44 protein-coding genes and 1 pseudogene (2 of these 45 cut by a window edge) are annotated in these 57,671 nt (G+C 47.4%); 22 read left to right on the forward strand and 23 right to left on the reverse strand.

The window, feature by feature from the left end; all coding sequences use genetic code 11:
* Together glpB and glpA are read right to left on the reverse strand one after the other, a co-directional pair.
* Nucleotides 1–968: the 5' portion of a glycerol-3-phosphate dehydrogenase subunit GlpB gene (glpB, locus tag OCU60_RS22580; RefSeq protein WP_074374444.1), read on the reverse strand. It extends 427 nt beyond the left edge of the window; the window shows 968 of its 1,395 coding nt (coding positions 1–968); the start codon lies at nucleotides 966–968; its stop codon lies off the left edge, out of view.
* The gene (gene glpA, locus OCU60_RS22585) at nucleotides 965–2,614 is read right to left on the reverse strand and encodes an anaerobic glycerol-3-phosphate dehydrogenase subunit A (RefSeq protein WP_074374445.1); all 1,650 of its coding nucleotides are present in this window, start codon (nucleotides 2,612–2,614) and stop codon (nucleotides 965–967) included. Before glpA ends, glpB begins: the two co-directional genes overlap by 4 nt.
* 536 nt (nucleotides 2,615–3,150) lie before the next feature.
* Between glpA and OCU60_RS22590 the strand changes: the two genes are divergently transcribed.
* On the forward strand, nucleotides 3,151–4,008 hold the full coding sequence (locus tag OCU60_RS22590) for an MIP/aquaporin family protein (RefSeq protein WP_074374446.1): 858 nt from the start codon (nucleotides 3,151–3,153) through the stop codon (nucleotides 4,006–4,008).
* A 91-nt stretch (nucleotides 4,009–4,099) separates the two neighbouring features.
* Entirely contained in the window at nucleotides 4,100–5,614 is a 1,515-nt protein-coding gene (gene glpK / locus OCU60_RS22595) for a glycerol kinase GlpK (protein WP_074374447.1), read from the forward strand.
* Nucleotides 5,615–5,765: 151 nt separating this feature from the next.
* Here glpK and fecE read toward each other — a convergent pair whose 3' ends face one another.
* The 6 genes from fecE to OCU60_RS22625 all read right to left on the reverse strand — a co-directional run bounded on the left by fecE (nucleotide 5,766) and on the right by OCU60_RS22625 (nucleotide 13,435).
* On the reverse strand, nucleotides 5,766–6,533 hold the full coding sequence (gene fecE, locus OCU60_RS22600) for a Fe(3+) dicitrate ABC transporter ATP-binding protein FecE (protein ID WP_074374448.1): 768 nt from the start codon (nucleotides 6,531–6,533) through the stop codon (nucleotides 5,766–5,768).
* 2 nt (nucleotides 6,534–6,535) lie between these two features.
* A complete protein-coding gene (gene fecD, locus OCU60_RS22605) occupies nucleotides 6,536–7,498 on the reverse strand; it encodes a Fe(3+) dicitrate ABC transporter permease subunit FecD (protein ID WP_074374449.1) in 963 nt (320 codons plus the stop codon).
* Nucleotides 7,495–8,478 carry an iron chelate uptake ABC transporter family permease subunit gene (locus OCU60_RS22610; RefSeq protein ID WP_083602732.1) on the reverse strand — a complete coding sequence of 328 codons (984 nt, stop codon included), beginning with the start codon at nucleotides 8,476–8,478 and terminating at the stop codon, nucleotides 7,495–7,497. The genes fecD and OCU60_RS22610 overlap by 4 nt, the downstream gene beginning before the upstream one ends.
* Before the next feature lie 44 nt (nucleotides 8,479–8,522).
* Nucleotides 8,523–9,416, reverse strand: a complete 894-nt coding sequence (locus OCU60_RS22615) for a Fe(3+) dicitrate ABC transporter substrate-binding protein (RefSeq protein WP_074374451.1) — start codon at nucleotides 9,414–9,416, stop codon at nucleotides 8,523–8,525.
* A gap of 217 nt (nucleotides 9,417–9,633) precedes the next feature.
* Nucleotides 9,634–11,790 carry a TonB-dependent siderophore receptor gene (locus tag OCU60_RS22620; protein WP_074374452.1) on the reverse strand — a complete coding sequence of 719 codons (2,157 nt, stop codon included), beginning with the start codon at nucleotides 11,788–11,790 and terminating at the stop codon, nucleotides 9,634–9,636.
* A gap of 1,168 nt (nucleotides 11,791–12,958) precedes the next feature.
* Nucleotides 12,959–13,435, reverse strand: a complete 477-nt coding sequence (locus OCU60_RS22625) for a GNAT family N-acetyltransferase (protein WP_074374453.1) — start codon at nucleotides 13,433–13,435, stop codon at nucleotides 12,959–12,961.
* A 509-nt stretch (nucleotides 13,436–13,944) separates the two neighbouring features.
* Here OCU60_RS22625 and OCU60_RS22630 point away from each other — a divergent pair.
* On the forward strand, nucleotides 13,945–15,153 hold the full coding sequence (locus OCU60_RS22630) for an IS256 family transposase (protein WP_261854726.1): 1,209 nt from the start codon (nucleotides 13,945–13,947) through the stop codon (nucleotides 15,151–15,153).
* Nucleotides 15,154–15,532: 379 nt separating this feature from the next.
* Here the strand turns inward: OCU60_RS22630 and OCU60_RS22635 are convergent, their stop codons facing one another.
* Entirely contained in the window at nucleotides 15,533–16,741 is a 1,209-nt protein-coding gene (locus OCU60_RS22635) for an IS256 family transposase (RefSeq protein ID WP_261854726.1), read from the reverse strand.
* Between the two features lie 912 nt (nucleotides 16,742–17,653).
* Here OCU60_RS22635 and OCU60_RS22640 point away from each other — a divergent pair.
* Nucleotides 17,654–17,851 (forward strand): hypothetical protein, encoded by a 198-nt coding sequence (locus OCU60_RS22640; RefSeq protein ID WP_074375114.1) that lies wholly within the window; start codon nucleotides 17,654–17,656, stop codon nucleotides 17,849–17,851.
* 301 nt (nucleotides 17,852–18,152) lie between these two features.
* Here the strand turns inward: OCU60_RS22640 and OCU60_RS22645 are convergent, their stop codons facing one another.
* The 4 genes from OCU60_RS22645 to OCU60_RS22660 are packed head-to-tail and all read right to left on the reverse strand — an operon-like array spanning nucleotide 18,153 to nucleotide 26,057.
* On the reverse strand, nucleotides 18,153–18,479 hold the full coding sequence (locus OCU60_RS22645) for a hypothetical protein (RefSeq protein WP_074375113.1): 327 nt from the start codon (nucleotides 18,477–18,479) through the stop codon (nucleotides 18,153–18,155).
* A gap of 2 nt (nucleotides 18,480–18,481) precedes the next feature.
* Nucleotides 18,482–23,263 carry an RHS repeat-associated core domain-containing protein gene (locus OCU60_RS22650; protein WP_261854751.1) on the reverse strand — a complete coding sequence of 1,594 codons (4,782 nt, stop codon included), beginning with the start codon at nucleotides 23,261–23,263 and terminating at the stop codon, nucleotides 18,482–18,484.
* A complete protein-coding gene (locus tag OCU60_RS22655; protein ID WP_074371944.1) occupies nucleotides 23,263–24,012 on the reverse strand; it encodes a DUF4123 domain-containing protein in 750 nt (249 codons plus the stop codon). Before OCU60_RS22655 ends, OCU60_RS22650 begins: the two co-directional genes overlap by 1 nt.
* Complete coding sequence (locus OCU60_RS22660) at nucleotides 24,000–26,057, reverse strand: type VI secretion system Vgr family protein (RefSeq protein WP_074371945.1); 2,058 nt, start codon at nucleotides 26,055–26,057, stop codon at nucleotides 24,000–24,002. The genes OCU60_RS22655 and OCU60_RS22660 overlap by 13 nt, the downstream gene beginning before the upstream one ends.
* Before the next feature lie 297 nt (nucleotides 26,058–26,354).
* Between OCU60_RS22660 and OCU60_RS22665 the strand changes: the two genes are divergently transcribed.
* Entirely contained in the window at nucleotides 26,355–26,684 is a 330-nt protein-coding gene (locus tag OCU60_RS22665) for a cysteine-rich CWC family protein (protein ID WP_370738664.1), read from the forward strand.
* A gap of 52 nt (nucleotides 26,685–26,736) precedes the next feature.
* Here the strand turns inward: OCU60_RS22665 and OCU60_RS22670 are convergent.
* Nucleotides 26,737–26,997, reverse strand: a pseudogene (locus OCU60_RS22670) (HopJ type III effector protein); the annotation flags it as partial.
* A 266-nt stretch (nucleotides 26,998–27,263) separates the two neighbouring features.
* Here OCU60_RS22670 and OCU60_RS22675 point away from each other — a divergent pair.
* Together OCU60_RS22675 and OCU60_RS22680 are read left to right on the forward strand one after the other, a co-directional pair.
* Entirely contained in the window at nucleotides 27,264–29,183 is a 1,920-nt protein-coding gene (locus OCU60_RS22675; RefSeq protein WP_182289176.1) for a PAS domain-containing sensor histidine kinase, read from the forward strand.
* Between the two features lie 54 nt (nucleotides 29,184–29,237).
* Complete coding sequence (locus OCU60_RS22680; protein WP_074371947.1) at nucleotides 29,238–31,190, forward strand: sensor histidine kinase; 1,953 nt, start codon at nucleotides 29,238–29,240, stop codon at nucleotides 31,188–31,190.
* Nucleotides 31,191–31,200: 10 nt separating this feature from the next.
* Here the strand turns inward: OCU60_RS22680 and OCU60_RS22685 are convergent, their stop codons facing one another.
* Both OCU60_RS22685 and OCU60_RS22690 read right to left on the reverse strand, forming a co-directional pair.
* Nucleotides 31,201–32,760, reverse strand: a complete 1,560-nt coding sequence (locus tag OCU60_RS22685; RefSeq protein WP_074371948.1) for a DUF3369 domain-containing protein — start codon at nucleotides 32,758–32,760, stop codon at nucleotides 31,201–31,203.
* Nucleotides 32,761–33,159: 399 nt separating this feature from the next.
* Nucleotides 33,160–33,675 (reverse strand): nicotinate-nicotinamide nucleotide adenylyltransferase, encoded by a 516-nt coding sequence (locus tag OCU60_RS22690; protein ID WP_074371949.1) that lies wholly within the window; start codon nucleotides 33,673–33,675, stop codon nucleotides 33,160–33,162.
* A 189-nt stretch (nucleotides 33,676–33,864) separates the two neighbouring features.
* Here OCU60_RS22690 and nadE point away from each other — a divergent pair, with 189 nt between their 5' ends.
* Together nadE and OCU60_RS22700 are read left to right on the forward strand one after the other, a co-directional pair.
* Entirely contained in the window at nucleotides 33,865–34,695 is an 831-nt protein-coding gene (nadE, locus tag OCU60_RS22695; protein WP_074371950.1) for an ammonia-dependent NAD(+) synthetase, read from the forward strand.
* Nucleotides 34,696–34,937: 242 nt separating this feature from the next.
* On the forward strand, nucleotides 34,938–36,266 hold the full coding sequence (locus tag OCU60_RS22700; RefSeq protein WP_074371951.1) for an anaerobic C4-dicarboxylate transporter: 1,329 nt from the start codon (nucleotides 34,938–34,940) through the stop codon (nucleotides 36,264–36,266).
* Between the two features lie 155 nt (nucleotides 36,267–36,421).
* On the opposite strand, the gene OCU60_RS22705 is transcribed toward OCU60_RS22700, so the two are convergent.
* The 3 genes from OCU60_RS22705 to OCU60_RS22715 form a co-directional block, all read right to left on the reverse strand.
* The gene (locus OCU60_RS22705; protein WP_074371952.1) at nucleotides 36,422–37,135 is read right to left on the reverse strand and encodes a carbonic anhydrase; all 714 of its coding nucleotides are present in this window, start codon (nucleotides 37,133–37,135) and stop codon (nucleotides 36,422–36,424) included.
* 116 nt (nucleotides 37,136–37,251) lie between these two features.
* A complete protein-coding gene (locus tag OCU60_RS22710) occupies nucleotides 37,252–37,599 on the reverse strand; it encodes a helix-turn-helix domain-containing protein (RefSeq protein ID WP_074371953.1) in 348 nt (115 codons plus the stop codon).
* A 201-nt stretch (nucleotides 37,600–37,800) separates the two neighbouring features.
* On the reverse strand, nucleotides 37,801–38,640 hold the full coding sequence (locus tag OCU60_RS22715; protein ID WP_074372040.1) for a tetratricopeptide repeat protein: 840 nt from the start codon (nucleotides 38,638–38,640) through the stop codon (nucleotides 37,801–37,803).
* A gap of 309 nt (nucleotides 38,641–38,949) precedes the next feature.
* On the opposite strand from OCU60_RS22715, the gene proV reads away from it, so the two are divergent.
* The 4 genes from proV to OCU60_RS22735 all read left to right on the forward strand — a co-directional run bounded on the left by proV (nucleotide 38,950) and on the right by OCU60_RS22735 (nucleotide 44,030).
* Nucleotides 38,950–40,137, forward strand: coding sequence for a glycine betaine/L-proline ABC transporter ATP-binding protein ProV (proV, locus tag OCU60_RS22720; protein WP_074372041.1), 1,188 nt, complete (start codon nucleotides 38,950–38,952; stop codon nucleotides 40,135–40,137).
* Nucleotides 40,138–40,139: 2 nt separating this feature from the next.
* Nucleotides 40,140–41,159, forward strand: coding sequence for a glycine betaine/L-proline ABC transporter permease ProW (gene proW, locus OCU60_RS22725; RefSeq protein ID WP_074371954.1), 1,020 nt, complete (start codon nucleotides 40,140–40,142; stop codon nucleotides 41,157–41,159).
* Nucleotides 41,160–41,408: 249 nt separating this feature from the next.
* Nucleotides 41,409–42,398 (forward strand): glycine betaine/L-proline ABC transporter substrate-binding protein ProX, encoded by a 990-nt coding sequence (gene proX, locus OCU60_RS22730; RefSeq protein ID WP_370738665.1) that lies wholly within the window; start codon nucleotides 41,409–41,411, stop codon nucleotides 42,396–42,398.
* A gap of 285 nt (nucleotides 42,399–42,683) precedes the next feature.
* Nucleotides 42,684–44,030: a magnesium transporter gene (locus tag OCU60_RS22735; RefSeq protein ID WP_074372042.1), complete on the forward strand. Its 1,347-nt coding sequence runs from the start codon at nucleotides 42,684–42,686 to the stop codon at nucleotides 44,028–44,030.
* Here OCU60_RS22735 and OCU60_RS22740 read toward each other — a convergent pair.
* Both OCU60_RS22740 and OCU60_RS22745 read right to left on the reverse strand, forming a co-directional pair.
* A complete protein-coding gene (locus tag OCU60_RS22740) occupies nucleotides 44,027–44,809 on the reverse strand; it encodes a transporter substrate-binding domain-containing protein (protein WP_074372043.1) in 783 nt (260 codons plus the stop codon). The two genes, OCU60_RS22735 and OCU60_RS22740, sit on opposite strands and share 4 nt — an antisense overlap.
* Nucleotides 44,810–44,868: 59 nt before the next feature.
* On the reverse strand, nucleotides 44,869–45,795 hold the full coding sequence (locus OCU60_RS22745) for a LysR family transcriptional regulator (protein ID WP_074371956.1): 927 nt from the start codon (nucleotides 45,793–45,795) through the stop codon (nucleotides 44,869–44,871).
* A 134-nt stretch (nucleotides 45,796–45,929) separates the two neighbouring features.
* On the opposite strand from OCU60_RS22745, the gene OCU60_RS22750 reads away from it, so the two are divergent.
* The 4 genes from OCU60_RS22750 (at nucleotide 45,930) to OCU60_RS22765 (ending at nucleotide 48,936) form a co-directional block, all read left to right on the forward strand.
* Nucleotides 45,930–46,700: a 5-oxoprolinase subunit PxpA gene (locus OCU60_RS22750; RefSeq protein ID WP_074371957.1), complete on the forward strand. Its 771-nt coding sequence runs from the start codon at nucleotides 45,930–45,932 to the stop codon at nucleotides 46,698–46,700.
* 42 nt (nucleotides 46,701–46,742) lie between these two features.
* Nucleotides 46,743–46,994: an acetyl-CoA carboxylase gene (locus tag OCU60_RS22755; RefSeq protein ID WP_074371958.1), complete on the forward strand. Its 252-nt coding sequence runs from the start codon at nucleotides 46,743–46,745 to the stop codon at nucleotides 46,992–46,994.
* Between the two features lie 93 nt (nucleotides 46,995–47,087).
* The gene (locus OCU60_RS22760; protein ID WP_074371959.1) at nucleotides 47,088–47,969 is read left to right on the forward strand and encodes a 5-oxoprolinase subunit B family protein; all 882 of its coding nucleotides are present in this window, start codon (nucleotides 47,088–47,090) and stop codon (nucleotides 47,967–47,969) included.
* Nucleotides 47,959–48,936 carry a 5-oxoprolinase subunit C family protein gene (locus OCU60_RS22765; protein ID WP_074371960.1) on the forward strand — a complete coding sequence of 326 codons (978 nt, stop codon included), beginning with the start codon at nucleotides 47,959–47,961 and terminating at the stop codon, nucleotides 48,934–48,936. The genes OCU60_RS22760 and OCU60_RS22765 overlap by 11 nt, the downstream gene beginning before the upstream one ends.
* A 444-nt stretch (nucleotides 48,937–49,380) precedes the next feature.
* Here the strand turns inward: OCU60_RS22765 and OCU60_RS22770 are convergent, their stop codons facing one another.
* Nucleotides 49,381–49,986, reverse strand: a complete 606-nt coding sequence (locus OCU60_RS22770; RefSeq protein WP_074371961.1) for a DNA-3-methyladenine glycosylase I — start codon at nucleotides 49,984–49,986, stop codon at nucleotides 49,381–49,383.
* A gap of 348 nt (nucleotides 49,987–50,334) precedes the next feature.
* Between OCU60_RS22770 and OCU60_RS22775 the strand changes: the two genes are divergently transcribed.
* From OCU60_RS22775 to OCU60_RS22790, 4 genes are all read left to right on the forward strand, one after another.
* A complete protein-coding gene (locus OCU60_RS22775) occupies nucleotides 50,335–50,787 on the forward strand; it encodes a hypothetical protein (RefSeq protein WP_074372044.1) in 453 nt (150 codons plus the stop codon).
* Between the two features lie 37 nt (nucleotides 50,788–50,824).
* Complete coding sequence (locus OCU60_RS22780; RefSeq protein ID WP_074371962.1) at nucleotides 50,825–52,954, forward strand: EAL domain-containing protein; 2,130 nt, start codon at nucleotides 50,825–50,827, stop codon at nucleotides 52,952–52,954.
* Between the two features lie 323 nt (nucleotides 52,955–53,277).
* Complete coding sequence (locus OCU60_RS22785) at nucleotides 53,278–53,634, forward strand: diacylglycerol kinase (RefSeq protein ID WP_074371963.1); 357 nt, start codon at nucleotides 53,278–53,280, stop codon at nucleotides 53,632–53,634.
* Nucleotides 53,631–55,352 carry a phosphoethanolamine transferase gene (locus OCU60_RS22790; RefSeq protein ID WP_074371964.1) on the forward strand — a complete coding sequence of 574 codons (1,722 nt, stop codon included), beginning with the start codon at nucleotides 53,631–53,633 and terminating at the stop codon, nucleotides 55,350–55,352. Before OCU60_RS22785 ends, OCU60_RS22790 begins: the two co-directional genes overlap by 4 nt.
* Before the next feature lie 93 nt (nucleotides 55,353–55,445).
* On the opposite strand, the gene OCU60_RS22795 is transcribed toward OCU60_RS22790, so the two are convergent.
* A complete protein-coding gene (locus OCU60_RS22795) occupies nucleotides 55,446–57,179 on the reverse strand; it encodes a phospho-sugar mutase (RefSeq protein WP_074371965.1) in 1,734 nt (577 codons plus the stop codon).
* A gap of 369 nt (nucleotides 57,180–57,548) precedes the next feature.
* On the opposite strand from OCU60_RS22795, the gene aroG reads away from it, so the two are divergent.
* Nucleotides 57,549–57,671 carry the start of a 3-deoxy-7-phosphoheptulonate synthase AroG gene (aroG, locus tag OCU60_RS22800; RefSeq protein WP_074371966.1) on the forward strand. Its footprint extends 945 nt past the window's final position, so only the first 123 of its 1,068 coding nucleotides appear in the window; its start codon is at nucleotides 57,549–57,551; its stop codon lies beyond the right edge, outside the window.

The following is a 57,671-nucleotide window of genomic DNA, read 5'->3' on the forward strand; positions in this document are numbered from 1 at the left end:
TGTCCTTCAAAATGGCCGCCAAGGACTTGATCCCCCTTGAGATGAACGCCCCCCGCCTGAATAAAAATCCGGTGTAAAGCCGCTTCGAGGCGAATGCCCATCAACGACGGTGGCATCGTCGGGACTTCATGAAAATGACGCTGCGTTGCTTGTTGTAAGCGATCTAAGACTGCCATCCCATCGCCATGACCTATGACCGCAGGCAAGATCACCAAATCATCGGACTGGGTCATCTCGGTCAGTTGTTCACAAAATGCCGACCAAATTGACGCTTGTTGCAACAGATGAGCGATATCAAGCGAGCGTCGTTCACAAGGATGACGCTGACCGTGCTCAACACTGGGGAGATGAATCGTGGCAATTCGTATCGGCAGCCCGGCAAAATCAGCAACGCGGGTTAAATTATCCTTCAGGATTTGCGGCTGAAAATCACGGTATCCAGCCAGCGCAATAATCACAATTTCGCGAAAATCGGCTTTCGCGCGATCGCGATGCTGATACACATGAGGCTGAGATAACCAAGTCGCTTTCAGCGTACCAAACGGTGTAATACGCCAATGGTTCGCATGATCCGGCTGATGAGAAAGCGCAACCTCTGCGGCCAGCATCTCTTTAAACCACAGCAAACTCTGCTTCACCACGGTTTGGCCGACTTTCACATACGGATGTTGCCCGGTCTGACTGCTCGTCTGTTGCGGTAACATCGTCTGTCCCGGTAATGTTGGCGAAGTGAGTGCATCATTTTGCAACTGAGCAATGGCTTGCAACTGAGCAATGGCAGCAAAAGGATCCGCGACAAGCTCACCCGTTGGCAGGCGACCCAACACATCAATAGAGCCTGAAGAAAAATGCAACGCACTCTGCCCTTGACTGATCAGAACGGTTTTCTGACCCGCTTGCTGACTCCGGATCGCTGCACAATAGCCGGCAATCCCGCCGCCGATCACGGCGATATCATAATTCATCATTGGCGTTCCTCCTGCTGCGAATCGGTGTCGATCACTGGTTGTTCTCCCACACCAAGCAATCCCTGATAGATCCAGTAACTGAACTCGGCTTCCCGCAACGCGTTGCCCCAAAAGATCGGTTTAATGCCTTTCCAGCGTTCTTCCAGAAAATCGGTCAACAATGCACCGGATTCACAACCATCCATATCAGCATATTCTGAAAACAGCGCCGCAGCCCGATAACTACACAATTCACCCTGACAGGGCCCCATCCCTAAGCGGGTCCGACGCCTGAGATCAATCAGGTTTTTGACATCCAGTTGCGAAATCGCATATTCGATCTCACCGGCCGTGACCATCTCACATTCACAGATCACCGCCTGACTCTCAGGGGTATCCGCTAAAAATTGTTCCGCACGTTCACCGTGACGATAAATTGCCGACTCATAAACGGGTTTGGCGAGGCTGGCGGTTTTTTTCGCCGTCTTCGGCATACCGTTAGCACCGGGCAACGGTTTGATATGCGTTTCACACGGCGCTGAATGACCCAGTTTTTGCGCGACCATATCGGTTGCCCATTCCGCCATGAGACGATAAGTCATGAGCTTACCACCGGTAATCGTCGTCAACCCTTTCAGCCCATCCCGCGCTTCATGATCGAGTAAGACGATCCCCCGGCTGATATTCCGCCCGCTGCCATCATCATCAACAGAAACTAATGGCCGGACACCGGCATATGCCCGGAGCACTCGCGTATTGGCCATAATCGGGGCTAACTTTTCCCCTTCTTTCAACAGTAAATCGACTTCACGTTCAGTTACTTGCAAGTTGTCGATCTGGTCATAATCCACATGTTCAGAGGTTGTACCGATTAAAGATATGGTATCTCCGGGCACCAAAATATCGGCATCGGCCGGTTTGCGGCAGCGATTGATCACGAGGTTATTGATCCGGTAATCGAGAATCAGTAAAGACCCTTTGGCGGGGAACATGCGGATTTTCAGGTCTGCGTATTCACAAATATTCTGTCCCCAGATACCAGCAGCATTAATCACCTCTTTGGCGTATATATCGAGATGTTCACGGGTGTCCGAACGCCAAGCCCGAACGCCAAGCACAGTATCCCCCTGACGAATCAGGCCTTGGACCCATGTGCGATTCAATACACGCGCACCATGTTCTTTCGCGTCCAGAATGTTCGCACTACACAACCGAAAAGGGTCTAATGTGCCGTCAGGCACTTTGACGGCACTAAGCAACTGTGGATTAACATGCGGCTCTAAAACCAGCGCCTCTCTGGCACTTAAACGTGTCGTCTCAATGCCGGCGACACCACAAGCCTTGATGAACGTCTCCTGATAAGCTAAATCATCTTCCGGTAACGTGACAAATAAACCGTTGGTCGGTTCGACACAGTGTTTGGCTATCCGCCGGAGGATTTGATTTTCCTGAATACATTCTTTTGCTGATTCAGGATCGGTCACAGCATAACGCGCGCCCGAATGTAATAAACCATGATTTCGCCCCGTCGTCCCGGAAGCAATATCATCCCGTTCGAGTAAAATACAGTCGATGCCACGTAACGCACAATCACGCACGATGCCAGTGCCTGTTGCACCACCACCAATAATAACGACATCTGTTTCCAATCTTCGGGCAACCGCCATGTATATGAACCTTCTGATATCAATGTACTTACAAATAGTGTGTCATTTATTATCTAAAATGTTCGATATATTGCTCACAAAAGAGCGAACGAACATTTTTAATCAATCAATGGTTCAATGAGCGAGCGTCATATTACGCGGTTTATTACAATGATGATGGGCTCAGGATAACGTAGCAGAGTCAGCTGACTCTTGCATGAATCGCCCTCCCTTCCCCTATAGATACGGATGAACAGCAGTCATCCATCAACGATAGCACAACAACTATCAATACTTTTATAAACATTTTTATTAATACAAATGGAAAATATAGGCTATTTCTCGGCTCAAAACTGACATTTTAGCGTCAGCATTGTTCCATTAAACAGAATGTCATACCTTAAAATTATGCTCTAATTAACAAAAATAGAAATAAAAGGCTCACAACTGTGTTCGAACACTCATTAATTATGTTTGTTTGTTTTCGCGCAAAGTTTTCTATGCAGAATAAGCCCTGCATACGTGCATATATGTGAGTAAAATAAGGATTCTTACCTATGGCTCGAACAAAACAACATACCCTACTAGGGGAATGCATTGCTGAATTTATCGGAACAGGGTTACTGATATTTTTCGGTGTTGGCTGTGTGGCAGCGCTGGTCCTCACCGGTGCTTCATTTGGACAATGGGAAATCAGTATCATCTGGGGGCTCGGTGTGTCGATTGCGATCTATTGCACGGCTGGTGTCTCTGGTGCACATATCAATCCTGCAGTCACGATAGCTCTGGCAGCATTCCACGGTTTTAACAAAGCAAAAGTACTGCCTTACATCGCATCACAAATCCTCGGCGCATTTTGCGCTGCGGCACTGATTTACGCGTTGTATAGCAACCTATTTGCCAACTATGAAGTCACCCATGACATACTGCGCAACAGTCAGGCGGCACTCGCAACCGCCGGTATTTTTTCAACTTATCCGAATGCATCGTTATCCTTCTTTGGTGCCGTGGCGGTTGAATTTACTATCACTGCGGTGTTGATGTTTGGGATTCTGGCGCTCGGTGATGAAAATAACGGTGCACACCGAAACGCAATGAACCCCCTGCTGATCGGGATACTCATTGCGGTCATCGGGAGCTCATTAGGACCATTGACCGGCTTTGCCATGAACCCCGCCCGAGACTTCGGCCCCAAACTGTTCGCGTATCTGGCAGGTTGGGACTTTGCCTTGACTGGCGGTAAGGATATCCCCTACTTTATTGTGCCGATCATCGGACCGATTGCCGGTGCGTGCTTCGGCGCCTGGGCTTATCCGAAATTCATTGCCGCATATCTGCCAACGGTTGGCGTAGGTTGCACGATCCCGAATCAGTGTGATGTGCCCGAAGAAGAAAATACCGAAGCACATGTTTAACAGCACTGAATCACCCGCCATACCAGCAACAAAAAGAAGTTAAGCAGCGACTTAATAAAACATGAAACAATAAAAGACGAAGGAATGAACCATGACTGAGCAAAAATATGTTGTCGCCCTTGATCAAGGGACCACCAGCTCAAGGGCTGTCGTACTCGACCACGACGCGAATATTGTCAGTGTATCTCAGCGTGAATTTACTCAAATTTATCCCGAAGCCGGCTGGGTTGAACATGACCCGATGGAAATCTATGCAACCCAGAGTTCAACACTAATCGAAGCAATCAGTAAAGCTGGGATTCGCAGTGATGAAGTAGCAGCTATCGGGATTACCAACCAACGTGAAACCACCATTGTCTGGGATAAAGAAACCGGCAAACCGGTCTACAATGCAATTGTCTGGCAATGTCGCCGTACCGCAGAAATCTGTGAAACCCTGAAAGCACGCGGACTAGAATCCTATATCCGGGAAAACACCGGGCTATTATTAGACCCTTATTTCTCCGGAACAAAAATCAAATGGATTCTGGATAATGTTGAAGGTGCCCGTGAAGATGCCGAAGCCGGCAAACTGTTGTTCGGGACCGTGGATACCTGGCTGGTGTGGAAAATGACGCAAGGTCGCGTCCATGTCACGGACTACACCAACGCCTCACGGACGATGCTTTTCAACATCAATACATTGCAATGGGATGAGAAAATTCTGCAAGAATTTGGCATTCCGCTTTCAATGATGCCGGAAGTTAAAAAATCCTCAGAAGTCTACGGTCAAACCAACATTGGTGGTAAAGGGGGAACCCGTATCCCAATCGCCGGGATTGCCGGAGACCAGCAAGCCGCACTGTACGGGCAAATGTGTGTTCAGGCAGGACAGGCGAAAAACACCTATGGCACCGGCTGCTTCCTGCTGATGAATACCGGTCAGGAAAAAGTGACTTCCAGTAATGGTCTGCTGACCACACTGGCCTGTGGCCCGAATGGCGAACCCGCTTACGCACTCGAAGGTGCGGTCTTTATGGGTGGGGCGGCAATTCAATGGCTCAGAGATGAACTGAAACTCATCTCCGATGCCAGAGATTCCGAATATTTTGCAACCAAAGAAGATACCGCAAACGGTGTCTACGTGGTGCCGGCATTTACCGGTTTAGGCGCGCCATATTGGGATGCTTATGCACGCGGTACCATTGTCGGCCTGACCCGGGGCGTCAATTCAAACCATATCATTCGGGCAACACTCGAAAGTGTCGCCTATCAGACTCGGGATGTGCTGGATGCCATGCAAGCGGACTCCGGTATTCAGCTGGCAGGGCTAAGAGTTGACGGTGGTGCGGTTGCCAATAACTTCCTGATGCAGTTCCAGTCTGATGTACTGGATACGCAGGTACTTCGTCCGAAAGTCACCGAAGTGACAGCCTTGGGCGCGGCCTACCTTGCCGGTCTTGCCGTCGGTTTCTGGGATAGTCTGGACGAACTGAAAAACAAAGCCGAGATTGATCGCACCTTCTCACCCCATCATGATGAAGAAAAGCGGCAACGTCGTTATAAAGGCTGGAAACGCGCAGTCAAATGTGCACAAACCTGGGCTGAAATGCATAACGAAGAGTAATCAGCCACACCGATCAGCAAATTGATCATGCAAAGCACTAAGTCAATCTGGCTTAGTGCTTTTTTATTGGCACAAGTTTATTGATTCGTTTTTTATTAGCACGTCTTTTTTATTAACACGAATAGGTATTACCGCACGAAATCGAGCAGCACTACTTCACCACACACATCGGCGTGCCGGCGATCGGATCGCGATGGATTTCAGCGTCCAGTTCAAACACATCCGCCAAGAGTTGTATGGTCAATATTTCCGCCGGTGCCCCCTGAGCAACAACCCGTCCGCCATTCATCACAATCAGATGATCACAATAACGACAAGCCTGATTGATATCATGCAAGACCGTCACTAATGTTTTCCCTTCATGATTCAAGCGGCGCATCAGTTTCATCAGCTCAACCTGATGGTTCAAATCAAGATAGGTGGTCGGCTCATCGAGAAAGACATAGTCCGTGTCCTGCGCCAGCGTCATCGCGAGCCAGACCCGTTGACACTGACCGCCGGACAGCTCCGCGATTTTCCGTTCGGCAAATGCCGTCACCCCCGTCAATTGCATGGCCTGTTCGACTTGATGCTGATCGGTCTGGGTTAACTGTCCCCAAAAACCGGTATAAGGGCTGCGGCCATAACCGACCACATCCCGCACTAAAATCCCCTCGGGTACTTCCTGAGACTGAGGCAATAGCGATAGTACCCGAGCCATCGCTTGTGATGAGTAATCCCGGATATCTTTGCCCTGCCACTGAACCGAGCCTGACTGCGGGGCGAGAATACGCACCAAGGCTTTCAGCAGGGTGGATTTCCCGCAACCATTAGGCCCGAGCAAGGCGGTGATCTTCCCTGATAAAATCTGTAGATTCACCTGCTGAACAATCGGTGTCTCACCGTATCCGACATCAAGATTCTCTGTCTTCAGTCCCATGTTTATCTCATTTTGACTAATAAATACAAAAAGTAAGGCGCACCGATTGCAGCGGTGAGGATCCCGGCCGGCAGTTCAATCGGCGGATCAATCACCCGGGAAACGAAATCCGCAATCAGTAAGATCAAGGCACCGACCAACATGCCTGTCGGCAACAAGATTTGATGCTTACCGCCGACCAGTTGACGCGCCAAATGCGGGGCGATCAACCCCAAAAAGCTAATCGGCCCGCAAATCGCAACCGCAGCCGAAGTCCACCCCACCGCGATTGCCAGCGCAATCAATCGGGTCAGCTTAACGGTCACCCCGAGGCTAGTCGCCCGCTGCTCGCCTAATACCAAAATATTGAGTGGATGACTTAACCCCAGAACAACCGGCAGAAGTACACACCACGGCAACAATAGCTGAATCTGTTCCCAACTGCGTCCCCATAGACTCCCGGTCAGCCAGAGTAAAGCGTTGTTAATATCCAGCGGATGAATCAGCATGATGAAATCAATCGCACTGCCATAAAAAGCGGCGAGTGCCACACCGGTAATCGCCAGTTTCACCGGTGCCAGATTGCCTCGCACCAACAACGCCAGAATCAAGGCTGAAACAATCCCCCCGACCAGCGCAACCCACGGCAGCCATAAGACCGACACTGCCGGAAACAAGGTCATCATCGCGACGGCTGCTAACCCCGCACCATGACTGATGCCCAGAATATCAGGCGATGCGAGCGGATTGCGAATCACACCTTGGATCAGGACACCGGCCGTTGCCAGCATCGCCCCGACCACAATCGCCACAATCGCGCGCGGAAAACGGTAATCATAAATCGTAAAAGCAAAGGCACCTTGGTTGTGTAATCCGCGCCATAACTGCGTCCAGTTCAGATCAACCGCGCCGTATTTCAGACTCGCTAAAAAACTGACGATAATCAGTCCACTCAGGAGCAACGGTATCTTCAATGTATGATTCATCGTTCCTTCCTGACCAGATAGATAAAACAAGGGGCGCCCATCAGTGCCAGTACAGCACCTGCGGGGGTTTCTGAGGGGAAAATCACCCAGCGACTCAACATGTCAGCGCTTAACGTCAGCATCGCCCCGACCAAAGCGGTGCCCGGCACCAACCAACGCAGATCATAGCCAAATAATTTCCGCGCCATATGCGGCACGATCAAGCCGACAAACGCAATCGAACCCACGGCACTGACACACACACCGACGATGATAAAAACCAATAGTCCGGTGAATGCGCGAATCCATGTCAAACGAACACCGAGGCTTTGGACCCGCTCATCCCCCAGAGCAAATAAATTCAACTTGGGCGCCAAAGCCCATGCCATCAGCAAAGCGAGCAATAACGGCGGCCAGCTCAAAACGACCTGTTGCCAGCTCACACTGGCAAAAGAACCGGCAAGCCACGTCATCACCCCTGTGGCCTGATCTTCAACCAAGATCACCAGCGCTTTGGTCATCGCCGCGCACAACGCAGAGACGGCAATACCAGCCAAAACCAACTGTTTACGCTCGGCTCCGGTGCGCCATGCGCCCCCGAGCACCACCACAATGGTCCACGCCAGTGCCCCGCCGACAATCGCGGCAATCGGCTGGCTGAGATAGGCTTGTTGTAAAAACAGGGTTGACGTCAGCGCAACGCCCAAAGCGGCACCGGCATTGACGCCAAATAAACTCGGTGATGCGAGCGGATTACGGGTCAGCGTCTGCATTAACAGCCCGGCAACGGCCAGCCCGGCACCCACCAAGATCGCTTCAATCACTCTGGGAAGGCGGATCTCAACAATGACCGTTTCGGCAATCCCCGGGGGTTGAGACGAAAAAAAGGCATCATAAGGTGTACTGAGCGACATCGGAATGGCAGAAAAAGCCCACAACCCCCACCATGCGAGTAACACCACCAATCCACTCAGACACAAGAGCAGCGTGATACGTATCATCCGGGTGTGAGCCACATTGGGGAGTATGATTGGAGAGGGGCAACTCATGACGATGGCGACACCAGTTGAAGCAAGTCTTTTGCCATATATTCAGCCGCCAGAATTCCCCGACATCTTGACCAGAGATTGCCACTCACGGAAAGCACATGATGCGCCCGTACCGCCCCTAACATCTGCCACAAAGGCTGCTTTTTCCAGCGATGGACAATGCTGTTCGGGGTATAGTCACCGACAACGAGATAATCAGGATTGATTGCTAACAACTGTTCCAGTCCAATCTGGTGACTGGCACGATCATTATATAGTGCCGGTGGCGACTTAAAGCCCAACGCCTGAGCCACCCCACCCGCATATGAATCATTGCCATGCGCATGAAAAGCATTTTCCCGCGCCACCCCAAACAGCAATGTTTTACCCTGTAAGGTGTGTAATTGCTGACGATATGCCGCCATCCGCTGTTGATGTAAAGCCAATCGTTGTTGCATTGCCTGCGCTTTGCCGACAACGGTGCCGATGACAGCAGCGGCAGCCAGATTATCAGCATAGGTCTCCCGGCGAGAGCGTAACATCAGCGTCGGGGCAATTTTCGCCAGATCATCATATACAGCCGCATGACGATCCACATCAGCAATGATCAGATCCGGTTGCAGCGCGGCAATCATCTCCAAGGACGGTTGAGAACGCGTCCCCACCGACACCCAATCAGAAAATTGCGCCCGGACAGCCGGTAACAACCGCTCAGCGTCTTTATCATCGGCAATCCCGACAGGGCTCACATGGACAGCCGCCAATGCGTCCGCAAAAGAGAACTCCAAGACAACAATTCGCTTCGGAATATAATCGATTGAAAATGTGCCCCGTTGATCCTGAACCGTCACCGCCAGAACCGATGTGGAAAAACCGCACAAGAGCAAGAGTAGTAAAGCAATACGTCGCATAGCGCACTTCAGCATGTTGTAAAACATCCAAAAATCAAAGGATTGAGTCATATTAAATGAGAATTGTTTATATTACGAAAAACTCAGATATAACACCAGAGATAAGAAACGGTTTGTCTCAATCCCATCCGCTATGACTGAAATAAAAAGCTGAGATAAAAAGCTAGTACCAAAAGTAGATACAAAAAAGCCCGGAGAAACACCGGGCCAATACATATCAGAATGAATAATCAGCTTGTAAGTAAACGCGTCGCCGCTCACCGACAAACGAGCCGGTTGCCTCAGTGAAACCACTGACAGCATAGGATTTATCAAACAAGTTCTTCACATTCAGCTGGAACTTCCAGTCATGCCACAAGGTCTGCCATGACATATCGTACACGGTGAACGGCTTCACTTTTTGCGCGGCTTGGGTGAGCTGTTCACTGACATAATCCGCTCCGAATCCGATGGAGGAATCAATTGCAGGGAAATGATAGCGCGTCCATAAACCCAGTTGGTTATGCGGTGCGTTGGCAAAACGGTTTCCGGCAGTCCGGTTAGAAAACTTACCATATCCCTGTTTAACCAACGTATCGTTATACGCGTAAGACAGGTTCGCAACCCAGTTTTCCGTTAAGTCAGCCAATATATCAACTTCGATACCCTGACTACGAACTTTGCCATAAGCCACCTGCTTATCACTGTCATTCGGATCGGTTTGCAGGACGTTTTCCTTGGTAATATGGTAGAGCGCCACATTCATATTGACCCGATTATCAAACAGGTACGTTCTCACCCCGGTTTCATACATCAAACTCTCTTCCGGATCGAACGGCCCGCCATTATCGGACGCCTGAGAAGCCGCAGATTGAGGCACAAAACCGGTTGCAATCACGGCATAAGGATGGAATTGCGCGTTGATCTTATAGGTAGACCCGACTCGGTAAGAGAACCCTGTTCCGGTGTACTGTTCTTGCGTCTCTTTTTTCAAATCAACCACTTTATCGCGGTAACCGTCAAGCCGAATCCCCGACAGGACATTCCATGCATCGGTGATTTGCCATTGATCCTGAAGGTACGCCCCGTACCGCTCTTCACGTGAGTCGGTATGTTTTGCCAGCGACAGGTTATATGAGGAAACATCATCCGGCGTGTAATCCGGATGGGTCAGGCTCCGGTCAGAAACGCCATTTTTACGCTTCGCGCGGTGATAATTAAATTCATTGTCGAGCCGATAATAATCAGCCCCGAACAGCAGGGTGTGTTGTTCAAGCTGCGCCACCAGATTCGCGGTCACAGAGCCCGCTTTATTGGTTCGCAACTGATCGCGATATTCACGGGTAACCGTATCATTGATACCGTCACCGTTGGTATCTTTCAACGAGCGCGACTCATGGTATTTTTGCGTATCTTCATTTTCAAAATAACGCAAAGTGACATCACCGGAGAGCCAGTCATTGATATTATGATTGACACGTACCTGATAGACTTGCGCCTCCAGATCGTGGTAATCACTGGCGTCATTGGCATTCCATGATGCATCGGCTAAAAAGTTACCGTCATCATCGGTCGGAATCCCGCGGATTCGTCCCCCGCCGATATGCTGCGTCACATTGATATATTGCAGACCAATCGTAGTATCAGCTCCGGCATCCCACTCATAACCTAAATCGATAATGCGGTTACGGGTGTCGGTATTTTTACGATAAGGATTTTCATGATCTTGATAAATGCCGAGACGATAACGCTGCGACTGATCGGCATTGGCAGAACCGGACAACTCAACCTGAGCACTGGTAAAATCTTGATTGCCGTCGGTCACAGCCACATGACGCTTGGTCGCGTAGGTTGGTTTCTTAGTCGTATAGTTGATGGTTCCGCCCGGTTCACCACTTCCCATCACTGCCGCCGCAGGGCCTTTCAACACTTCAACCCGCTCAATATTAAATAACTGTGGAATCGACAACCCTTCAAACGGGTCACCGCGCACACCGTCATACAGTACGTGGTCCTGACGGAAGCCCCGGAACGTCACATAAGAATAGTTGTACTGGCTGACCCCGCTCATGGAGCGGTACAAATCGGTAATCTGCCGAGCGGCCTGATCTTCGATCAACTGGCGGGGCAGCACCTGAATCGACTGCGGTGTATCATCAATCGCGGTCGGGGTTTTGGTTGCCAGAGAGGTTTCTTCCGCACGATAAAGAGACAGTGCCCGCCCGTGAACCGTCATGGTTGCATCGGCAGAGGTTGCATCGGCAGAAGTTGTCTTGGTGTCGTCACTTGCCACTGCTGCGGCAGAAAAGCTGAGCGCGATCATCAACGCTAAAGGTGTTTTTTTACCTAAAGGAGAAGATGTCGGCGTTTGATTATTGTGTTTGGCATGAATCATGAGATGGTCTGATCCGTTTATTCAATTGAGATGTCCATTAAAAGAGATGAAAATCTAAATGAGTTTAATTCCTATTTCAAGTAATTGTTAAATTTATCGCTAAAATGGCGTTAAATTGCCGGGAAATTAATGCATTTGGTTGTGTATTGTGGTGATAATGCTTGGCATTGGTTTCATAATCCAAACCTTAGGGATTGAGATATGATGCACAATTGCGAATGCGCCTTTAACATCCAAGTATGACGCACAATATATTTTCCCGATTTCAGAAGCATTAGCGCTCTGTGCGCCAGTTCATCTTTCAAGAATGAAAGACGAACCAGAAAATTCTTTTGGTCTGGCTGAGTCGCACGCTGTCCAGAACCAGCTTTTACGGGCGTCCTGCCCGGAAAAGCTTAATCATTCTTCCATGAATGATTTTCTTGGCTGAGGGGCTGATTTGAATTGGGTGAAACATTTATACAGACAACTTGCTTATGTGGGATCCCTATTTTCAACCTGCTGAATAACTGCCATTGCCACGGTGTGACCCACTGAATGCGCCTTTGACGCCCAAGTATGACGCACAATATATTTTTTCGGTTTCAGAAGCATTAGTGCTCTGTGCGCCAGTTCATCTTTCAAGAATGAAAGACGAACCAGAAAATTCTTTTGGTCTGGCTGAATCGCACGCTGTCTAGAACCAGCTTTTACGGGCGTCCTACCCGGAAAAGCTTAATCATTCTTCCATGAATGATTTTCTTAGTTGAGGGGCTGATTTGAATTGGGTGGAACATTTATACAGACAAGTTGCTTATGTGGACTCCCTATTTTCAACCTGCTGAATAACTGCCATTGCCACGGTGTGACCCACTCCCCCCGTAATCTTACCCACTGAATGCGCCTTTGACGCCCAAGTATGACGCACAATATATTTTTTTCGATTTCAGAAGCATTAGTGCTCTGTGCGCCAGTTCATCTTTCAACAATGAAAGACGAACCAGAAAATTCTTTTTGTCTGGCTGAGTCGCACTCTGTCCAGAACCTGCTTTTACGGGCGTCCTGCCCGGAAAAGCTTAATCATTCTTCCATGAATGATTTTCTTTGTTTAGGGAACCATTGGGATTGGATTAAAATGCTAAGTGTTGGGAAGATAGTGAAACATTAACGGTTGACGTCATACTCGTTGTTATAACCGTCTTTCCATGCGTAAAAGACCCCAAACCTCACCGTCGAAAGAACGAGTGCCATTTTCATGTGATATCACAATAAAACCAAGAGATTCATAGCAATTTTTAGCAACTACGTTTCGTTCAAATACAGCCAGTGATAGTAGGCTAACGTTGTATTTTTCTTTTGCTAGATCGACTAACTGACCAAGCATATGCTTTGAAATACCCTTTCCACGAAAGCTGTCTGAAACAAATACGCGGCAAATCCTAAAGTGCGACTCTGAAACTTTGAATAGCTCAACATAGCCGGCACTCTGGCCTGAGACAACGAAGATAAAGGGGAACACTTGCGGTTGAGAACAGTGTTTAGAAATTTGCACTGAATCCAATGGGAACACAAAGTTTGGACCACCCCATTGATAATTCAATCTATCCGAGTCGATCCAACCGATAAGCAGGTCATGATCTTCCTTTTCGAATGCTCTAAGTTCCATTTTTCCTCTAAGGTTATAACGCCCAGTTTAGCGGGCAATTGAAGCGCAGCGTAAATTGATCCGCTGCAACTGTTTGTTATGCACTAAACTCTTGTGCATATACCACAACCCTGTCGGCCGAAGCTTCTACGAGAGCCCCAGAATATAAATCATGAAGTTCATCTTGAGTCATATAATCTGAACCAATTTTCCCTTTATTGAATAAGAATTCGAAAGCCTCATTAGATAAAGCCACTTCTCTCATATTTTTATATTCAAGGAGTTTTCCACCGCGAGGCCCTTCGCTGGAACATTCGTCAATTTTGCAAACTGGAATATGCTCACCCTTTGATATAAATTTTTGGTCTGCTCGTTGAAGTTTGTCTGTAGGCCTTAGAAATGCGGAACAACACGGGAATCTGTAGTCATTAGAAGATTTTTTTGAGTCGCAAACCTTCTTGTCACACAAGGGTAGTGTTCAAATTTCTGTGTCATTTCTTTAAACTGAACCAAAAAGGAAATGACACCTTATGTCTGACGATAAATTCGAAATTGATATTCAAGCTTTTGCCAAAGCATTGCAATCCGGTCAGGGCCTCAACGGCAAAGACGGTTTGCTCACCCCGTTGATTAAGCAAATCACTGAAGCCGCGCTCGGGGCTGAAATCGAACAGCACCTTGAAGCTGAGCCCGACAATCGCAAAAATGGAAAATCCCGCAAAACCGTTAAAACCTCATCCGGGGAATTTGAACTTGAAACGCCCCGTGACCGAAATGGCTCTTTTGACCCGCAAACTGTCAAGAAGCACCAGACCCGACTGACCGATGAGATGGAACGTAATGTCCTCTCCCTGTTTGCCCTTGGCAACAGCTATCAACATATCCGGGAATATCTGCTGGATATGTATGGTATCAGCGTTTCCAATGGCACGATTAACGCCATCACCGACCGTCTTATCCCTGAGCTCAGAGCATGGCAGGAGCGGGATTTAGACCCCGTCTATCCGGTCGTCTGGCTTGATGCCGTTCACTACAAAATCAAGGAAAACGGTCGCTTTGTTTCCAAAGCCATTTACACCATCCTTGCACTCAATATCGAAGGAAAAAAAGAGCTGCTGGGGATTTATCTCTCTGATGCCGAAGGCGCGCATTACTGGCTCAGTGTCCTGACCGACTTACAAAATCGCGGTGTCAAAGATATTTGTATTGCTTGTGTCGATGGCCTCAAAGGGTTCCCTCAGGCGATTGAAACCATTTACCCGCAGACTGAAGTCCAACTCTGTGTTATCCATCAAATCCGTAACTCGATGAAGTATGTCGCCAGCAAAAATCAGAAAGCGTTTATGGCGGATTTAAAATGTGTTTATAAAGCGGCAACCCTTAAAGCTGCCGAACATGAGCTGGATGAGCTGGAAGCCAAATGGGGACCACAATACCCGCTGGTGATTCAGTCATGGCGCAATAAATGGGAGAACTTATCGGTGTATTTCAAATATCCCGAACAGGTCCGCAGAGCCATTTACACCACCAATGCGGTTGAGGCGGTACATCGTCAGTTCCGCAAACTGACCAAAACCAAGGGCGGTTTTGCTAATGAAACCAGCTTGCTCAAGCTGTTGTATGCAGGTATGTTGAAAGCCAGTGAAAAGTGGACGCATCCGGTGCAGAACTGGAACCTGACACTGTCTCAGCTCAGCATCCACTTTGAAGGCAGACTCACTCCATATCTGGATTTATAAAAATGGGCGTGACACAGAATAATGAACAGTCTCATTCGTTCTGGTTCTAAGTTCAATTTGGAAACGGACTTAACGCTAACGGAGGGCGGGATTCCTATTGAACACAGAGGGAAAGGTAAGCAGTGCTTCATTAAAACAGCATTTGCTCTTAGAGAAAGAGAACCAGAAAAAACGGTTGATGTACTACTTCTAGAAGAGCCTGAAAATCATTTGAGCCATACCAGCATGTGTAAAGAGACTGTTCATTATTCTGTGTCACGCCCATTTTTATAAATCCAGATATGGAGTGAGTCTGCCTTCAAAGTGGATGCTGAGCTGAGACAGTGTCAGGTTCCAGTTCTGCACCGAGACTGTTCATTATTCTGTGTCACGCCCATTTTTATAAATCCAGATATGGAGTGAGTCTGCCTTCAAAGTGGATGCTGAGCTGAGACAGTGTCAGGTTCCAGTTCTGCACCGGATGCGTCCACTTTTCACTGGCTTTCAACATACCTGCATACAACAGCTTGAGCAAGCTGGTTTCATTAGCAAAACCGCCCTTGGTTTTGGTCAGTTTGCGGAACTGACGATGTACCGCCTCAACCGCATTGGTGGTGTAAATGGCTCTGCGGACCTGTTCGGGATATTTGAAATACACCGATAAGTTCTCCCATTTATTGCGCCATGACTGAATCACCAGCGGGTATTGTGGTCCCCATTTGGCTTCCAGCTCATCCAGCTCATGTTCGGCAGCTTTAAGGGTTGCCGCTTTATAAACACATTTTAAATCCGCCATAAACGCTTTCTGATTTTTGCTGGCGACATACTTCATCGAGTTACGGATTTGATGGATAACACAGAGTTGGACTTCAGTCTGCGGGTAAATGGTTTCAATCGCCTGAGGGAACCCTTTGAGGCCATCGACACAAGCAATACAAATATCTTTGACACCGCGATTTTGTAAGTCGGTCAGGACACTGAGCCAGTAATGCGCGCCTTCGGCATCAGAGAGATAAATCCCCAGCAGCTCTTTTTTTCCTTCGATATTGAGTGCAAGGATGGTGTAAATGGCTTTGGAAACAAAGCGACCGTTTTCCTTGATTTTGTAGTGAACGGCATCAAGCCAGACGACCGGATAGACGGGGTCTAAATCCCGCTCCTGCCATGCTCTGAGCTCAGGGATAAGACGGTCGGTGATGGCGTTAATCGTGCCATTGGAAACGCTGATACCATACATATCCAGCAGATATTCCCGGATATGTTGATAGCTGTTGCCAAGGGCAAACAGGGAGAGGACATTACGTTCCATCTCATCGGTCAGTCGGGTCTGGTGCTTCTTGACAGTTTGCGGGTCAAAAGAGCCATTTCGGTCACGGGGCGTTTCAAGTTCAAATTCCCCGGATGAGGTTTTAACGGTTTTGCGGGATTTTCCATTTTTGCGATTGTCGGGCTCAGCTTCAAGGTGCTGTTCGATTTCAGCCCCGAGCGCGGCTTCAGTGATTTGCTTAATCAACGGGGTGAGCAAACCGTCTTTGCCGTTGAGGCCCTGACCGGATTGCAATGCTTTGGCAAAAGCTTGAATATCAATTTCGAATTTATCGTCAGACATAAGGTGTCATTTCCTTTTTGGTTCAGTTTAAAGAAATGACACAGAAATTTGAACACTACCGAAAAATATAAAGATGAGTTTAGCTGTCAAAGTCTAAAAATCGTAGATTTCAACCTTTGGCTAGTATGCAATAAGTTTTCATTCATTAATGGTGAAATAACTCAAGACCAATACGAAAGACGTATTGAAAATTCGTTCTTAGAGACATTAATGTTAATAAAACCCTTTAAGTATAAGAATAAAATAGCAAAAATAGAACCGATGTATCCAAGAGCAGAAATAAACTAACAAAGCCATTGGAAGAAAAGTTGCTAAGAGTGGTTCCATCAACTCGATTTTGCCCTACGTAAGTTAGAATGCATAATCTGTAAACTTACACACATAAAGTAAAGGTGACATACTGAAAGATTAATGCTTTATTCTGTCTATTTCCTTCCATCTCAGGCACTGCAATAAGCGGTGCCTGATCGCAACTTGATATAGAAAAATTATCCAAATGGTAGATAGCCGCCGAAACTCCAAACTCATTTCTGTTCAATTCCTTTTTAAAACTGTATTCAAATTCGCTGAAACGCTCATCGGCTGATTATTTTGAGAACCCACACCCAAAATCTCATACTTTTTTAATACTTTTTATTTCCCTGAATTCGATAACCTAACTCCTGCACTGGCAAAATCCAGTGCCGGGCGTAGGAACCCGCATTTCCCCACAAGGCATAATAGATGTCAGTTTATACTGGTATTTTTCTATGTTACGCTTTAGCTCGCCTGATTATGGTGGGCTGGGCAAGGCAGCTTCGGCTGGCTGCTAACCTTGTGGAGCGGTATTCCTACACCTTGTTCCAGTTCACCACCCGAAACGTAGGAATTTCGTGTGGTGTTCATATCTCAACAACCACAAGGAGTTCCACTATGTACGAAACCATCCCTTATAATCCCGAGTTTGCCCAAAAAGCCCGCGAATATCTGCGCCAGTTAGAAGAAATATTTGAAGCCGAACAGCGGCACAATAGTCAAGAGCTGCGCAATGTGCTGCTGTATCTGAATAATCTGATTACCACCCATTATGTGCGCTATCATGAAGAGCCGGATGAATCAGATTTGGTGTGATGATTGATTGGTTGATTTAGTTTTCGAGCCGCAGTTGCGGCTCGATTTGAATTATCTGAAATATAAGGTGTAACTCGTCGGCTACATATTTATCAGGGCAACACCTGCACCCCAGATATTCATCTCAAGGGCAAGTGGCTGAGTGAGGCTGTGTTTTAGACCGGGGTAAGAATCACCGCCAATATTGCAGCGGATTGTATTGTACTCGTCCCCGATATCAGTTGATATGGATAAAAACAGCCGGACTATTTTTAGCCCGGCTGTTTTTTGAGGATGGGGGAATTGAATTAGAGTGTCTCCACTAATATGTAATTTTTACTATAGAGCAATTGTTACTCTCTAATAATTTAATAAGATCATCTTCCGTTTTTAAACTAGCCAACATTCCATTTGATATATAATCACTAAACCACTGAGAGTCTGTTTCTTTAAATATATCTTTCCATTGAGCTGTATTAAATGAGGAAAGAGGGAAACTACCTCCCATTAAGCCATGTCCAAATCCTTCTTCTAATAAAATTTTTTGTGCATCAAAGGAAAATGCAACTAGTTTTGGCCAGTTTGAGCTATGTGTTTCATTTAGAGCTCTTTTGTCCAATTTGGCAATAATGTAATATACATCAGACATAACTATTCCTCCGGCAAAATATCTACATTTCTAAAATTGATTAATCGACCTTCTGCCTGTAATTGCACTGCTCCTCCCATTCCATACTCGGGATAGGCTTCAGCAAAAGGCTCGAGCTTGGTTTTGACATTATCCCCGGCCCAGTAAGGCACTCGAGCTTGTACCTGCCCATTTTCATAGAGTTGGAGAGTATCAAACTCACCTCTAAGACGAGCATCACTCCATGATCCTGAGCCTGTTGCATCAGGACCTACTTCTGGCCCCTTAATTTGAAATGCCTTCCTAGCGTCAGAACCATTTTCATACCTTTCAAAGCCAATATATGTACTTGGAGCGGACTTATTCTCAATAGTTGAAGAAACAAATTTGTTTACATTGCCATCATCATCAAGGTATCTCATATATCGATAGCCTGTAGATGGTAACGTAGAAGACGGCCCCGATGGTCCTACATAAAAATCTGGTTTAGAGGTTGAATTTCCTGCCCCCGGACAATCCCCCAAACACTGACTCAACCCCAGCGGATCCACCCATCCCGTCGGATTCACCACATACTGGTAATTGTTTAAACCACCCGCGAGGCCGATTGGATCCGGGGTGATAAACCGACCGGAGTCAGGGCTATAGTAACGATGACGGTTGTAATGTAAACCCGTTTCTTCATCGTAATACTGCCCCTGAAAACGCAGCGGGCTGACGATTTCGGCCTTGCGCTGGTAAGCCACATTGCCGTAACTGTGGTAATCCACCGACCAGGCAACACGGCCTTCTACATCGGTGATTTCCAGCGGGGTGCCGATTTGGTCAAGGTGGTAGAAGTACGGTGTTGCATTCTCCGCCCCTTCACCGGTGACCAGTGCCAGCGGTTTAAAGCTGCCGTATTCGTACAGATAGGTCTGATAATGACGCTCACCCGATTCTGCCAGCAGCTTGTCGCCCTGCCATAAAAACTCAGTGGTGGTCTGGTGACCGGTTTTGTCAGTGACCGTTTTATGGGTCCTTCTGCCAAAGGCATCGTATTGGTATTCCGCAAGGGTGCCGTCGGGCTTTTCAACGTGAGTCAGGCGGTGCTGGCCGTCGTACTGATAAGTGGTAACCAGTGACTGATTGGTCCCGCGCGCTTCCTGTATCAGGTTACCGAATTCATCATACTGATAGTGTCGGTCCCCCTGAAACAGCAGCCGGTTCCCCGCCACATTACTCTGCCGGCTCTGTATCAGGTTACCGGCCGGGTCGTGGGCAAAGTTCTCACTCAGACTGCCGCGCACCTGTGTCAGACGGTCTAACGGGTCATAGTGATATTGTGTCAGGCCACGCAGGTTATCTTCCACCTGCGTTAAGTTCCCCGAGCGGTTGTACTGATAACGGCGGAACAACGTCTGTTGCTGCGCCTGACTGACCCGATGCTCGGTCAGGCGACCGGTTTCATCATACTGAAAATGACTGCTCAGCGCCCCCTGCGTCCGGCGGGTTTCCAGACCACTGACCTGATAGTGGTGTTGTGTCAGGCAGTGACCGTTCAGATTAACCTGATGCAGCCGCCCATGTTGGAAGTCATAGTCAAGCTGCTGCCCGTCCGGCAGTAACTGAGCCGTGATGTGGCCCAGCGCATCATAACGATAGCCGGTGGTTGCCCAGCCCTGATGCTCGGTGGTCAACCGGCCCAGCACATCATAGGCATACACCAGCGGCCAGCGGCCGTCATCCACACCGGTCAGATTGCCGAGTAAGTCATAGCTGTACTGAATTGTCGATTCATCCGGCAGGGTCTTCTCAATCAGCTTGCCCTGTGCGTCATACGCGTAACGGGTCGTCAGCTCGGTGCCTTCACTGCCGATTTCGGTTTTTGCCGTCAGTTGCGTGTGCGCGTCATATTCATAGACAAACTGACGCCCGTCAAAGGTCACTTCCCGCTGGACATGGCCGGTCGGCGTGTAGTCTATCTGATAGTGCTCACCGCGCTCATTGATAATGGCACTGACAAAGTGGAACGGGTTGTCATAACGATACTGGACCGTACTGCCGTCCGGGTTGGTCTTCTGCGTCACCAGATGCAGCGGGAACTCATAATCGTAGGTGGTGGCTCTGCCCTGCTCATCGGTGAACTTGGTGACCTTGTTATAGGCGTTGTATTCATAAAAGCGGGTCTGACCGCCCGGCAACACCTGTTTGGTCAACCGCCCGCTGCGGTCATACGACAGCTCGGTGACGCCCTGACTGTCATGACGCAGCCGCAACCGCCCCAGAATATCGTAGCGGTAACGAATCACTTCCCCCTGCGGGGTGGTCTCATCGACCAGATGACCGTTGCGATTCCATGTCAGTTGGTGAATGCCACCGTCCGGATAGGTGATTTTCTCAATCAGGCCGTGGTCGTTGTAATCATAAGTGGTGGTATGGCCCAGCGGGTCGCTCTGCTCGGTGATATGACCCCAGCGGTCATGCCGGTAACGCCACACCGCTTTGTCCTGCTGCACCTGAGCCAGTAAACCGTTTTTATAGCTGAAATGGGTGGTTAAACCATTGGGCTCGACTTTAGCAATCAGCTCACCGGCATCGTTGTACACCGATTCGGTGACATTGCCGAGCGCATCAGTCTCTTGGGTCAACCGCCCTTTGTCATCGTAGGCCTTGAGGTATTCCCCGCCGCTGCCGTCCACTTCTTTAATCAGCCGCGCGTTGTCATCATGCTGGTAAACTTGCTGCGAGCCGTCGCTGTTGGTCAGCGTCACCGTCCCGGCATCTTCATCCCAGTCATAGCGGGTATCGACCTGCGTCAGGTTACTGTACTGGCGCACCGCCCGAACATCCTTCCCTTCGCCCTGCCATTCCCAGCGGAACACCGCACCACCGGCCAGCTCGCGCGACTGAATCACATGTTGGGCATCGTAGGTATATCGCTCGGTCTCCCCACTGGCATTGGTGGCGGTGATGAGCTGCGACTGCGCGTTATAGCCATAACTGACTTGCGTCTGAACAAATTGCCATTCGTCCTGCTCAGCCAGATAAGCGTACAAATCCACTTGGGTAATCAGGTCATCCGTATACACCAGCTCAAATCTAAGGTTGGTCTCGGTTGAAATCCGGACCGGACGGTGCTGACGGTCGTAAGTGATGCTCAGTGAATGGTCATATTGGTCTTTGATAGATGTCAGTAAGCCCGAGTCACCACGCATTTTAAAGGTATAAAACCGCTCACCGCTGGCAATAATCATCTGCTGTTTATCACTACCCAGAAATGCCGCTGATTTCGCCATGCGGTTGGTAATCGCCGGCAATTGCTCTGTCGGTCTGGGGAAACGGGTCAGTTTGCCTTCGCCGTCCCGCCAGATAATCGCATCACCGTCCACGGTCAGCTGATGTGACAGTGAATGTGACCAGCCATAACCGAGCCCGACATGGGTTTCAACCGCAGCGGTCCGGTACAACCGTTGCCATTCAAACGGCAACAGACCAATCAGGTGGCCGTCGGTCAGCGACAGTAACTCTTCACCGGTTGCCATCGATATCGGGTCTTTGTCACACACCGTGCCTTTACTGTCTTGGGTCGAGCGACCGGATTCATTGGTCGGCGCATGGCTGTCGTCCGGCAGTGCATCATGATCGCCATGGAGCTTGGTATTCGGTCGGTTATTGGCTTCAAATTCAAGTTTGCCATTGCGATAAGTACCCCGACCACCCCGGTTCATCGCAATCCGTTTGAATTTATCACAGGCTTTCAAAATCAGTTTCTTAGCAAAGGCAAAGATTTCTCCAATCACATTCAACAGCGGTTGGATCACTTTTTTAATTGCCACACCCGCGGTTTTCACTGCCCGGTAGGTCGCATAAGCAACTCCCGTCGCCGGTGTAGCAATAAAGGTCACGATGACACCACCGAGTAACCCTAACAACACGCCGGCCAGCGCATTGCCACCCATTTCAGCCAGTTTATTCAACATCCCCGCCAGCGGCACCATCGAGATATAAGCCATCATCGCCCGGACGAACAAATATAATGCGGCTTCATCCGAGGCAAATAACAACGCTTTTTCCAGCATATCCGGCGCACTGCTGGCAGCATTCTTAATCGCGTCAATAATATCAGAAGCACCATCAACCATATCCTTCAGCGCTTTTTTGGGATCTTTAAGCATGTCATAAATTTCACCAATCCCATCCCACAGCTCTTTTAAGGCTTTCCAGATCCCGTCAGCAAAATGGCGGATCACCGATAAAACCGACTGCGCTGCGGTATTGGTAAAATAGCTGTCCCATTCCGGCTTGAACGTCTTCCACTTGCCGTTCAGCCAGCTCACCAAATCTCCGCTCAGCTCATCATAATGGGAAAACAGCGAGTCCATCTCTGCCGGGGTCGGTTTGTTATTGATCACCACTTCATAGTATTTACCCGGGGTCAGGTCGGTGACGGTCGCTTTCCCCTCGGCATCAAGGGTTACCGTTCGGGTTTCACTGCCGTCTTCGGCTTTGATAATCGCATCAATGCCGCCTAACGGCACGTGGTAGATCGATTGAAAGACACTTTGGATTTCCAGATTGCCGCTGAGCGGACAGCTCACCTTGGTGGTATAATTCGCATCATCTTTGCCCACCGTGGTACTCTCGCCACTGACTTTGAGCTGTTTATCCATCGAAAATAGTGACGGTAAATCTTGCCATGCACTAAAAGCATCCGCAGTCTGAAAATAAATTTTCTTGGTCATTTGCCGATAGTCAGTCAACAAATCAGGAAAGCTGTTCAACTGCTGATTGATATAATTATAAAATTGTTGTTGTTCGCTCATCAAAGCATCCCTAGCCGTTGTTGCTCTTGTTCGATTAATTCAATGAAAGCCGCCAGATAACCGTCTTCTTCCCCCTGATAACGCGCCACAAACCGTTCGGTTTTCTGACGTAACACTGGCTCAGGATAGGCGTCATACAAGGCCTGTTGATATTCACTCAGCCCCTGAAGCAGATTGTTGACCAGTACCCCCGGGTCTTCGCTCAGCCCCGCCAGCACAGCCTCCGGTACCGTCCACCACGGGAAGGCGCGCGCCTGAAAATTGGTTTGGCTTATCGGCGCGGGGTTATCGACTCGAGTGAGTGCTTCTTGTGCAGCGACGCGCAGCCAGCATTGGGTCGGGCCCATCAGGGCGATGCGCTGCTCATCGTCACACAGGCTCGCCACATCCAGCGCGAAACGCGGGTCATAGAAGCGGAAGAACACATGCTCACCGGCGGGCAGCCACACATGGGTCAGGCTGCGAAAATGAGCCTGCACCGTGGCGAAATCGGCCTCAGCGCCGACCACAATGCCCCAGTCAGCACAGGATTCATTCGTAATCCAGTCAAGAAACGGATGCTCCGGAGAAATCCGGGCGATGTTCGGCATCACTTCACGCCACTCGGCATACGGCGTATTCAGCCAGATACCCTGTGCATCCTCACCGCCGTTGAGATAAAACCAACGCTGTGGCTGGCCGTCACTGGTTTCATTGAGGATCACGTACCAGTTTAAATCTGCGGTCAGTTGCTGGTTTAAATCGCACATACCCCGTCCTTACATTTTTCACACTCTTCACAGAACGGCGCGGCTGATTTCATGGTAGCAATCTGCGCGGGGGTTAAAATCGGGGCCGGATTGTCCGGTTTGGTGGTGATTTCCTCGGGCAACAGCGCAGCCAAGCCGCCATAAGCAACCGCACTGCCGGCACTGCCGCCCGCGTTGAGGTTAATCGCAGCGCCGGACAGGTTGACGCTGCCGCTGTCGATGCTGATAAAGCTGCCACCGGCCGCTAAGGTCAGCCCCGAGCCCGCTTCAGCGACAATTTTGGCACCACTTTTAAGGGTGATGGCGCTGCCGGTTTCGACGGCGGTCAGGCTGCCGACTTGCTGCTGTAAATCACCACCGATGTCATGGGTCTGATCCCGGGTGATTTTGATCCGCTGCTCACCGTCCACGGTCAGATGATCGTTCATCTTGATGTGTTCATACCGGTCGTTTTCAACGGTTAAATGGCTGTCGTGACGGATCAGCGTGGTGGCATCATTTTCAATCAGGGCTTCGGTGTCTTTCTGCGCATGGAGGTAGACTTTTTCGCTTTCGGCCTGATCTTCAAAACTCAGCTCGTTAAAGCCCTGCCCTTGGTGGGTTTCGGTCCGCAACACGGTTTTGGTTTTGTTTGCCGGTAAAGGGTAAGGCGGCACATGGCTGGCATTGAATGCCCGTCCGGTGATGAGCGGTTGGTCCGGATCTCCTTCCAGAAAATCAACCATCACTTCATGGCCGATACGCGGCACGGCCACCATGCCGTACTGACTGCCCGCCCACTGCTGTGATACCCGCACCCAGCAGGAGCTCAGTTCATCGCCGTTGCTTTCGCGGTCCCACGGGAAATGCAGCTTGACGCGGCCATGCTCGTCACAGTAGATCTCTTCTCCGGCCGGGCCGACCACCGTGGCGATCATCGTGCCGTCAACCCGCGGCTTATGCATAATCGGTGACAGCCATAAGTTGTCACCGGGGATCGCGGTAAACTGGTTGGCATATGTGGTGGCGCCACTGCCGCCGGATTCTTCCAGCGCTTGCGGTTGACTGCCTTGGTGCGCGACCTGTACCAGCAGCCAGTTCTGATTCATCGCAGTATCGAGGTGGTCACTGAGGTCAAACCGTACCCCGGCCTGAAGCATCGCCTGATTACTTTTGCCACTCGCGGTATGCGCATCGCGTCGCAACGCATCGAGGCGAATTTGGCTGAATGCTGTGCCGCTGGCATCGTCTTTATACCGTCCCGGCGCGTCATAATATTCATAATTCGGCAACTGATAGTCTAAATCACTGCCTTCCGCGGTCTGTTTAAAACTGTAGGTCGGCTTTTTAAAGCTGTAATCCTGCAACCACACCGAGCTGACTTCAGACTGCTTGCGCGCGGTGATGGCGGAGACATACGGGGTCTCCGATACGCCACCGGACAATACGTTATACGGCACCGTGCCGCCGAGCCGGGCAAAACCTTCTGAATTGTCGGTCACCACTAAGGTGTGTTTTTCTGCCTCGTGGGTAAAGGTGTACATCAGCCCTTCTTCAGCGGCGAGCCGGTGGAAGAAATCTAAATCGGTTTCCCGGTACTGCACGCAGAATTCACGCGGGGGGCATTCCCGTTTGGTGGAAAAGGCATAGTCGGTGATGTTCATCTCCTGTAACAACACCGAGAGGATTTCCGGCACGCTTTTTTGTTGGAAGATGCGGCTGTTGTGCCGTAATGAGAGCCGTTCGAACGACGGCACCAGCGTCAGGGAATAGAAGGTGTGATGATGGCCGGTATCGCCGCGGCTGAAATTGCGAATGATGCCATGGACTTTCTGTACCACCTGCCCGTTGCGGAGCACTTCAAGCAGCGCGGTGGTATCGACCATCTGTTCAAAGGTCAAATCACTGTTGCGACTGGCGAGCGCGATATGATAGCGATAGCCATAAACCGGATGCCCGCCGGCGTCCACCGATGCTGAAACGGATTCAAATCCCTGATAGTCACGAACCACCAATGACGCATCATTGACCCCATTGATCGTGAGCCTGAAACCTAACGTTGCCATGAAGAAAACCTTTGATGTTTGATTTGAGAGTGTCGATATTTTGTTCTAATTTGCATCGCCAATGCGAATTGATGCATAAGCAAACCCGCCAAGCGTGCGACGATAGTTTATTCAACAACTTGCTATTGTATTCAATTTAATTTACGGAGTTCAGCCTTTATCAGTTCACTTTCATTACCAGATGCATTTTATTGAATGCATCTCTCAATTTTGCACGCTGCCTCACCAAGGCTCGCCCGATTGCAAAATATTGCAACATCACAGGGCGATCTCTTATAGTGTCTGCCAGAGCAAAAAATGAGTCAGATAGAAGTGTCAGAAAAAGCGATCAAGTCGCCGTGTGTCGGCAACTGTAAAAATGAAGAGGGTCTTTGTTCGGGGTGCTACCGAACGATGGAAGAGATCCGGCAGTGGCGCCATTACACCGATCAACAAAGAGACCAAATTATGCAACGGCTGAGCGGAACAGCAACATCTCATGCTTGTCCGCAATGCTCAGAGCCGACACATTGTGGTATCAGTGCCGGTGAATCAGACTGTTGGTGTTTTCATGTGTCACCCCGGGAGAAAACCGGGACAGCCCTCTGCCTGTGTCGTCGCTGCCTTGCCCAACAGCCGCTGCGATAGCACCATTTTGTCTCAGTATCTCTTTCTTGGTCTCTCTTGTCTCAGTGCGACGTTACGATTTTACCGCGAATGCGTGGCCCTCAAACCGAATCCCTGCCCAACCGGTGCGCATAAAGTTACGGATATTCTGATGGTCCTGATTTTCAGGGTGTTGTAGAACATCCTGACGATAAAAGTCCCCAAAGCAAGCCAGCGTTTCTTCAGGATTCAACTGATGCAATTTCGCAAAAGAAAAGATTTTACATGAGCCTTGGTTTTCATGTGCGTCGTTCACTAACTCACCATTGCTAAATCGGGTCGGTGTAAAATCATGTTAATTAATCATGAAAATGAGGACATCGGTCTCTTTCGGCACAGAAAATGCCTTTTTTCCCAGACTTCTGTGAGTCTTGCCGACAGAATCAGGATTTTTTTAGCAACTATTGAGCAGAAAAACTTAATGTCATCAATAATTAACTAAGACGTGTTCGCTCTGACAGCAGCGCGTCTCTTGCAAATGACGACGATACGAACTGAAATCAGGGCATTGACAATATGACATCAAAGACTGAAAAGCCGATACAAGAGGCAGCTCAAGAGATGGAAGAGATAGAGATAAAATCGATTCACCCACTGCGCAGCCGCTTGGGACGAAGAATCATTTTTATTTTGGTATTACTCAGTGGGACAATTACTTTTTTAGCGACCCTAACGCAGCTCTATTTCGACTACAACAAACAATTTAGTAACGTTGATCGGCGTCATCAAGAAATTCGGAATATCCATACCCACCTGCTGGCTTCATCACTGTGGAATTTTGATCTCACCATTTTGCAGCAAAGAGTCAATGGGCTGATCAATCTGCCTCATATCGATTATTTGGAAATACAGTCTGACAACTATAAAATCAGTGCGGGAAAACCAGTGACAGGCCAAGCGACCAGTCATCTTTATCCGCTGACCTTCCAAGATCCGATCACCGGAAAATCAGAACAAATCGGGACGATTCGCGTTGAGTCGAATCTTCAGCAAATCTATAACTCACTGATGCATGACTTTTTGGTCATTCTGTCAATCAATACCATTAAAACAGCCTTGGTCTGCTATCTGATTCTGATTATTTTCCACCACAGTATCAATCAACGGATTTACGCAATTGTCCGCTACCTGAGGCAATATAATCCCAGACATAGAACCCACCCCTTACGCGTCTATAGCTATCCGATTATTACGCAAAAAAATGACGAATTATCTCTTTTATGCAATGAAACCAATAAGTTAACCAGAAATCTCACGATCTTATATCAGAATATTCGCTTCGAACAGGCGCGTTTAGCGGATTTTGCCCATGTCTCGTCTGACTGGCTGTGGGAAACCGACTCCGCCCTGAAACTGGTGTATTGCTCAGAAACGATGCTGGAAGCCCTCAATTTACCAGAGAACCATCGTTTGGCATTCCATGAAATTGAACAATTTCAAACAGCAATTCAGTTACAACAATCCTTAAACGGCAAGCAAAACTTTCACCACTGTGAAGTCGCGCTCAACTTAAACGGACATAAGATGTGGCTGATGTTTCAGGCACAGGCGCGCTATGACAATGAGCAGGATACATTTTTGGGCTTTCGTGGCACAGCGCTGAATATTACCGAACTCAAATCGGTACAAGCTGAGCTGGAACAACTCAATCAAAGCTTAGAGCATACCGTTCAAGAACGGACGCATGATTTAGCCGAGAGTCTCAAACAACTCAAACAGGCACAGGCACAGCTGATCCAATCGGAAAAATTGGCGGCACTCGGTGGGTTGGTGGCTGGTGTTGCCCATGAGGTCAATACCCCGTTGGGTATTGCGGTAACCGCAACATCGCTCATTGAGGAAGTAACCGCGGAATTTGAACAAGCATTTCGCGCTCAAACTTTAACCTCGACTCAGTTTGTTGAACTGACGGAAAAACTGAAATCGGGCTCAGGATTACTGCAAAGCAACCTGAGCCGGGCATCGAAGTTAATTCGGGATTTCAAACAGACTGCAGTTGATCAGGTGTCTGAAAACCATAGTAAGTTCAATATTCATCAGGTGCTGATGGCATTAATTGCCAGTATGCATCCAGAAACCCGCAAGATTCCGGTGTCACCACAACTGGAAGGGGATGAAGCGCTGATGATGACGAGCCTGCCGGGAACATTAACTCAAATTATCTCGAATTTGATTATGAACAGCCTAGTTCATGCTTTTGAAGGTGAACATCCGTCACCGGAAATTCAGATCAAATTCTATGCAGAAGGCCAGCATATTATTTTTGAATATCAAGATAATGGCATCGGTGTTCCACAGACATTACACGAAAAGATTTTTGAACCGTTTTATACCAGTAAAAGAGGTCATGGCGGGTCGGGACTGGGGCTCAATCTGGTCTTTAATCTGGTCACTCAGAGGCTGAAAGGTCATTTGAAATTTACCTCAGAGCCGGGTCAAGGCGTTCAGTATCGCATTCAACTCCCGCAGACATTGGATTAATTTGAAAAACAGATGTCCCCAAGGTGGACGATTGTCGGCTAGGGCCTCAAGAATATGACAACAGGTAAATACAGCACAGAATTGATTTCCCCGTTACGGAGCCGTCTTGGGCGACGCATGATTTTCATCCTGATTCTGATCAGTAGCGTGTTTACATTGATTTCCACAGTGACTCAGCTCTATTTCAATTACACACAACATATGGATCATATTGAAACACGCCATATAGAAATTCGCGACGTGCACGCGCATGTGCTGGCTTCGTTTATTTGGGACTTTAACCTGCCACGGTTGCAGCAGAGAATGGATCACTTGGTGCTTTTATCTGATATTGACTGTTTAAAGGTTCAATCGGGTAATTACAGCCTCGCTGTTGGTAACCCGCGCACTTCAAAGGTGATTCGACATGTCTACCCACTGACTGTCCGCGAACCGGTGAGTGATGAAACAAAATTGATCGGCACCATTACCGTTGAATCGAGCCTCGATAATATCTACAACATCCTGATTCGTGCATTTTTGACGACATTGGCGATTAATGCCCTCAAAACCACATTGGTCTGTTATCTGATCCTCGTTATTTTTCATCGAAGCATCAATCAGCGGATATATTCGATTGTGCGCTTCCTGCAACGTTACAACCCGATGAACCCGGGGATGCAACTTGAAGTTTATCAGACGCCATTCATTACGCAGCACGATGATGAGTTATCGTTACTGGTCAAAGAGACCAATAAATTAACCCAAAACCTCGGGGATTTTTACCAGAGCAATCATTTGGAACGGACTCGCTCAAGACATTTTGCACTGATATCATCGGACTGGCTCTGGGAAACGGATAACTCACTCCGGCTGACTTATGCCTCGGAAGGCATGTTGAACGCCTTACATCTATCGGAAAGTCATCCGACCCCTTTCAAGCAAATCGAAGTGTTACAACCCGCACAGGAGCTACACCGCTTGCTCGCTCTCAAGCAGAGTTTCCAACAGTGTGAAGTCACCATCATTTTGGATGGTGCCCGACAGTGGTTTGTTTTTCAGGCACTGGCCCGCTATAGCGCCACGCATGAATTCCTCGGATTTCGGGGAACGGCTCTGAATATCACTGAGCTGAAATCCGGGCAGCTGGCCTTAAAGCAGTTCAATCAAGCGCTGGAAGATAAAGTCGAACAACGCACTGATGAGCTGGCACACAATGTGGCGCAACTCAAACAAGCTCAAACGCAACTGATTCAATCAGAAAAATTTACCGCACTCGGAGGATTGGTTGCCGGTGTGGCGCATGAAGTCAACACCCCGCTTGGGATTGCCATTACAGCGACATCGGTCGCAGAAGATGTCAGAAAAATGCTGGAAGAGAGCTTCCATAATCAAACACTCACCACCCATCAGTTTACGGAACTGATCCAACAATTAAATTTAAGTGTCGATCTGTTGAAAGGCAATCTCACCCGGGCATCTCAATTAATGCAGAACTTTAAACAGACAGCGGTTGATCAAATCTCTGAGTGTCAGAGTCAATTTAACATCTATCAGGTCTTGCAAGCCTTAATTGTCAGTATGTATCCGGAAACCAGAAAAGTGCCGGTTGAGCCAGAACTGGAAGGAGATGAGAACCTCATGATGAATAGTTTTCCGGGCGGTTTGACGCAAGTGATTGCCAACCTCATAATGAATAGCATCCGTCATGCATTCGACAACGAAAACACACCAGTCGCACCGCAGATTATGATTCGTTTTCATGCCGAGGGGGAGTCAATTGTATTTGAGTATCTCGACAACGGCATTGGCATCCCTGAGAGTTTACATCAAAAAATATTTGAACCGTTCTATACCACCCAAAGAGGGCACGGTGGCTCGGGGCTTGGCCTGAGTTTAGTGTTTAATCTGGTGACCCAACAACTTCAGGGAACATTACAGTTTTCATCCACTCCCGGACAAGGTCTCCACTATTGGCTCAAGCTTCCCAAGCAATTAAACATTCAAGAGCAAGAAACGGTATTGTAACGATTCAGACTCAATCGGGCAGACTATTGCGAATGTTGATAAATTCATCCCAGTGTGCAATGAACAAGTCCACAAGCTGTGGGTCAAATTGTTTGCCTCGCTGGTCTAAAATTTCCTGTTTGATCTTGTCATCGGCCCAACTTTCTTTATAACAACGTTTCGCCCCCAGGGCATCGAAAACATCCGACAGTGCCGTAATTCGGCCACAAATCGGGATACTTTCTCCGGATAAACCATGAGGATAACCGCTACCATCCCATCGCTCATGATGATACTCAGCGATGTCTTTCGCCATCACCATCAACGGACGCGCTGATTTACTCAAAATTTCGACACCATACTCCACATGTTTTTGCATAATGGTCCATTCTTCATGATCCAACTTACTGCTCTTATGCAAAATGCTATCGGGCACGGCTACTTTTCCGACATCATGTAACGGTGCTGCATGTTTGATCATTTTAACCTGCGTTTCATTCAAGCCATACAACTGAGCCAAACGCTCACTATACAATGACACCCGCTGGACATGTGCACCAGTCTCTTTGCTACGAGCTTCAACAGCATTCGAGAGGTTATATACCAGCTCCACCGAGGTTTCCTGCAAATCGACAAACAAGTTGATATTGTCGAATGTCATGCAGATGTTCTGCATGTATATTTCCAACAACTGTTTATCAATATCCGATAATTCACCGTTCAAATTGACATAGAGGAGATTCGAGACATCCCGTTCATCGCGGGTATGAAAAACATAAGCATCCCCATAATTTTGGGAGGCACATTTTGCCAAGACTTCCTGACAGCGCTGAGCGACCAAATCCGGGAGCACATTGAAACTACACTCTTTATAAAAGGAAACATATTTCCCTGTTGCGGCCAGTGTCAGAGCACGCTCGCCGTCTTCACGATCATGGGGATAGACGATACAGTAAAAAGCAGAGGCTTCGAGCCCGAGAAGAGAAGTCAGTTGTTTCAATACCGTTGTCGCATAAGTTTTCAATGTTCTGGTATTTTGAACCTTGGCTGAGGCTTCAATGACTCTGCTTAGTCCCTCCTTTTGTTCTTCAATGAGACATAAGTCCCGGTATGCTCTCAGCATCGAATAGAGTAAAGTCCGTAACTTCTGGGTGGTGAGCTCCGTTTTTTCTTTGTAGTCATCAATTTCATAATCTTGAATCACCTTTTCTTCCGGTGCCTGACCCGCTTGCCCTGTCCGTAGGACCAACCGGATAATACGATTACGACAGGTCTCCCGGATGAAGCGAACCAAATCCAGTCCCGCATATTCCGTTTCCATCACGACATCGATCAGTGCCAGTGCAATGTCATCTTCTTGTTTAAAGATGTCTTGCGCTTCACTGCCAGAGTAAGCAGAGATCAATTTCAAAGGACGTTTCTGAAAAACAAAATTACTGAGCGCCAGCTTTGTAATCTGGTGCATTTGTGCATCGTCATCGACCAGCAACACTTTCCAAGGCTCTAAACCCTGAACATTTGCCGATGAATGACTGTCTTTATTTTCTTCATGATCTGAAGAGCCTGAACGCATATCTGCAAATAATTCCATAAACACCTCTTTTTCATCGGCCTAATATAGTTTTAGCACATCCCTATCACTCTTAACGGTTTTATTCTGACTTATCGGAACAACATCAAAAAAGCATGGGCCTTTCACATGCGTTATATTTTCAAATCAAATAGTTACCTTTACGGGGACAGTCACTACCTGGGTCACAAAGTTACAATTTAGGTTGCATCAATTTGAAACCGATACATTGTGCTCAGAGAACAGGTCAAAAGCATATTAAGTCGTATGGTGCGAAAGCACACTGAGCCGGACAAGCGTCCCTCAGGAATACAGGCACCAACTAATCACATATGAATCATTATTCACATAAAGTATCATTCATATGAAACACTATTTGCATAAAGCATTATTCACATAAAACATTATTCACATGAAACATTAGTGATAGAGCGATAGTGAATGGATCAATTGAGCAACAGACGGTGTCGTTAATGTATCGATCGTCTTGCCTTGCTGAAGTCCTTGGCGGATGTCCGTGCTGCGAACGGGCACTTTTTCCGGACAGGCCATGACATTAAATTGCTTGAGGATATCTTTCGCTCGAAAAAAACGGGCGAATTGAAACAAATTATCCGGGCCCATCACAAACGTCAGTTCATCCTGCGGATAAATGTCCTGTAATGCGGTCAATACCGCATAAGTGGTAATGTGCTTGCCGGGAAGATAAAGCTGCTCTTCAATTGCAGAGCGTTGAATATTATCACCGCCTAAATCGGATATCAGTGCATCAACCAAGCGACATCGTTGCTCGTAAGGGAGCATCTTCTTTCCCCATGCATGAGCGAGACTCGGGACGAGTAAAATTTGATCAAAATGACTCAATGAATCAATCACACTTTTGTGACCCAAACTTGGTGGGTTAAAAGCGCTGCCAAATACAGCGATTTTCAACATATCCTTCCTTTCTGGCAATTATCCGGTTTTCTAATTCAACGAAATAGGTATGATACTAAAAAGTTGTTATATACCCAAGTGACCTCAAGATACGGGATTGCGCGTATCTCCCGATCACGGTGACTTGAGCTTCATACTATCAGTTTATTCTTGTTATCAGTTTATTCTTGTACGAAAAGGAATCTCAAAATGGAACAGCTTATTCGCGAGGAAATGCGTGTCCAACCCACTATCAACCCAGAATATGAAATTCAGCGTCGTATTGACTTTATCAAACGCAAATTGACTGAATCCGGCTGTAAATCTCTGGTGCTCGGTATCAGCGGTGGCATTGACTCGGCCACTTGTGGTCGTCTGGCACAGTTGGCGGTTAATCAGCTCAATGAGGCGCATCCAGACACCCCGTATCAATTCATCGCGGTCAGATTGCCCTATGGTGAGCAAAAAGATGAAGATGAAGCGCAACTCTCTATCACCTTTATTGAGCCGAGCCATGCTGTTTCTGTGAATATTAAAGCGGGCGTTGACGGCCTTCACGCTGCGTCTCACCAAGCACTGGCAGGAACCGGATTACTCCCAGAAGACCATGCACAACTGGATTTCGTGAAAGGCAACGTCAAAGCTCGTGCCCGCATGATTGCCCAATACGAAATTGCGGGTTATGTGCGTGGCCTTGTGCTCGGCACCGACCACTCCGCAGAAAATATTACTGGTTTTTATACCAAGTTTGGTGATGGTGCATGTGACCTCGCCCCATTGTTCGGATTAAATAAACGTCAGGTTCGTCAGGTTGCTGCAACACTGGGTGCACCGGATGTACTGGTCAATAAAGTTCCGACGGCTGATTTGGAAGAACTGGCACCGCAAAAAGCGGATGAAGCAGCGCTGAATCTGACCTACGATCAGATTGATGATTTTCTGGAAGGAAAACCGGTTCCGCAGGGCGTCATTGATCGATTAGTCGCAATTTATCAGGCCACTCAGCATAAACGTCAGCCAATTCCGACAATTTACGACTAATTTTCCCACCTAAATGTTGTGGGAGATCAATCAACGGTATGATCCCCCACAACCTATTAACACTCCCATCCAGTAAACAACACATCATATTTGCATCGCAGTCACGTTTTTATTCCATAATGTGAGTTCTCTCCGATCGCGTAACACTTTTAAAAAAACGACGAGTGAACATGATTATCGTCAATATTTTTTTCACCATATCGATGATGATGAAGTAACGAATTGTTATAGGAGTTTACAATATGTTGTATATGGAGTTTTTTTTCCTATTATTGATGCTTTACATTGGCTCTCGATACGGTGGTATCGGCTTGGGCGTGGTGTCTGGGATCGGTTTGGTTATCGAAGTATTTATCTTCAAAATGCCTCCGACTTCCCCGCCCATCAATGTCATGCTCATCATTTTGGCCGTGGTCACCTGTGCATCCATTCTTGAAGCCGCTGGTGGATTGAAGTACATGTTACAGGTCGCTGAACGCCTGCTACGGAAAAATCCCAAACGCGTTACCCTCATCGCACCGTTTGTCACCTATACCATGACTTTTTTGCTGGGTACCGGCCATGCGGTCTATTCCATTATGCCAATCATTGGTGATGTCGCACTGAAAAATGGGATTCGCCCAGAACGCCCGATGGCTGCCGCTTCTGTGGCTTCGCAAGTAGCGATTACAGCGTCTCCGATTTCAGCGGCTGTGGTTTATTATCTGGCTCAGTTAGTGAATGTTCAGGCTAATATCACACTCCTTTCTATTCTGATGGTCACTGTACCAGCCACACTTTGCGGTACACTCGCGATGTCGTTGTACAGTCTGAAACGAGGAAAAGAACTGCAAGATGACCCAGAGTATCAGGCTCGTCTGAAAGATCCCGTTTGGCAAGAAGAGATCCGAAATACAACCGCAACAACGCTGAATGAAACCCTACCGGCAAAAGCAAGAAACTCTGTTTTACTCTTTATTAGCTCCATTCTCTGTATTGTCTTGATTGCGATGGTGCCGGAAATCAGAACTATCAGCGAAGGGGCGAAACCCATCAGTATGGCCGTTGTAATCCAGATGATGATGCTCTGCTTTGGCGGGATTATTCTGCTGGTCACCCGCACAAATCCGAAAAATGTCCCTGATGGCGTCGTCTTTAAATCTGGGATGGTTGCCGCCATTGCAATCTTTGGGATTGCCTGGATGTCAGATACTTATTTCCAATATGCGATGCCTCAGTTCAAGTCTGGGATTGTTGAAATGGTTCAGTTATATCCTTGGACCTTCGCGCTGGCGCTCTTCGTTGTTTCTGTCGTGGTCAACTCTCAAGCCGCAACCGCTCGGATGATGCTGCCGGTCGGGCTGGCTTTGGGCCTGAACCCTGCATTGTTGATCGGCCTGATGCCTGCCGTTTATGGTTATTTCTTTATTCCGAACTATCCATCGGATATCGCCACCGTCAACTTTGATGTCTCCGGTACGACGAAAATAGGAAAATGGTACTTTAATCACTCGTTTATGGCGGTCGGTCTCATTGCCGTTGTGACGGGCTGTATTGTCGGTTATCTGCTGGCTCAGGTGGTGATTGGCTAAACTTTTACACACTCATCACGCAACAAGCCCCTGAATATCAGGGGCTTTTTCGTGATAACGCTGAACTGCCAATCACCTTGAATGATGAGTGAAATCACATGACCCCATTATTTCTCATCCCACCTATTTTTTATCTAAACTATTTTTCATCTAAGCTATTTTTCATCTAACACTACGCGCGCATTGCGTGCCTGAACGGGGCGATTGTTGTGCCCCATGACAGAAGCCAGTACATTCTCCTGCTTGGTCGAGAGCGTTTTCGTCTGTTTCATCACAAACCAACGTACCCCTTCACTACACGGTGGCGTGGTGAGCGAACCATTGAAACGATAATATTTCTGCGTTGGCGGCAGTAAATCTTTCACAGGGAAAGAAACCGGCACTGCGTCGCCTTTTCCCGGTAATTTCTGTGTCAACAGCGTCAACTCCTGATTCGCGCCCCCGATATCAAACATCACGGCAATAACAGCCAGATTGCCGTCACTGTCTTGATGAACAAAGTGAGCTTCCAAAGGATATTGGTGATTCTTAATCAAATTTTCGGAAGGGGTATGAAAATGAAATTGCTTTAGTTCAAAAAGCTTGCCATCAACGGTCAGCGTATTGTTACCGGTGATGGTTGCCTGTAACGTATGACCATTGTTGGTCAGGGTCGTCACTTGCCCTTGGTAATCAATCGCCAAAGGCTTCAGTTCGGATGTGACTGTCTCCGTCAGATTAATCGGACTCTGGTTTCTCCCGGTCTCACAAACCTTGGAGACATGCCCCCAGTGTTTCGGACCATGTTCACCAATATATCCCCATTCTGAAGCCTGAGTCATGGTGGAGAATAAAGCGCCTACTGATATTGCCAATATAATTTTTTTCATTGTCTTTCCATGTCGTGATATCAAATACGATTGCGATACAACGGATATGTGTTGTGTTGTCTTATTTTTATTTATAATCAAAGACTAAGATGAAGATACCTTGTCGGTGTTTGAGTCTATCTCACCAAACTCCGGTACTCAATAACGACTTGATTGCCATCCACATAAACCGAATCAATATCACCATCGATAATCACTCGATTGACTAGTTTGACTTGCTGTTGCCCTTCCCGTTGCTGTTTGATCAGGCTGGGCATGAACAGATAGGGATCGACATGGAGATATCGACAGAAAGATTGTACGAATTGCTGCGTCAGTGGCTCACGCCCCCGCAAAATGTTGGACAGTTGGATTTGGGTCAGTCCCAACTGCTTAGCCACTTCCATCTGTGTCAGATGCATTCTCGCTTTTTGCGACATCCAAACATGATAAAGTGCGTCAAGATCATCCGATGTATATGCCATAAAGGGATTTCCTCTAAGAATGTTGTCAACCAAACCGACAGTTATCAACAATGGATAGTTATCAACAACGGATAGCTATCAACAACGGATAGTTATCGACAACGGACGGCGATCAACAACAACTGATAGCGATAAATCCCGACAATATGACAGATGTGTATGAGTCATGTGTCAACCAATCGTCATGATTGATTGATGACACTACTCCTGAGAAGGAGCCGTCAGCAAACTGTCAAACGTCTTATTGCCGTGCAGTCCTTCAAAGTCTGATTCTTCAGCAATGAACTCGCGCAGTGAAGGGCTGAGATCAACGGCGAGCTGTAGATCGATAATCGCCTGTTCTTCTGCGCCCAAACACGCGTAGGCACAAGCGCGTTGATACAACGCCGGGCCGTTGGTTTCATCGAGCTCAAGCACGCGGTTACATAAGCTCATTGCCCAGTGATATTCTTTCATTTCCATCACAGCGTCAGCTTTATAGGTCAGTGCTTCTAAATCTCCCGGACGAATTTTCAGAATTTCATCATAAACTTGCACTCGTTGTTCTGGTGTTTGCACACTCTGTGCTCTGAGCCACAAGTTGTGAATCTCATTGATAATCTCAATCTCGCGGTTATTGTCAGTGATGATCCGTGTTTTACGCTTCAGATCGCGCTCCAAGGCCAGAAATTTTTTCTCATAATCTTGCGCAATTTTATTTAAGCGTTTATCGGCCAGCTCACGCGTGTTGTTTTTCACCTCTTTCAATGAATGCCAGCCAAATAAAGCGATCAATGACGCGGCAGCAGCGATAATGTAAAAGAAATAAGTAACCGTAACATTGGCATAATTCATTGATTTATCGGCAACGCTCAATTCCCGATCCGTTATCTGGATGGTCAGACGGCGCTCCAGATCTTGTTGATCTTGTCGTAGTGATTTCAGCTCATCAAGAATATAGCGCTCGATAAGCGGACGCTCCAAGATATCAGTTTGCGAGTATTTCTGTTCCGGTTCTGCAACGGCAGTTCTCAGAAAAAGAGACAGTATAATTCCAACCATCAGTATAATTTTTAACACGGCAGACCCCTTATTTTTAAGACCACTTATCTTTCACACGGCAAGCGTCATCCACATTGTCTAATGAAATACAGCACGAAACAATCCACAGTAGATAAAAAAACAATTAATTTGTGCACAAATAATTCCACAAAAACATGAAAAAAAAGGAGAAATAAATAATCATTTAAAATCAACATGTTATATAGATAAAAAAACATCAAGAAACAGAAGCGCTTGATTTATATCCAATTAATGCTTAGAGTTCATTACATATAGTTGTTAATTTTAAACAATATGGGTCATGATGACATGGAAGCTATCTTAGAAGTAAAACAGCTTTACAAAATATTCGGAGAGTCAGTTGACACCGCCTTTCCCTTAATGGAAAAGGGGCTGGATAAAGACCAAATTTTTGAAAAAACAGGTCTCACTGTCGGTGTCAAAAATGTATCGCTCTCGATTCAGGAAGGCGAAATTTTCGTAATTATGGGACTGTCCGGCTCCGGAAAATCAACACTAGTCCGTTTGTTAAATCGTTTAATCGAACCAACCCAAGGCAGTGTCCTGCTCAAAGGGCGGGATATTGCACGCATCTCCGCGCCAGATCTCCGCGAAGTTCGGCGTAAACAAATTTCAATGGTTTTTCAGAATTTTGCACTGATGCCACACATGACAGTGATCGACAATACTGCGTTTGGCCTAGAGCTGGCGGGGATTGATAAAGCAACCCGCTATCAACGCGCCAAAGATGCACTGTCACGAGTCGGACTGGATGCTTACGGGGACTCTTTCCCTGATGAACTTTCCGGAGGCATGAAACAACGGGTCGGACTTGCCCGGGCATTAACCAATGACCCGGATATCCTGTTAATGGATGAGGCATTTTCAGCACTCGATCCGCTCATTCGTACTGAAATGCAGGATGAGCTGATCCGCTTACAGAACGATGATAAACGGACCATTGTTTTTATTTCCCATGATCTGGATGAAGCCATGCGTATCGGTGATCGAATTGCCATTATGCAAGATGGTGAATTCATTCAAGTCGGCACCCCGGACGATATTCTGCACAATCCGGCCAATGATTATGTGAGTTCCTTCTTCCGCGGCGTGAATGTCGCCAACATTTTCACGGCAAAAGATATTGCCCGGAGAAAAATCGCCACGCTCCTGAAAAAACATGACAATGATGGACCAGCCGCTGCACTACAACTGTTACTGGATAATGACAGGGAGTTTGGCATTGTCGTTGATCGGGGCTATAGCTATGAAGGCGTTGTCTCCATCGATTCACTCAAAGAAGCTCAAAAACAAAAACGCTCACTCTACAGTGCACTCCTGCAAGACACGATTCATGTTCATGCCGACACTCCCATCAGCGAATTAATCGGTCAAGTTGCGACCGTCCCTTACGCGCTGCCTGTCATCGATGACAATAACCGCTATCTGGGTGTTATCAGTAAATCCCGATTACTTCAGACTTTAGACAGAGAATAATTATGGCAATGGAATCCTCACAAAACGTTGACCCTTGGGCGACAAGCACCACAGCGAACAGTGACTGGTTAAATGCCAGCACACCACCACCAGAGACATTTCACTGGTTACACCCATTTAAAGACGCAGTCATACCCTTTGATCAATGGGTAGAAACGGCACTCAACTGGTTAGTAGAGCACGGACGGCCGCTATTTCAGGCGATCCGTGTTCCAATCGATTTAATCCTCAGCTCATTCCAGACCGCATTAGTCGCCACACCGGCCCCCGTCATGTTAGTGATACTGTTTCTGCTGGCTTGGCAAATGGCGGGGCTGCGCATGGGAATCATTTCACTGGTTTCATTAATTGTGATCGGTCTGGTCGGTGCGTGGAATGGAGCAATGGTGACATTGGCCTTGGTCATGACCTCGGTATTTTTCTGCTTACTGATGGGGCTGCCGCTCGGCATCTGGCTAGCTCGGAATCAGACGGCCGCGAAAATAATCCGGCCGGTGCTTGATGCAATGCAGACAACCCCTGCGTTTGTCTATCTCGTCCCCATTGTGATGCTGTTCGGGATTGGCAACGTCCCCGGGGTCGTCGTGACCATTATTTTTGCACTGCCGCCCATCGTTCGATTGACCATCCTCGGTATCCAACAAGTCCCCGAAGAGCTGGTTGAAGCAGGTCATGCTTTCGGTGCAAGCCCGAAACAGATGCTGTATCGCATTCAGCTTCCTTTAGCGATGCCATCGATCATGGCTGGCGTAAACCAGACACTGATGCTATCACTTTCTATGGTGGTCATCGCTTCAATGATTGCCGTGGGCGGATTGGGACAAACCGTATTACGCGGTATTGGTCGGCTCGATATGGGGATGGCAGCCGTTGGGGGACTTGGGATTGTGATTCTCGCCATTCTGTTGGATCGAATTACGCAAACCATCGGCATCGCAACCCGGGATAATAAAAGTCGTTGGTATCACGCAGGTCCCGCCAGTTTCATTTGGCGACTGGTTGCAAAAGCAAAAACCAATTAACCAATTAACCATGGTTACCAAATAACAAAGCCATGACGTACGAGGAAATACCGCCAGTCAGTCACGAACTCAACCATCAGTCTCGTTTCTGATTGGCTGACCATAGAACCGGACCTTCACATCAATGAAGTGTGTTCCAGCGGTTCTTTTCCTTGAGGCCCGAAAGCCTCAAATGCGGAACATAGAGGATATTCGGGCATTGATAAGCTCATCTATATAAGGAAATCAAATATGAAATATACACGGAGAATGTTGATAACCACCGGTCTGGTATTATCAGCGTGTCAAGCCTCACTGGCTTTCGCTGAAGATTTACCCGGAAAAGGGATTACGGTTCAGCCCGTACAATCCACAGTTGCAGAAGAAACCTTTCAGACGCTGATCGTCAACAAAGCGATGGAAGCTTTAGGCTACACCGTGTTACCCACCAAAGAAGTCGATTACAACGTCGGCTATACCTCGATTGCCAAAGGCGACGCAACTTACCTTGCTGTCGGCTGGTTCCCCCTGCACGTCAACAAATATGAAAAATCAGGTGGTGATGACGCGTTCTATGTTGCAGGCAACTATATTTCTGGTGCTGTGCAGGGTTATCTTATTGATAAAAAAACAGCCCAGAAATATAAGATTACTAATATTGAACAATTAAAAGATCCGAAACTGGCGAAGCTCTTCGATACCAATGACGATGGTAAAGCGGATCTCACCGGATGTAACCCCGGTTGGGGATGTGAAAGTGTCATTGAGCATCAGTTAGATGCCTACGGTTTACGTCAAACCGTGACGCACAATCAGGGTAAGTATTCAGCACTGATTGCTGACACAATCGCTCGCTATCACAAAGGCCAACCGATTCTGTATTATACATGGACACCATATTGGGTCAGTGGTGTATTGGTTCCGGGAAAAGATGTTGTCTGGTTGCAAGTACCGTTCTCAGCATTGCCCGGCAATCGGAAGAACATCGATACCAGTCTCCCCAATGGTAAAAATTATGGTTTCGAGATGAACACAATGAAAATTGTTGCAAACAAAAAGTTTGCGCAAGATAACCCAGCCGCAGCGAAATTATTCTCACTCATGAAGCTCAACATCAACGATGTGAGTGCGGAAAACATGATGATGAGTCAGGGGAAAAATAGTACCGCGGATATTGAAGCGCATGCCAATGGTTGGATCAAAGCTCACCAGAAATTATTTAACTCTTGGATAGAACAAGCGAAAGCCGCAGCGCAGTAGTCACCACGCTAACCCATTCTGAAACCATCGTCAGGTCGCTCTTGAGACCTGTCTGATGGTTTCAGACATATTCTCCCAGAATCTCGCCACTTCCCTTTAATTTTTGTTCCTGCTGTTTTTATTCTTGAGTATCATAGCCACCCAAGTAACCGCAGGATTCGGTGTCTCTTTAAGACCACACATTCAGGAAACGGTCTGCCCCAATGGACATCCCATAGCAATATGCTCCGGTGCAGATCTTTCTTGATGCCATATGGTGCTGAATACATTCTCGGAGTGAAAAAATTGAGCGTTCAAGAAGACTTATCCTTATTTATTGAATCACTGACACAAGCCGATGAGATTGAACAGTCAAAACAACTGACCTCATATCTGAATCACGGCATGGATTCAGATACTGTGGCACGTTTACTTGAAGCATTAAAAGTAGAGCAACGGGTCAAACTCTGGCGTGCTTTACCACTTGAATTTCATATTCCCGTTCTGACGGAAATGCGCTCAGAAGCACGGATTTCAGTGATTCAGAGTCTGACACCGATAGAGCTAAAATTAATCCTCGCGAAACTGGATAACCTGTCGCTGCTGGAGTGGGAAGATTCCCTGCCTGACGATATCATCAGTGAAGCACTACGATTAATCAGCCGGGATGAATTGGAGCTTTATGACCAAGCCAACCAGTATCATGACAACCAGCTGGGTCACTGGGCAAACCGTAAAGTGTTTACTTTGCCGTTCAATATTCGGGTCAGTCGTGCCAGAATCTTGTTGGATAAATATCAGGATGGCCCGACACCTTATATTTATCTGATCAATAAGGATAAAAAATTCCGAGGCCTGATCAGTTCCGCTGAGTTGCTGACCGCTGATCTTTCAGCACCGCTGAGTTCACTGAATAAAACCAATCTCACCCAACTCAAAGCAACCGCACCGCTTTCAGAAGCCGTCAGTGCGCTTGAGCATTCGGAATACCCGACGCTCCCCGTACTGGGGGATTACGGCATCTTAATCGGTGCGGTTGACTGGCAGTTTACGCTCAGTGTTCAGCGAGAAATTTACGAAGCCCGCCTGATGGCGGGGACCGGTATTCACGAAGGGGATGACTTATTTGCACCCGTTTTCAAAGGGGCACAAAAACGGGGGGTATGGCTCGGTATTAATCTGCTGACCGCAATTCTGGCTTCGATCACGATTGGAGTCTTTGAAAATGTAATCGCGCAAGTCGTTGCGCTGGCCGTTTTGATGCCCATTGTTGCCTCTATGGGTGGCATTGCCGGCAGCCAAACCCTTACGTTAATGGTGCGGGCGATGGCTTTAAACCAGATCACGTCAGGCAACCGGTGGACCTTCCTGAAAAATGAATTGGGGATTGGCGCATTGAACGGCCTGCTCTGGGCATTGATTATCGGTGCACTCACTGGCCTGTGGTATCAATCGCTGGGATTGGGAATGACAATCGCTTTCGCCATTGTCGTCAATATTGCAACGGCTGGATTGTTTGGGGTTTTAATCCCGATACTGCTGGATAAATTCAAGCTGGACCCTGCATTGGCAGGCTCTGTCATCCTGACAACCGTCACCGATGTTGTCGGCTTTTTTGCTTTCCTGGGGACGGCGGGTGCAATTTTACTTTAAGCAGAATGACTGTCCGGTGTATTGCACTCAAAAGGTTGATGCAATGCATGTTTGACCATGAACTGTCGCTCGATCCCTTTGAGTTTAATGTCATCCAGAATCAGGTTGACCATATTGAGTAATCGCTGCTGCCCGAGAGGCAGCAGATAACTGAATTGATGTTGTTCCGTCGGTGTCAGTTCCCGAATGGCAATCAATGAGGATTCGGTTGCCTGATAAAACTGCGCAAATGGTGTTTCGGCCATCATCACATCGATCTGCCCGGCGTCTACGGCCAATGGCATATTCAAGTAGTTCTCAAACGCCACAATAGTGGCTGCCGGAAAATACTGTTCAACCAACGTTTGATAAACTTGACCAACATGCACACCAATTTTTACCTCAGGACGGTTGAGCTGTGCAAGGCTACTGAAGCGTGATTGGTTGTCTGCTGTTGCCATCAACACATGACGAAAAGTGAGGTAACCTTGCGTCTGCTCAACCTCATACTGACCAGAGACTGAGCGAGGAATACCGCCCATCGCGATATCAAACCGGTCAGAATACAGCCCGGAGACCAGTGCCTGCCGTTCAGTCAACACTAATTCAACTTCAACTCCCAACTGCTCAGCTAAATAAGCTGCAATATCAATGTCATAGCCAGAAAAGTTCTCACCATCAAAGTAGGATAGCAAGTGATAATCTCCCGGAGTGCCGACCCGCAAGCGGCCCCGTTTTCGAATATGTGCTAATTGATCAGTCTGAGTGATAAAACGTAGACAACCGGCAATCAATATCATCCATTCAACCACTTATTTGTTTGATGTACCCAACCGATCTGCTCATATCATCCGGATTTTTATAACACCGTATTCCTGATCATATTCTGCTGCGGAGTGAGGTAGGCTTGCTGTAAATATCGCCGAATAGCCAGCATTGCTTGGGTAAAAGTTTTACCACGCTTCCAAGCTAAGCCGACACTCATCGGATCGATCACATCATCCAGAGAACGTGTTTCAATCCGCCGCCCCTCTAAAGACCACGGCCTGTAAACGAGATCAGAAAGAATGGCGACGCCCAATCCGTTCGCAACCATACTGCGGACCGATTCCACTGAACTGGTGCGGAGTATCACATTGGGTTGCAACGATTTACGACACCAGTAACGCATAGCACTCACATCAGCTTCATCCACCGTCAGCATGATAAACGGCTCTTGTTCAATATCTTCCAAAACCAATGTTTTCTGCTGACTCAACCGATGGTGACTGGGTATCCAGAGCCTGCGTTCAGAACTGAATAATTTTTCAGAAACAACCTCTGACGCTATTAAGTTATCCGTCAATACAATCGCCATGTCAATTGAACCATCTAATAATTTATCTTCAATCTCCATCCGCTCAAACTCGTACAAATCAATTGAGATATTGGGGTACCACTGTCTCAATCGCTGTAAGTGGTAAGGCAACAGATATCCCAACGCCGTATAAGTGGCCGCGAAGCGAACGGAACCACAGGCTTCTTCATCCGTATGTGGCATATTCAGCGCTTCATCAACACTTCTCAGAACCTGATAAGCATTATTCAAAAAGTGACGCCCCTGATCCGTCAACGTGACTCCCTGAGTGCTGCGCACAAACAAGGCCACCCCAAGTAATGATTCCAATTCCCGGATTGCAGTGGTCACCGCTGATTGTGAGATATTCAACTGAATGGCGGCCTGAGAAACCTGCCCAAGTTCAGCTGCTGCAACAAAATATTTCAATTGCCGAATGGTCATTGACATATGTTTATCTCTCAAGGTATCTGATTTTCAGATACCACAATATCTAAAAATAAATCTTTTTTACAGTACGCAAAAAGCTATATATTGAACGGGTTGCGTAAATATATAACCATAAATAATGGTGGTAGAAAACGATGTTATCTGTTGATGTAAACTCTGATATCGGAGAAGGATTTGGCCATTGGTCTGTCGGTGATAACGCAGACGCACAAATCATACCGCTTATCAGTTCTGCCAATATTGCAACCGGGTTTCATGCGGGGGATCCATCCACAATGTATACCACCGTGGAACTTGCCAAAAAACATGGTGTTTCGGTCGGGGCGCATCCCGGGTATCGAGATCTACTCGGTTTTGGTCGTCGCCATATTCATACTTCAGCCCCCGAACTTATTCACGATATCATTTATCAGGTCGGTGCTTTGAGAGAGATGGCATCCGCTCACGAAATGACTTTACAGCATATCAAACCACACGGTGCATTATACATGCATCTGGCAAACGACTACGAAGCGGCTAACTTATTTATTCATCAGCTCCACCGTCTTGCACCAGAACTTATTTTATATGTGATGCATGGCTCACCGCTCCATCAGCTTGCATTAGACAAAGGCCACTCCGTCATTTGTGAATTTTATGCAGATCGAGAATACGATCAAAGTGGATCAATCGTCTTTACCCGGAAAACCGGAATGTTGGATCCGAATCAGGTTGCAAACAAAATCCTCAAAGCGTGTCGCGAAAACAAAGTTACGACCATTGATAATCAGGAAATTTCTGTACAATTCGACTCAATCTGTATTCATAGTGATGCCCCGGGCGCATTGGCACTCGTTCAAGTCGTCAGACAAACGCTGGAACAAGCCGGTATTTCGATTCAGGCGCCAAACCGTATGAATAATTAAAATGGTATATCACCAAGATTGAGGTAAAAATTGAGGTAAAAAATGACAAATACATATCAAGTCACCTCGCCGTTGCCCGGTATTTTTTATCGGCGTCCGGCGCCTGACGTAGCGGAATTTGTCGCTGAAGGGAGTGAGATACACCGTGGTGAGGTGATTGGATTAATTGAAGTGATGAAACAATTTTCTGAAGTCACTGCAGATGTCGATGGCATCCTAAAATCGTTTTATATTGAGAACGAAGCGTTTATTGAACCCGGCCAAGTAATTGCCAGTATTGAAACGCAAGAGTAACCCGATACTCTCGAAGTTAAAACGATAAAAATGGTCGATGCAACAGCCTGTCAGGAACATTCACTGACCAGCAAGAGGAAGGAGAATTAGGACATGTCTGAACAATCAATCCGGTACTCTTTCGGGGGCGATGAGCATCTATTTGCAGAGATCTCCGAGTCTATGTCTCTGCCTGCATTTTTCCGTGGGTTGGAAATAACCAATCGCTTGAAAGCGATGAATTTATCGGGGATTCTGGATATCTGTCTTGCCAACGCATCGTTTCAAGTTCGGTTTAATCCCGACCGGATATCACCACAAACATTGCTGGACAAAGTAAAATCCCTTGAGAGTGCGCGTAGCACAGCCCATCATCTCAACACTCGGATCATTGAGATTCCGGTGTATTACAATGATCCTTGGACACACGAAACGCTGATGCGTTTTCGGGATAGACATCAATCGCCTGAACAAACCGATTTAGAATATGCTGCGAGTTTAAACGGGCACGGCAACATTGAAGACTTCATTCGTGCACATAGCCACTCCCCCTGGTTTGTCTCGATGGTTGGATTTGTTGCCGGGCTCCCCTTTATGTTTCAGATGGTCGAGCAAGAACAGCAACTTGAAGTCCCGAAGTATCTGACACCCAGAACAGATACGCCCAAACAGACTGTCGGTCACGGTGGATGTTTTGGCTGCATCTATTCCGTCAAAGGCGCAGGTGGTTATCAAATGTTTGGGATGACCCCCGTCCCGATTTACGACCCTCTGCAATCGATGCCCCACATGCAGGAATCGATTGTGTTTTTCCGTGCGGGTGACATCGTGAAATTCCGTCCGATTGATCAGTTGGAATACCAACAAATCACTCAGGCGGTCGAGTCAGGGACTTATCAACTTCATACCCGGCCATTCAGATTCGACTTACAGGAATACCTTGCCGATCCAGAAGACTACAAACGTCGCATCATGGAGGCGCTTTATGTCAATTAAAGTCATCAAACCCGGCCTCAGTACAACCGTACAAGATGGTGGACGCGAAGGCTATTATCATCTGGGCATTCCGCCCTCGGGCGCCTTGGATCAGTTTTCGATGAAAGCGGCCAATCTATTGGTTGGAAATCCGGTCACTGAAGCGGTCCTCGAATGTACACTTTTGGGGCCAGAGCTGGCGTTTCTCAGCACAACGCTGATCGCAGTATGTGGGGCAGATATGCCACCCATGATCGATGGCGAAGTGATGCCGATGAATACGACCCTCAAAGTGCAGGCAGGCCAAAAACTTAACTTTGGCTACCCTCTGAAGGGCGCCCGAATTTATCTGGCCGTTGCCGGCGGATTCAATCTAGAGCCAACCTTAGGCAGTCGTTCAACCTATGTGTTGGGCAGCTTGGGGGGCATGAAAGGACGAACCATACAAAAAGATGACCTGCTGACGATCGGTTCCCCCACCGTGAAAGTCAGCAAAGGTCGCACGATTCCCAAACGGTTCTTGCGGCCGATTCATAAGGAAACAACGATTCGGGTCGTTGAAGGGCTATATGCGCATCGACTGATGCCAGCAAGCCTCCGCCGTTTCTATCGAGAAGAATGGCTGGTCGGCAGCGAAGCAGACCGCATTGGTTATCGCTTTAAAGGCGGTCACTCACTTGAATTCAAACCAAGAGTTCAGCCGTTTGGTGCCGGTTCTGATCCATCAAATATTGTCGATGCCTGTTATCCGATCGGCTCCATCCAAGTCCCGGCGGGTAAGGAACCCATTGTGCTCCTTCGCGATGCCGTCTCAGGCGGTGGTTATGCCACTATCGGGACTGTCATCAGTTCAGACCTTGATCTGATCGGTCAAATGCAGCCCAATTACAAAGCTCAGTTTGAGTCGATTACGATCGACGCAGCACTACAGGTCAGAGAAGAAACAAATTTGCGTTTACAGCAACTCTATGAACATCTGATACTGTGAGATAGGGGTGACTGCATCAATATCGAATAAAAAAACCATGGCCGTCATCTGTATGACAAGTCATGGCTTTTTGTGCCGACTGATGTTTCTATCTATCATCGAACATGACCAAAGTCTCTATCATGACACTCATTTTATAACCTCATCAAACGCGTCAATCTTAGCGGTTGATACGGAAGTAAAGCGTCAACAAGACTCCAGTACATAACATCACCAATCCAACTTCGATAACCATTCTGCTTTCTCCATTCGATCAAATCATTACTGCATCATTTGCGATAATGAACATAGATGAATATAAACTTTATTATAATTGTAATGATATTAGTCACTATAAAGTGATTACTTAATTATATAGTTCTCAGGGTCTCGGTTGTCAAAATGAATGGATACGTTCCACAGTGGAAATCGCGATTGTCTCATTTATGAGAATTGTGATGACGACTATGGCCGTTGAAAACCAGCCCGAACTTGTGCCACTTTTTCCCGAATCACACAGCCTTCTTCATGATCATTGACCAGTCCCATTGCCTGTAAAAATGCATATATCGTCGTTGGCCCGACAAACTTCCATCCCATCTTTTTCAGTTGCTTCGACAAAGCTACTGATTCTGGTGAAATCGATACCGATTGCGGTTCTGGTAACGTGGCAGGATCCGGCTCATAACGCCAGAAAAAAGCTGCCAGAGATCCTTCCTGAGCCACCAGTTCCTGCGCTCGTTTCGCATTGTTAATCACTGCTTCAATTTTTCCACGATGCCGGATGATACTGGCATCCTGTAACAAACGCTCGACATCCTGCTCGGTAAACTGAGCCATTTGGTTAAAATCAAAATTCAGAAAAGCCCGCCGAAAATTCTCTCGTTTGGCCAGAATCGTTCGCCAGCTCAAACCCGACTGAAAACTCTCCAGACATATCTTTTCAAATAGGGTTCGGTCATCATCGACCGGAAATCCCCATTCATGATCATGGTAGTCAAGAAAATCAGTGGTCGTGCTACACCACCGACACCGCTTTTGACCATCAGGGCCAATATATTCATCACTCATATTTTTCTCTCAAACATATCAACAAAAACAATAATAAACGGAAAAAATGCGCATCAGGGATATAATCTTTCATCTTCGATGCCAATTAGATATATTATGTGAAATTCAAGCAAATCTATTCAAAATCTAAATAGACTTCTTAGAAATAAATAAGTTACAATTTATTAACAATTTGGATGGTGAGCACCGTCGCAGACTCAAGATGATGTTGTCTTTTTTTAATATAAGATATCGTAGAAAATATCAGGAAGTGTCTCAAATAACCTGCTTCTTGACTTTATTTCTGATTTTTCTCCCCCAAGAAAGTTATGCCGCTCTCTATAAAGTCAGCCTAGAGTGGGTGTGCTGATGAGAAGAGCACCGCAACGACATCGCTTCTATCACATATTTAGCTTTTGGCTGGTGCTGAACCTATTCAGTTTATGTCCGCTCAGTTACGCCAAATCCCAGCCGAGTATTCTTGTCATCGCCAATGTGGCATCACACCTGCCAGCATTAACCCATCATGAAATCCGACAAATATACATGGGCGGGACACTCAGCCGTAAATATCAAGCGGTTGCTTTAGAGGTTGGCAACCCCACCCGAATACGGTTCAATACTAAAGTGATTGGTTTAACCGAAAGTCGGATTCAATCCTACTGGGCACAATTGCTGTTTACGGGACGAAATCACCCACCACTCGAATTCTCATCCGTTAAAGAATTACTGAACTATGTCACAAAAACAAATAACGCGATCGGCTACGTTCCGGCTCCAGTGGCGCTCCCTCACAATGTGATTGTGGTTTATCAAAAATAACGACTGGCTAGAATACAACCAAAAACAGGATGGCTTGATGTTAGCAGGGATTCATAAAAAACTGGGTATCCGAGGAAAATTTCTCTTCATCAGTACACTGTCGATTGCACTTTGTGCACTCTCAGTTTTTATGGTTTCTCTTAAAGAGTACGAAGCCATATACATTCATTCTGTAAAAAACAACCTCCAAGCTTTAATCGACAATGTTGCCGATGAGCTGCTCTTCACTTTTTCAGAGGAGCCGGACAGGTTCATTCTAAAAAATAAACTCCTCTCTTTCGAAAGATATGATCACATCCTCTATGCCGATGTTTATGACGCAAACTGGAATTTACTTGAACGCTACTCCAAAACGTCAGCCAAGCCGATTCATATCATTGATAATCCGCATTATCAGTCGCTCATTGCCCAAAAAAAACCATTCCCGGTGACACATATTGATGATTTTCTGGTGAGTGTGGACACCATTGGCAACCCGAATTTTCCGGTTGGCTATCTGGAAGTCGTCCACGACTTCAACCAGCCGATTGCCAGTAGCCGGCGCGATCTTCTCATCAAGGCGATTCCTCTGGTATTGCTGATTCTGGTCATGTCTCTGGTCATTTCTTGGTATATGTTTCAGCGCATCGTGACACCTTTGATCCGCCTCTCGGCATTTACCAGACAGGTCAAACACTCCAGAAATTATACACTCCGCCATGCCGCTGAAGGCGTCAGCGAGGTGTTGCACCTGAGCCAAGATATCAATTCAATGCTGGAGACGATCAATCAAGAACATCAGCTCAATCAAGAACAGAATAAAAAACTGCGCCAACAACAAGTCTCCATGTTTCATCTCGCCAATTACGATCATCTCACCGATTTGCCAAACCGACGCTATGTGATGGAAACCCTGAGACAATATCTACTCAGTGCGCAACAGCATCACACCGATATGGCGATTTTTTTCCTCAATGTAGACCGTTTTAAAGATATTAACGATTTGATGGGACACACGGTTGGTGATGACCTGTTACGCCATCTGAGTCATCTCATTGCAAGGAGTCTACGGTCAAATGACACGCTTGCCCGCCTTGGTGGTGATGATTTTCTGGTGGTATTGCCCGATTTGCCGGATTCAAGTATCGCCAAACAGGTTGCCCAAACAATTACCGACCAACTGAAAACCCCGATTACCATCGGCCAGTGGAAAATCCAGACCAGTGTCAGTATTGGTATTGCGATGGCCAAAGCGTCCGATTTCGACATCGATACCCTGATTTCTAACGCTGATATTGCGATGTCTCACAGTAAAAACGTTGGCAAAGGGTCATATCGGCTGTTTAAGCCTCAAATGTTACGTCAGAAACGGCGCACGTTGCAGATCATCAACCGCATCTCAGCGGCAATTGATAATCATGAATTCTTTTTGGTTTATCAGCCCAAAGTATCTCGCCAAGGTGAGGTGATTGGATTTGAGGCACTCATCCGGTGGAACAACCCAGATCTGGGTATGATTGCCCCTTCTGAATTTATTCCTATCGCAGAAAATGGTGGCAAAATCAGCGAAATTACAAGCTGGATGCTCTGTCAGGCAATTCAGGATTTAGATGAAATTCAATCAATTAGCCTCCATCCCGTCGTCGTCTCCGTCAATATTTCATCGAAAGATTTAATGACAACTCAACTGGAAAATGTCCTGCATCAGGCTTTAGCAACCCATCACCAAGATATTGCCCGACTGCAGTTCGAAATTACCGAGTCCAGCTATCTGGAAAAATTTGATTTAGCAAACCAATTCTTCTCTCGTATCCGGGCGCAGGGGAGTTCAATTGCACTCGACGATTTCGGGACCGGCTATTCATCACTGAGCTATCTGAACCGTATTGATATCGATACCTTAAAAATCGACCGTCAGTTTGTCGTCAACTCATTTAACAGTGATAAAGATGCTTCGGTTCTCAATGCCATTCTGGCGCTCGCCCAACAGCTCGGATTACACAGCTGTTGTGAAGGTGTAGAAACGGAAGAGCACGCCCGTTACCTGATAGAAAAAGGATGCGATAGCCTGCAAGGGTACTACTTCTCTACCCCGGTGCCATTGGAAAATTTAGCGCAGGCCGTCTATTCATCGATACAAAACTATTACCGGTTATTCACCGCTTTCGAACCACACGCTCACGATTGATCGTCGACAGGCCATTAACCATACAGCCCCGCGGACACCACTCGAATCGCCATAGACTGCTTATCGTATCATTCGCAATCCTGACTTCTCGCTGTAATCGCTTGCCAAGGTCATCCTGCAATGGCCGATCATTTAACCAAACTGAGTTCGCATTTTTTACCCGCCCGGTATAAGGAGAAATCGTACCGGTCATCCCCGCCTGCGCTTTAAAGGTGACATCTCTTTTCTCCTTCTTAAGTCAATCTTAAGACTTGCTCATTACGATAATCCAATGTTTCAACCACATGTCAGATTTTTTACGACCTGATTCATATGAGGATGTTATGAAAACAAGTCATCAAGGGCTCAAGCGGGTCTATTTCGCCACCATTTATTCGATGAAAGGCCTCCGCTCGGTCTGGATTCATGAAGCCGCCTTTCGTCAGGAGGTGATGGTCTCCATACCACTGATCATCCTCACCTTCTGGCTCAATGTCGCGTCAAGCGAGCAGATGCTCATGATTGCATCGTTGATCCTGATTTTAATCGCTGAACTGTTTAATTCTGCCGTCGAAGCTGTTGTTGACCGGATCAGCGACGAATTTCACGAATTAAGCGGCAGAGCCAAAGACATCGGCTCTGCGGCTGTTTTTATCACTATTTTACTGACTGCTTTTATCTGGACGTGGATTTTAGTATGAAAATTAATCGCACTATGACGTTTTACCCGTTCTCATACACCATCATGACGCTGATCCTTTCAGCTTATTTTGCCATATTTCTCAACCTGCCGATTTACTCGGATTTGAAGACCATTTTCAACAAGCTTGAGACGGTTGATACCGGCTTTATCATCTCAATTCCGCTATTTTTCTTCTGCACCTTAAATATTCTCTTTGCGCTGTTTACTTGGCCGAAAATCACCAAGATCTTCTTTTCTATTCTGATCATAACCTCAAGCATCGTCTGTTATGCGAGTTACAATTACGGTGTCATTTTTGACATCGATATGATCCGTAATATCGTCGAAACCAACGCCGGTGAGGCGACCTCATATCTGAGTATGAACTCTGTTTTGTGGGTCATCATTCTGGGGATCATTCCAACCATTTCGCTCTGGTTATCGCCGATCCGTCCAGAACGCAGCGTCCTGCGCTTAGTCGGTAAAAAGCTCCTGACGATCGGCATATCGCTACTGGGGATTATCATCATTGCCATGTTCTACTATCAGGACTACGCCTCCGTCGGCAGAAACAACAGCTATTTGCGGAAACTGATCATTCCAACCTATTACGTACATAGTCTCGACCGTTTTATCCGCGAAAACTATCTGACAGCACCGATGGATTATCAACAGCTCGGTCTGGACGCCTATCAACCCACGCCAACCGCCAGTAATGGTAAACCGACACTCTTTGTTTTTGTGTTAGGAGAAACAGCCAGAAGTCAAAACTATCAGCTCAATGGTTATCCGAGAGAAACCAATCCATATACCAGCAAGTCTGATGTGATCGCTTTTCAACACGTCTCGTCATGCGGAACCGCGACTGCGGTGTCTGTCCCTTGTATGTTCTCGCGGCTGAATAAGTCTGACTACAATGAGCGAGTGGCACTCCATCAGGACAATGTACTGGATATTCTCAACCGGGCTGGTGTCGATGTTCTCTGGCGCGAAAATGACGGCGCAGATAAGCATGTCCCCGCTCGCCTTCGGGAAGAAAACTTATCCCGGAGCAGCAGCAACCCATTGTGTAATGGCACAAGTTGCCTCGACATCAAGCTGCTTGAAGATTTTCAGGACAAAGTCGCCTCGATGAAAGGGAATCGGATCATCGTCCTGCACCTGATAGGCAGTCACGGACCCACATATTATCAGCGCTATCCGAAAGAATTTGCCGCATTCCAACCAGACTGCCCGAGAGCGGATATTGAAAACTGTACTCAGGAACAGTTAATCAACACCTATGATAATACGATCCGCTATACCGATTACGTTGTCGGGCAAACCATCGACCAACTGAAATCACTGGAAGATCGCTACAATACCGCCATGATCTATATGTCCGATCACGGTGAATCGTTAGGTGAAGACGGGGTTTATCTGCACGGCCTGCCTTATAGCATCGCCCCGAAATATCAGACGCATGTCCCACTGCTGCTCTGGATGTCACCAGGATTTAAACAAACCAAATCAGTCAATGAAGCTTGTCTGAAAACGGAGGCGCAACAAGCCCGGATCTCTCACGACTATCTTTTCGATACGTTGTTGGGCGCGCTGGATGTCACCACCCAAGCCTATCGTCCACAGCAAGATGTCTTTGCCAAATGCCGTGCATCCAATCCGGCCATGGCGATAGTGCAGCTATCGAAAAAATCGGCCGCTCCCCCTACGCCGCTCATCTCGACTGACACGCCGTGAGCATAACCGGATAACGATACGGATAGCTCTCAATAAAAAAGAGCAGCGAATGCTGCTCTGGTTGGTTTTGTCGTTACATGCGCAGCAAACGCGTTATTGCAGATGGATCTGATGTTCAGCAATCAGCATACTCAATTGTTCATCTGCGCGCTGCTGCGCATTCTGAAATGCTTCATCTGCTGCAATGTCGGTCACCAGTTCGTAATAACATTTTAGTTTCGGTTCCGTACCTGAAGGGCGGACAATCACTCTGGCGCCACCATCCAATTGATACACCAATACATCACTCACCGGTAAATCAATCGATTCAGTCTGTCCGTCAGCCAAATGGCGTTGCGATGTCTTATAATCTTCCGTCACCATCACTTGACGTCCGGCAATCGTCTGCGGCGGGTCCGCTCGCAATGCATCTCCGATTGGTGGCGTCTCCGGTGATAAGGCGATACTTTTCTGGGCAGTCACATACAGACCGTGCCGACGATAAATCGCTTCAAGCCGATCCCAGACCGTTTGTCCATCACGCTTGAGTGCCGTACACATCTGCACAAACGCCAAGAGAGTTGATAATCCGTCCTTATCCCACACTTGCGTACCGATGGTGTAACCCAGCGCTTCTTCATACGCAAATAAGAATGGCAGGTCTGCATGCTGTTGCTGCATGGCAACATTTGTGAGCCATTTAAATCCCGTCAGCGTCTTAAAATAAGTGGCATGATAATGCTCGGCGATTTTCTCCAGCAGACTGGAAGAAACAATGGTATTACCGACCAGTACCTGTTGCGTGTGTCCTTTCTCTTTCTCTAACACTTTCTCTAACAAATAATCGCCTAACAAACTGCCGACCTGATCGCCGGTCAGCATCTGAAAGTCACCCGAAGAATGACGCGCTGCAACCGCAAAGCGATCCGCATCCGGGTCATTGGCACAAGCCAAATCCGCCCCCACTTGTTCCGCCAATGCAATCACGAGATCCATTGCCCCCGGCTCTTCGGGATTCGGGAAATTCACCGTCGGGAAACGACCATCGGGTTCACGCTGCTGTGCAACACTATGGACCTGTGTGAATCCGGCCTCCTGTAGCAATGCTTCAGCATAAGGTGCACCAACACCATGCATCGCGGTATAGGCAATCGTAATGTCATCCCCACTCTTTTCCTGAGCACCGGATTGTAATAATGGATGCTGATGTACCGCCAACCGATAGGCCTCGTAGTAGTCATCACTCAGCCATACGAGCCGCAACTCTGATTCAGCTTCGGTCAGACAAGTCGTGTGCAGTGGCTGCTGAGACGCCAGCTCAATCGCCTGTGCGATCCCTTGATCGTGTGGTGGAATAATTTGCGCCCCGTTTTCCCAGTACACTTTAAATCCGTTATATTCCGGTGGATTATGACTGGCGGTTACCACCACACCGGCTGCCGTATTCAGTTGACGAATCCCATAGGCAACCACCGGTGTCGGAGCGACTTGGTCAGTGAGGTATACTTTAATCCCTAACGCTACAAGCACGGATGCGGTATCGTATGCAAAATCTCTCGAATCCAAACGGCCGTCATAACCAATGATGACACCGCGTTCTTTGGCCTGATCGACCTGTTGAATCAGATAGTTGCCTAATCCGGTTGCCGTTTCCTGAATGACCAGACGGTTCATCCGGTTGGGGCCACAGCCCACCTTGCCACGCAGACCTGCCGTCCCAAACGCTAGACGACTGTTAAACCGATCTTGCAGTTCTTCCTGATTCCCGGCATCAATCAATGCTTGTAATTCATCTTGTGTTGTCCGATCTGGGTCTCTTGCCAGCCAACGAGAAAATTGTTCATTCATGGGAGATACCTTTGCATCATTTCGTGATCTACATGTTTTCATGATCAACATGTTTTCGTAATCAACAGTGTATGATAGATCACGGATTATTTGTGAGTACGCAATCGATAAATAATAGAAATCCTTCATCGTATTTCAGCCACAATGAGAGATTGAATACAATGTATACCTTGTCACAACACCCCTTCAAACGCAGTGTACACTATTTTTTACAAACAATGCTTAATGTAAAGATAGGTTTAATATTGCATTTACATAAAAAAAATGATTGCAACATAATATTGAACCCGATACCTTACGTAAGTTAAAACATCTGAGGGTACCGTCCCCTTGACAGATGTGTCGTGATAAGAGAGGAAGAAGAACCGAATGTTTCAGACTGATGATGTGAAAATAAAACGAATTAAAGAATTACTCCCGCCGGTAGCCATACTTGAAAAATTTCCGGCAACTGACGTTGCTTCTTCAACAACATTTAATGCGCGTAAAGCC

The organism is Vibrio spartinae (assembly GCF_024347135.1).
Lineage (GTDB): Bacteria > Pseudomonadota > Gammaproteobacteria > Enterobacterales > Vibrionaceae > Vibrio > Vibrio spartinae.

Bases quoted from the DNA above. Each gene is read 5' to 3' on its own strand.
- OCU60_RS22795 (WP_074371965.1), bottom strand. From the start codon at position 57,179: ATGAATGAACAATTTTCTCGTTGGCTGGCAAGAGACCCAGATCGGACA.
- OCU60_RS22705 (WP_074371952.1), bottom strand. From the start codon at position 37,135: ATGAAAAAAATTATATTGGCAATATCAGTAGGCGCTTTATTCTCCACC.
- OCU60_RS22635 (WP_261854726.1), bottom strand. From the start codon at position 16,741: ATGTCTGACGATAAATTCGAAATTGATATTCAAGCTTTTGCCAAAGCA.
- OCU60_RS22660 (WP_074371945.1), bottom strand. From the start codon at position 26,057: ATGGCAACGTTAGGTTTCAGGCTCACGATCAATGGGGTCAATGATGCG.
- OCU60_RS22790 (WP_074371964.1), top strand. From the start codon at position 53,631: ATGAAAATTAATCGCACTATGACGTTTTACCCGTTCTCATACACCATC.
- OCU60_RS22645 (WP_074375113.1), bottom strand. From the start codon at position 18,479: ATGTCTGATGTATATTACATTATTGCCAAATTGGACAAAAGAGCTCTA.
- fecD (WP_074374449.1), bottom strand. From the start codon at position 7,498: ATGAATCATACATTGAAGATACCGTTGCTCCTGAGTGGACTGATTATC.
- glpA (WP_074374445.1), bottom strand. From the start codon at position 2,614: ATGGCGGTTGCCCGAAGATTGGAAACAGATGTCGTTATTATTGGTGGT.
- glpK (WP_074374447.1), top strand. From the start codon at position 4,100: ATGACTGAGCAAAAATATGTTGTCGCCCTTGATCAAGGGACCACCAGC.
- OCU60_RS22650 (WP_261854751.1), bottom strand. From the start codon at position 23,263: ATGAGCGAACAACAACAATTTTATAATTATATCAATCAGCAGTTGAAC.
- OCU60_RS22620 (WP_074374452.1), bottom strand. From the start codon at position 11,790: ATGATTCATGCCAAACACAATAATCAAACGCCGACATCTTCTCCTTTA.
- OCU60_RS22685 (WP_074371948.1), bottom strand. From the start codon at position 32,760: ATGGAATTATTTGCAGATATGCGTTCAGGCTCTTCAGATCATGAAGAA.
- OCU60_RS22615 (WP_074374451.1), bottom strand. From the start codon at position 9,416: ATGCGACGTATTGCTTTACTACTCTTGCTCTTGTGCGGTTTTTCCACA.
- OCU60_RS22700 (WP_074371951.1), top strand. From the start codon at position 34,938: ATGTTGTATATGGAGTTTTTTTTCCTATTATTGATGCTTTACATTGGC.
- fecE (WP_074374448.1), bottom strand. From the start codon at position 6,533: ATGGGACTGAAGACAGAGAATCTTGATGTCGGATACGGTGAGACACCG.
- OCU60_RS22665 (WP_370738664.1), top strand. From the start codon at position 26,355: ATGAGTCAGATAGAAGTGTCAGAAAAAGCGATCAAGTCGCCGTGTGTC.
- OCU60_RS22630 (WP_261854726.1), top strand. From the start codon at position 13,945: ATGTCTGACGATAAATTCGAAATTGATATTCAAGCTTTTGCCAAAGCA.
- OCU60_RS22680 (WP_074371947.1), top strand. From the start codon at position 29,238: ATGACAACAGGTAAATACAGCACAGAATTGATTTCCCCGTTACGGAGC.
- OCU60_RS22745 (WP_074371956.1), bottom strand. From the start codon at position 45,795: ATGTCAATGACCATTCGGCAATTGAAATATTTTGTTGCAGCAGCTGAA.
- OCU60_RS22590 (WP_074374446.1), top strand. From the start codon at position 3,151: ATGGCTCGAACAAAACAACATACCCTACTAGGGGAATGCATTGCTGAA.
- OCU60_RS22710 (WP_074371953.1), bottom strand. From the start codon at position 37,599: ATGGCATATACATCGGATGATCTTGACGCACTTTATCATGTTTGGATG.
- OCU60_RS22760 (WP_074371959.1), top strand. From the start codon at position 47,088: ATGTCTGAACAATCAATCCGGTACTCTTTCGGGGGCGATGAGCATCTA.
- proW (WP_074371954.1), top strand. From the start codon at position 40,140: ATGGCAATGGAATCCTCACAAAACGTTGACCCTTGGGCGACAAGCACC.
- OCU60_RS22785 (WP_074371963.1), top strand. From the start codon at position 53,278: ATGAAAACAAGTCATCAAGGGCTCAAGCGGGTCTATTTCGCCACCATT.
- nadE (WP_074371950.1), top strand. From the start codon at position 33,865: ATGGAACAGCTTATTCGCGAGGAAATGCGTGTCCAACCCACTATCAAC.
- OCU60_RS22690 (WP_074371949.1), bottom strand. From the start codon at position 33,675: ATGTTGAAAATCGCTGTATTTGGCAGCGCTTTTAACCCACCAAGTTTG.
- OCU60_RS22655 (WP_074371944.1), bottom strand. From the start codon at position 24,012: ATGTGCGATTTAAACCAGCAACTGACCGCAGATTTAAACTGGTACGTG.
- proV (WP_074372041.1), top strand. From the start codon at position 38,950: ATGGAAGCTATCTTAGAAGTAAAACAGCTTTACAAAATATTCGGAGAG.
- OCU60_RS22750 (WP_074371957.1), top strand. From the start codon at position 45,930: ATGTTATCTGTTGATGTAAACTCTGATATCGGAGAAGGATTTGGCCAT.
- OCU60_RS22740 (WP_074372043.1), bottom strand. From the start codon at position 44,809: ATGATATTGATTGCCGGTTGTCTACGTTTTATCACTCAGACTGATCAA.
- OCU60_RS22775 (WP_074372044.1), top strand. From the start codon at position 50,335: ATGAGAAGAGCACCGCAACGACATCGCTTCTATCACATATTTAGCTTT.
- OCU60_RS22770 (WP_074371961.1), bottom strand. From the start codon at position 49,986: ATGAGTGATGAATATATTGGCCCTGATGGTCAAAAGCGGTGTCGGTGG.
- OCU60_RS22610 (WP_083602732.1), bottom strand. From the start codon at position 8,478: ATGATACGTATCACGCTGCTCTTGTGTCTGAGTGGATTGGTGGTGTTA.
- OCU60_RS22715 (WP_074372040.1), bottom strand. From the start codon at position 38,640: ATGGTTGGAATTATACTGTCTCTTTTTCTGAGAACTGCCGTTGCAGAA.
- OCU60_RS22625 (WP_074374453.1), bottom strand. From the start codon at position 13,435: ATGGAACTTAGAGCATTCGAAAAGGAAGATCATGACCTGCTTATCGGT.
- OCU60_RS22675 (WP_182289176.1), top strand. From the start codon at position 27,264: ATGGAAGAGATAGAGATAAAATCGATTCACCCACTGCGCAGCCGCTTG.
- OCU60_RS22755 (WP_074371958.1), top strand. From the start codon at position 46,743: ATGACAAATACATATCAAGTCACCTCGCCGTTGCCCGGTATTTTTTAT.
- proX (WP_370738665.1), top strand. From the start codon at position 41,409: ATGTTGATAACCACCGGTCTGGTATTATCAGCGTGTCAAGCCTCACTG.
- OCU60_RS22780 (WP_074371962.1), top strand. From the start codon at position 50,825: ATGTTAGCAGGGATTCATAAAAAACTGGGTATCCGAGGAAAATTTCTC.
- OCU60_RS22640 (WP_074375114.1), top strand. From the start codon at position 17,654: ATGTACGAAACCATCCCTTATAATCCCGAGTTTGCCCAAAAAGCCCGC.
- OCU60_RS22765 (WP_074371960.1), top strand. From the start codon at position 47,959: ATGTCAATTAAAGTCATCAAACCCGGCCTCAGTACAACCGTACAAGAT.